Consider the following 55,704-nt stretch of genomic DNA (forward strand, 5'->3'; position numbering starts at 1 on the left):
GCGGCTCGACGTCACCAGCGCCGCGGGCTGGGCCGCCCTCGCCGAGGAACTGCGCGCGGAGCACGGCCGGGTGCACGGGCTGGTCAACAACGCGGGCGTCACCTGGCGGGCCCGGCTCGACGAGGTCACGGCCGAGGACTTCTCCCGTGTCCACGCGGTCAACGTGACCGGCCCGCTGCTGGCGATCCAGCACCTGGCACCGCTGATGGAGGCGGGCGCCTCGATCGTCAACGTCGGCTCCTCGGCAGCGCTGACCGGGCACTACCCGGTCGCGTACACCAGCAGCAAGTGGGCGCTGCGCGGTCTGTCGAAGACCGCGTGCATGGAGCTCGGCCCGCGCGGCATCCGCGTCAACACCATCCACCCCGGCTTCATCGAGACGGAGATGACGGCCTCGGCGGCCCCCGCGTTCCGCGCGTCGAACCTCCGCGAGACGCCACTGGGCCGCACCGGGACCGTGGACGAGATCACCCCCCTCGTCGCCTTCCTCCTCTCCGACCGGGCCTCCTTCATCACCGGGGCGGAGATCCCGGTCGACGGCGGCTACACCGCGCACGGGGGCGCCAAATCCATCTCCGACGCACTGCGCGCGCACTGAAAGGCGAACCTGCATGGACACCATGGGCATGGACAAGGTCTGCGCGAGCGCCGACCTCGCGGTGGCCGACATCCCGGACGGCGCCTCGCTCGCCGTCGGCGGTTTCGGCCTCAGCGGCATCCCCGACACCCTCGTCCGCGCGCTGCACGCCCGCGGCACCGGCGGTCTGCGGGTCGTCTCCAACAACTGCGGCACCGACGGCCACGGCCTCGGTGTGCTGCTGGCCGCCGGCCGGATCGCGCGGGTCACCGGTTCGTACGTCGGGGAGAACAAGGAGTTCGCCCGGCAGTACCTCTCCGGCGAACTGGAGGTCGAACTCGTGCCGCAGGGCACCCTCGCCGAGCGGCTGCGGGCCGGCGGCTGCGGCATCCCCGCCTTCTACACCCCGGCCGGTGTCGGCACCCAGGTCGCCGACGGCGGACTGCCGCTGCGGTACGCCCCCGACGGCACGGTGGCGGTGGCCTCGCCGCCGAAGGAGAGCCGGGAGTTCGGCGGCCGGACCCACGTGCTGGAGCACGGCATCACCACCGACTACGCGCTGGTGCGCGCCTGGCGCGGCGACCGGCACGGCAACCTCGTCTTCCGGAAGTCCGCCGCCAACTTCAACCCGCTGGCGGCGATGGCGGGCCGGATCACCGTCGCCGAGGTCGAGGAACTGGTGGAACCGGGCGACCTGGCGCCCGACGCGGTGCACCTGCCGGGCGTCTTCGTCCAGCGGGTGGTCGCCCTCACACCCGCGCAGGCGGCCGACAAGCAGATCGAGAAGAGGACGGTGCGCGCATGAGCTGGACCCGCGAGCAGATGGCGGCCCGCGCCGCCCGGGAGCTGACCGACGGCTCCTACGTCAACCTGGGCATCGGGCTGCCCACCCTGATCCCCTCGCACCTGCCGCCCGGGGTGCACGTCGTGCTCCAGTCGGAGAACGGCATCCTCGGCACCGGCCCGTACCCGACGGAGGATCAGGTCGACCCCGATCTGATCAACGCCGGCAAGGAGACGGTGACAGTGCTGCCGGGCGCCTCGTTCTTCGACTCCGCACTGTCCTTCGGCATGATCCGCGGCGGCCACATCGACACCGCGGTCCTCGGCGCGATGCAGGTCTCCGCGCGCGGCGACCTCGCCAACTGGATGATTCCGGGAGCGATGGTCAAGGGGATGGGCGGGGCGATGGACCTGGTGCACGGGGCGCGCCGCGTCATCGTGCTGACGGACCACACGGCGAAGGACGGCTCCCCGAAGATCGTGGAGCGCTGCACCCTGCCGCTCACCGGTGAGCGCTGCGTGCAGCGGATCATCACCGACCTGGCGGTGCTGGACGTCACCCCGGACGGCCTCGTACTGACCGAGACCGCGCCGGGGGTGACGCCCGAGGAGGTCGAACGGCGCACGGGCGCGCCCCTGTCGCGGGCCGCGGGGGTACGCCGCTGACGGCGCGTCCGGCGGGGGCCGGGTGACCGGCCCCCGCCGTGCCCGTCCTCAGGCGAGCGACAGCTTGGCGGCGAAGCCGAGGAACAGCACCCCGGCGGCCGAGGTCGCCCAGGCGGACAGCCGGCGGCGGCGCCGGAAGGCGGCGGCCAGCCGGGTGCCGCCGAAGATCAGCGCGCTCAGGTAGAGGACGCTGGCGATCTGCGCGAACGCCCCGAGGACCACGAAGGACAGGGCGCGGTGGGCGTAACCGGGGTCCACGAACTGCACGAAGAAGGCTATGAAGAAGAGGATCGCCTTGGGGTTGAGCAGACTCACCACCAGGGCCCGCCGGAACGGCCGTTCGTCGGCGGCGACGCTCTCCTCCAGCGTCTCCACCGGGGTGTGGCGGGCCTTCCACATGGTCCGGGCGCTGCGCAGCATGCCGAGCGCCAGCCAGGTCAGATAGCCCGCGCCGGCGAACTTCACGATGCCGAAGAGCAGCGCGTTGCCCTGGAGCAGCGAGGCGACACCGGCCGCGGACAGCGTCATCAGGACGGTGTCCCCGCACCAGACGCCCGCGGCCGCGGTGTAGCCGGGGCGCACCCCGCGCCGGGCCGCGACGGAGAGCACGTAGAGGGAGTTGGGGCCGGGCAGCAGCACGATGACGATCAGGCCCGCGAGGTAGGTGGGGAGGTCGATGACGCCGAACATGGGGTGAGTGTCGCACGCCGCCCCGCCCGCCCCACCAGGGGTTTCAGTCTCCGGAACGCGCCCGCGCAAAACTGTCCGCGCACGGCGGCCCGGGGCGGGTTCGCGGGCCGGTGGCAGGGGACTACTCCAGGGACGTGAGGTGCATGCGCCGGCCGTCCTGGTCGAAGATGCCGAGGATCTCCGCGGGGCCGCCGAGCGCGCCGAACTCGTGCGGGACCATCGTGGAGAACTCCGCCGCCTGCCCCACCTCGACCGTGATCCTGCGTTCCCCGAGCAGCAGGACGACCGTCCCCGACAGCACGGTGAACCAGTCCCGGCCGGGGTGCACCTTGAGGTCCGCCCGGCCGGGGGCGGGCGCGGGCTTGGTGATGTGCATCTTCGCCACCTTGGTCCCCGGCGCTCCCGCGCCGCGGCTGAGCACCCAGGTGGTGATGCCGCGCTCCTCGTGGTGCTCGGGTCTGATCACCACGTCCTCGTCCCCGGCCGGCTCCACGAGCTGGTCGATCGTGGTGTCCAGGGCCCGCGCGATCGAGCTGAGCTGGTCGAGGCTGATCCGCCGGTGGCCGGTCTCGATCCGGCTGAGCGTCGACGGACTGAGGTAGCAGCGTGCCGCCAGTTCGTCCAGCGAGCGGCCCTGGGCCAGCCGCAGGCCCCGGATGCGGGTGCGGACCAGGGCGTCCAGTTCTCCGTCTTGCGTCATACGCAAGAGCGTATGCCATGGAGGCAAACCCGCCGTACGCTCGGAGCCATGGACACCCCGCACCCGCAGCACGACCCGCAGCCGCCCGCCCACGACCACGGCGACCGCCCCGGACACGACCACGACCATCAGCACGACCACGGCCACGACCACGACGCCGACGGGGACTTCGGCACGCTGGCCGAGATGCTCGACCTCGACGCGGAGGTCCTGCACGCGCACCTCGCCGAGGTCGTCGCCTCGGTGCGCGCGCTGGCCGACGGGGCGGCCGTCGGCCGCGTCCTGGACCTCGGCGCCGGCACGGGCACCGGAACCCTCGCACTGGCGCGGGCGTTCGAGCAGGCCGAGATCGTCGCCGTGGACCGGTCGCCGGAGATGCTGGCCCGTCTCGACGAGAAGGCCGCCCGGCTCGGGTTCGCCGACCGCGTCAGCACCGTCGCGGCCGACCTGGACACCGGATGGCCGCCCGTCGGCACCTTCGACCTGGTCTGGGCCTCGGCCTCTCTGCACCACATGGCGGACCCGGCCAGGACGCTCAAGGAGATCCTGGCGGCGCTGCGCCCCGGCGGGCTGCTGGCCGTGGTCGAGCTGGACGGCCTGCCGCGCTTCCTCCCCGACGACCTCGGAATCGGCCGCCCCGGCCTCGAAGCGCGCGTCCACACGATGCTGTCCGCGCGGCACGCCACCGACGTGCCGCACCTCGGGGCGGCCTGGGGCGGGCCGCTCGCCGCGGCGGGCTTCACCGTGGAGTCCGAGCGGACGTACGCGATCGAGTTGCGCGGCCCGGATCTCCACGAGGCGACCGGCCGCTACGCGCGGGCGACCCTGCGCCGCGTCCGGGACCACCTCGGCGACCGGCTGGAGGCGGACGACCTGGCCACGCTCGACACGCTGCTCGACGGCGCAGGACCGGAGAGCCTGCTGCGCCGCGACGACCTGACGGTCCGCGCGACCCGCGAGGTCTGGACGGCCCGCCGGCCCTGATCCCCCGCCCGGCGGCCCGACCCCGCGATCGGCCCGGCCCCGTTCCGTGAGCGCCGGAGCCGGGCCAGGGTGGCGGCCCGCCTCGCCGGGCGCCCGCCACGAGGCCGGTCCGTGCCTCGTACAAGCTGTACGTCTTCCCCCGGCGCGGAGCGGACAGTGCGCCCCTGGGCCGCGGTCACCGGACCGCCGACACTACGGGCATGACGACCCTCACCGCCGATTCCGCCGGCACACCCGAACCCGCGTACGGGGACCGAGTCATCGCCGTCGAGACGGCCGGTGCCGACCCCATTCCGGCCGCCGAACGGCACGGCAGGGCCCGGGGCCTGCTGTGGACGTGGGCCTCCCCGAACATCGAGTTCGCCACCGTGTACATCGGGGTGATCTCGGTCCTCTTCTTCGGGCTGAACTTCTGGCAGGCGGCAGCGGCCCTGCTGCTCGGCACCGCCTTCGGCGCGGTCTCGCACGGCATCCTCAGCGTGGACGGACCGCGGTTCGGCGTCCCGCAGATGGTGGTGGGACGCCGGGCGTTCGGCCACCGGGGCAACGCCCTGCCCTCGGCGATGACGGCGCTCATCACCGGCGTCGGCTGGTTCGCGGTGAACAGCGTCAGCGCCGCGTTCGCCCTCAACACCCTCACCGGCCTGCGCCCGCTGCCGTCGCTGCTGCTGGTGGTGGCCTGCGAGATCCTGGTGGGCTTCATCGGCCACAACTTCGTGCACGCCTTCGAGCGTTACGCCCTTCCCGTGCTGGCCGTGGTCTTCCTGCTCGCCGGGGTCTGGACGTTCCGCGAGGCCGACCTCGGCGCCCCGTCCACGGGCGGCGGCATCGGCGGCTTCCTGCTGGCGTTCAGCGCCGCCTGGGGTTACGCGGCCGGCTGGAACCCGAACGCGGCGGACTACTCCCGCTATCTGCCGGCCGCCACCCCCCGCTGGAAGACGGCGCTCTACCCGGCGCTCGGCCTGTTCCTGTCGGTCTCGGTGGTCGCCCTCATCGGCGCAGCCTCGGCCACCATCGCCACCGACGGCGCCGGCACCCCGACCGCCGCCTTCACCGGACATCTGCCGGGCTGGCTGGGCGACCTGGTCCTGATCGCCGTCATCCTGGGCGCCGTCTCGGCCAACGCGATCAACATCTACTCGTCGTCGATGTCCGTCACCTCGCTCGGCCTGAAACTCCCCCGGTGGCTGAACCGGGCCACGCTGGTCGTCGTCACCGGCGTGGCGGGCACCCTCGCCGCCTGGGCCTCGCTCTCCGACGCGGGCGCCGCGTACGAGGCGTTCCTGCTGGTCATCGCGTACTGGGTGGCGCCCTGGCTCGGCGTGATGATGGCCGAACGGTGGCTCGCCCGCAAGCTCCCCGACGCCCGGGTCTTCCGCTCCCTCACCGACGCCTCGGACCCCCAGACCGACGACTGGAAGGGCCTCGTCGCCCTGCTGGCCGGGTTCGCGGTCTCCGTCCTCCTCTTCTCCAACCAGGAGAAGTTCGTCGGCTGGGCGGCCGGGCACTGGCCCTCCCTCGGCGACGTCACCTGCGTGGTCGGCTTCCTCCTGAGCGCCGCCGTGCACCTGACCCTGCGTCGCGGGTCGGCGGCGTCCCCGGGGCGGGGGCCGACGTCGGGCTGGTGACCTTCGCGCATGGCGATGCCGCTGTCCTCCGCCGGCTCGCGGGCCGGCGGAGGACAGCGGGCGGTGGGGTGGGGCGGGTTCAGCGTCCGGCCGGTGTCAGGGGCAGCTGACCAGGACGATGGAGAGGGCGGTGCAGGTCGCGCTCGCGGTGTCGTTGGCGGGGTTGGGGTCGGCGGGTGCGGAGGCGGTCCGCAGGCCGGTGACGGTGACCGGCCCAAGGGCCAGCAGACTCAACGGGACGCGGAAGGTCTTGTTCACGGCGGCGCCGTCGGCGAGGGGCCCGTAGGAGCAGGTGACCGTGGTGCCGGCGGCGGTGCACCCGGCGGAGAGACTGGTGGCGGAGCTGCCCGGCGGAAGTGTCGCCGTCAGGGTCGCGGACGTGACGGCGTCGGGGCCGGTGTTGTGCGCGGTGAGGGTGTAGTTGAGGTAGGGCGCCAGGATGCCGAGGCGGGGCTGTGCGGTGAGATTGACGTCGATGTCCGCGGCCGGCGGGACGGCGGCGGGGGCGAAGGCGACCGCGTAGGGGAAGGGCCCGAGTGAAAAGGTCGCGGTGACGGTGTTGGTGGCAGTGTCGATGACCGACATGGTGCCGTTGTAGCCGTTGGGGACGTACACCGAGGCGCCGTCGGGGGTGACCGCGGACTCGAACGGGCCGTTGCCGACGCCGACGGTGGCGACGACGGTGTTGCTGGTGGTGTCGATCACAGAGACCGAGGACGCACTGTTGTTGCTGGCGTAGGCGCGAGTGCCGTCCGGGGAGAGTGAGAGGCCGAAGGGACCGATACCGACGGGGACGGTCGCGGTGACGGTGTTGGTGGCCGTGTCGATCACTGTGACGGTGTGGGAGTTCTGGTTGCCGACATAGGCACGGGTGCCGTCCGGGGTCACCTTGATGACATTGGGTTTCAGGCCGGTGCCGACGGTGGCGACGACGGTGTCGGTGGCGGTGTCGATCACCGACACCGTGTTGCCGTTGTTGTTGGAGACGTAGGCGCGGGTGCCGTCCGGGGACAGCGCGATGCCGAACGGGAGGGCGCCGACCGCGACGGTTCCGGTGACCGTGTTGGTGGCGGTGTCGACGACGGAGACGGTGTTCGCACCGGAGTCGGCGGTGTAGAGGGTGCCGCCGTCCGGGGACACCGCGAGCTTGATGGGACCGGCGCCGACCGCGATGGTCGTCGTGACGGTGTTGCTGGTGGTGTCGATCACCGACACCGAGGACGAGCCGTTGTTGGCGACGTAGGCGCGGGTACCGTCCGGGGAGACCGCCACACCGATCGGGGAAGATCCCACGGCGATGGTCGCGACGGCCGTGTTGGTGGCCGTGTCGAGCGCCGTCACGGTGTTGCCGCTCAGGTCGGCGACGTACGCCACGGGGGCGGGCGGCAGCGCCTGCGCGGCCGGGGCGGGCAGCGCGACCAGCCCGGCGACGGCGAGCGCGCCGGCGGCGACCAGCGCGGAGAGTCTGCGTCGCAGACGCGACGGGCGTAACGCGGAGCGTGAAGACATCGAGTGCCTCAACCTTCTTCGAGGCCCACCCCGCGTCAGGGTGCCGAGACGGCGACCCATGGGCGCCGCGTGTCCACCGCCCCCCGGCCACCGCCACCGGGACGTACCCGCAGCGGAGCGAACATCCCTGGTGGCCAACGGCGTTGACCCCCTCGACACCCCCAGCATGGCACCCCGGCCCCCCACATCGGCCCCGAACCGGCACATCCGCACGCGCGTGGCCCAAAAGGGACGTCGCGGGGCCACGGCCCGCCGGCTTCGACGTCAGGGAGACCCGCCGGCCGAGCCGCGGAAGCGCCCGCGGCCGGTGCGGCCGCGGGCGCGTTCGCGCCGGATCCTGGTTCTCCGGGGGCAACGCGCGGCGGACAACGGGCTTCCGCAGCAAGGCCGCCACAGCGCCCCTCCGCTCAAAGGTCAGGCGCGGTGGATCTTCCAGTCGGCGACGTTCTCGGCGCGGTTGAAGTACGCGTTGGTGCAGACCTCGTACTGGCCCGAGGCGGCACCGCTGCCGTTCGTCTCCAGGAATCCGCCGTTGCCGGCGTAGGTGTTCCACAGGTGCACGACGTCGCCGGTGCGGACCGTGCCGTCCGCGGGCGAGGAGGTGCGGGCGAAGATGCGCCAGTTGCCCGTGCCGGAACCGGCGGCACGCTCCTTGGCCGTCGAGGTCAGCACGTCGTACAGGGCCGCGGCCTGCTTCTGCGCGCTGCCGGCGTGCCCGTTGGTGTCGAGGTACCCGCCGTCGCCCCCGTAGAGGTTGCGCAGCTGGATCAGGTCACCACTGGTGACGGGGGTGCCGGCCGCCTTGCCGCCGGCGGACAGGATCTCCCACGTGCCCGTGCCCTGGCCCCGGGTCGGCGACTCCGCGGTCGACACCCCGTACTTCGCGCCGGACGCGCTGGCGTGCCCGTTGGTGTCGAGGTATCCGCCCTTGTAGTCGTTGTAGGCGTTCTGCAGGTGGATCCTGTCGCCGTACTTCAGCTCGTTCGCCATCGCGGCCACTCCTCATCGGTCTTCGGACAGCACGGTGCTGCCACGCGGCGCTGCCGCCCCGCCCACGCACGCAGGGCGACCGCCGTCACCGCGATCATGGTCGGACGAGCCACCGCCCCACCCCACAACAGCCACCACACCACCCGCACCGGTCACGGACCCGCACCGTGTTGACACGGCCCCGGGGGGTTCCGCGCGTCAGGCGACCGTGCGCAGCGCCCGGAGGGCGGGGCGGCTGCCCCGGACGACGCGGTGGGCACAGGTGGCGGCGAGGAGTTCGCCGAGGAGGTCCGGGTCGCCCGTCTCCAGGCCGAGCAGCGACTCGATGCGCTCCAGGCGCTGGTAGAGCGACTGACGGCCGATGTGCAGCAGGGAGGCGGTGCGGGTCGGCGAACAGCCGTGCCGCAGGTGCACCTCCAGGGTGCGGACCAGGTCGCTGGGGTGGGCGGCCTCCCATTCCAGCAGCGGCCCGAGGGTCTGCTGGACGAGCCGGGCGAGCCGGTCCCGGTTGGCGTCCACCCCGCCCCGGGTCAACTCGCGCTCCAACGCCAGCGCACGGGAGGAGGTGACCTGCGGCAGGTCGCCCGGCACGGGTTCGGGGGCCGGGACGGTGAGGGCCAGCTCCAGCGTGGTGCGGGCGGTGCGGACGGTGTCGCTCCAGCGCAGCCAGCCCCCGTCGGCGGGCACGGCGTGTCCCACGGCCACCGTGGTGCCGGGCTCGGCGGTGGCGGCGAAGGCCTCCTGCACCGCCCTGACGGCGTCGCGGGCGACCCCGTGCCGCGCGGCGGGCAGGGCCAGCAGGGCGAGGACGTCGCCGGGGAACATCGCGTGCAGAGCGTTGCAGCGGCCCTCCGCGCCCAGCAGCGCCAGGGCGCGGGTGACCGTGCGCGGACCGCCGGTGAGGGACACCCCGACCAGCCGGGCGCCGGGTCCCGGGTGGAAGTCGGAGAGCGCGGCGCGGGCGTCCACCTCGGGCTGGTTGAGGGCACGGGATTCGGCCAGGTCCGCGAGGAGGGACGCCGCGTGGTCGGCGCTGTCGACGTGCACGGCGCGCTCGGTCAGACCGCGGGTGACGATGGCCCGGTTGGCCGCCTCGGTGACGCGCACGAAGGGCACCATCCGCCGGAGCGCGACGAGCGGCAGCCGGACGGCGGCGGCCTCCTCGACCATCTCCTCGGGCATCCGCGGCAGCGACCGGCCCACTTCGACGGCCAGTCCGACGGCTCCTCTGTGGACGAGCTCCCGGACATAGAGCCGCAGGTCTGGGCCGCTGACGCCGACCAGCATCTGCCCGTCGGTGACCATCAGCTCGCCGCCGTCCAGGAAGTGCGCACCCTCGTAGACCTCGCTGGAGTGCACCCAGCGCACGGGGACGTCGAGCCCTTCGCGGTGGGCGAGCACCTCGGGTGCGGCGTCCCGGACCACATCGAGCGTCAAGATCTCACGCAAGGTCAACGCGGGCACAGGGGGTCCTCCCGACACATCGTCCGGCCATCAGCTGTTCGGAGAGTACTTTCCGCACGTTGCCCCCTTGTTTCGGCCACAGCAGAGTGGGAGCCATGGATCGCGAGGAGAACATCGCAGGTGGCGGGCTCGACCCGGTGCTCGCGCGGCGCTGGCTGGACACCGCCGTCGAGGAGGCCAGGACCGGTCTCGCCGAGGGCGGTATCCCGATCGGGGCCGCCCTCTACGGCCCGGACGGGCGGCTGCTGGGCCGTGGGCACAACCGGCGGGTGCAGGACGACGACCCCTCGGTGCACGGCGAGACGGACGCCTTCCGTGACGCGGGGCGGCAGCGCTCGTACCGCGGGACCACGATGGTGACCACGCTGTCGCCGTGCTGGTACTGCTCCGGGCTGGTCCGCCAGTTCGGGATCTCCCGGGTGGTCGTCGGCGAGGCGACCACGTTCCACGGCGGGCACGGGTGGCTGGCCGAGCACGGGGTGGAGATCGTGCTGCTCGACGATCCGGAGTGCGTGGCGATGATGCGCGCCTTCATCGAGGAACGGCCGGAACTGTGGAACGAGGACATCGGCGATGAGTGACACCACCCCTGCGGCATCCCCCGCGACCGGCACCGCCACCGCGGCGCCGCGCGTGCCGACCATCGACCTGGGGCCCTGGCTCTCGGGTGACCCGCAGGCCCGTGCGGAGATCGCGGCGACCGTCGACCGGGCGCTGCGGACCGCGGGCTTCCTGCTGGTCACCGGTCACGGCGTCGCGCCGGAGCTGCGGGAGGGCATCCGCTCCGCGGCCCGCGACTTCTTCCGCCGGCCGGCCGAGGAGAAGCAGCCGTACTCGGTGAAGGTGGGCGGGCGCGGCTGGCTCGGACCGGGCGCCGAGGCCAACGGCTACTCCGAAGGCACCGAGACGCCCCCGGACCTCAAGGAGTCGCTGACGTTCGCCTCCGAGGAGCCGACCGGCGACCCGGCCGTGGACGCCGAGTGGTTCCGGCCCAACGTCTGGCCGGCCGAGGCTCCCGAACTCAAGGAGCTGTCGCACGCGTACCTGACGGCGATGCGGGCCCTGTCCGACCAGTTGCTGGAGCTGCTGGCGGCGGCCCTGGACGAGCCGGCGGACTTCTTCACCCGGCACACCGACCACCCGACGTGGGGCTTCAACGTCAACTGGTACCCGGGCACCGAGGTCACCGGCACGCCGCAGGAGGGCCAGTTCCGGATCGGCCCGCACACCGACTTCGGCACGGTCACGGTCCTGGACCGGCAGGCCGGCAAGGGCGGCCTGCAGGTCTTCACGGACGAGGGGGGCTGGGAGGACGCGCCGTTCGACCCGGACGCCTTCACGATCAACATCGGTGACCTGATGGCCCGTTGGACCGGTGACCGCTGGCGTTCCGGCCGTCACCGCGTGCTCCCGCCGCCGGCCGACGCGCCCGCCGAGGAGCTCATGTCCCTGGTCTACTTCTACGAGTGCGACCCGGGCACCACGGTGACCCCGCTGCCCGCCCCGAAGGGGGTGGTGGCGTACGAACCGGTCGACTCGCACGTCTACCTGCGCGAGAAGCTCGACGCCATCACGGTCGACTGACCGGCGCACCGCCTCGGCACGTCCCGACGCCCGTCCCCGCCCGCCGCCCCGGTCCGTCCGGAGAAGCGGACCGCGGGGGCGGGCGTCGGGCCGTCTGCGGCGGGACGGGGCCGGGCCCGGCCCATAACCCGTGCGGGCGGGGGTACCCGACCCACAGGACAGATCGGAAGAGGAGGTCCTGTGACCAGAAATCGGGATACGTCCCTGCGCGCGGTCGGGTGGGCGCAGTCGTTCCCCGTGTCGCGCGGGGTACGCGCCGGGCGGCAGTGGACGCGGGAGCACCTGGATTCCCTGCCGTGGACCAAGGACGCGCCGGACACGGTGGATTCGGTACTGCTCGCCGTGTCCGAGCTGATCACCAACGCCCACGTGCACGCGCACAGCGAGGCGCAGGTGGTGCTGACCTGGGACAGCCACTGCCTCCATGTCAGCGTCCACGACTCCGACCCGGTGCAACCGGTGCAGCGGTCCGAGGACCTGTCCATGACCGGCGGCCGAGGCATGGCGATCATCGACGCCCTCGCGGACAGCTGGACCACGCACCCGCAGCGATCGGGCAAGACGGTCAGCGCCTGTTTCCTGCCGCCCGGCGCGACCACGCCGCAGCACGGCGAGACCGTGAACTGAACCGGCACGGCCGCCTCCCGCCGTGCGCCGGACGCCTCCACGTTGAGCGGCACGGACGGGGTGCGATCGGGCGGCCGGGCCGGGCTTCAGGGGCAACTCCGGCGCGAACTCATTCGGTTGCCCGGCCCGTTCGAGACCACCGGTCACCGGGTCCGGCGCCTCGGACCCGACCGGGAACCAGACCTCCGCACTCCCGCCGGGCGCCTGCCCGCCCCTGCCCCGCCCACCTGCCCACCTGCCCACCTGCCCACCTGCCCGTCAACGGCGTCACTCGCGGTCCGGCGTCGCACACGAGGACCCCGCGCCCACGGCCGGACCCGCAGGCCACGCGCACTCGGCCCACACCGTCTTGCCGGGCCCGACCCGTTCCCGCACACCCCACTCCGCGGCGAGCGCCGCGACGATCATCAGCCCACGGCCGCCCTCGGTGTCGGCCCGCGGCACACGGCGGACCGGCTGCGCGGGATGCGTGTCGGACACCTCGACACGGACGACACCCCGCCCGTCGTCGCGGACGAGCCGGAGCGCGAAGTCCCGGCCGGGCACCCGCCCGTGCAGCACCGCGTTCGCGGCCAGTTCGGCGACGACGAGCACGACCGTGTCGTGCAGGCCTGTGCCGTACGGGTGTCCCCACGCGGTGAGTTGGTGCGCGGCCAGCAGACGTGCCAGGCGCGCTCCGCGCCGGGTCGCGGAGAAACGCTGTGCGAACGTCAGTGCGGATGAGCCAACTTGGGGCTGAGTTGCGTGCATGCCTCCAGCCTGCGGAGCGCCAGGCTCCGCCTCCAGGTCCGACGCCGATACAGATCCCCTTGTATGGGCTGACGCGCTGGACTGTACGGGTCACGGTGCGTGACGATGTGCGCCTGGCGCGCACCACGCGCGGAGCGCGTACGGCACAGGGTGCGGCGCGGACACGGCCTGCGGGCGGGCCCCGGCACGGAAGAAGGCGGCTGCGGATGACGACGGACAACGGGGGCACGGTCGTCCACGCCGGAGGCGGTGCGGGGACCGGACCGAAAGGCGAGTCCGAACTCTCCGACAGCCTCCGGACGTTCGGCGCCGTCCTGAAAGCCCTGCGGGACGAAGCCCGCCTCACACAGGAGCAGTTCGCTCCCCGGGTCGGCTATTCGGCCGCCTACATCGCCAAAATCGAACAGGGCAAGCGGTTCCCGCCGGAGGACCTCCCGGACCGCTGCGAGGCCGTACTCGGCCCGACCGCCGGCCGCGTACTGGTCGCGGCCCTGAGCAGCCTGCGACGGAAGGCCGGACTGGCCTCGTGGTTCCGGCAGTGGGCGGCGATCGAGGAGGACGCGGTCTCGCTGTACGCGTACGAGTGCAGTGTCATTCCTGGCCTGCTCCAGCCCGAGCCGTACATCCGGGCGCTCTTCGAACGGCGCCTCCCCCCTCTGTGCGAGGCGCAGTTCGAGTATCAGGTCACCGCACGGCTGGAACGACAACGCCTCTTGGCTGAACGGCCCAACACCACGTTCAGCTTCATCGTCGAGCAGTCCTTGCTGGAACGGCGTCTGGCGGGCGCTCACGTAACCCGCACGCTCCTCGACCACCTGCTGGCCGCCGGACACCTCAGGAACGTCGAGATCCAGGTGATGCCACTGCACCAGGAAGATCACTCCGGTTTCGAGGGCCCTCTCTACCTCGCCGAGACAACCGAAAACCGGTGGGTGGGGTACGTCGAAGCCCACGACAGCAGCATGCTCGTCACTGCCCCGAAAGCCGCAAGCGCAATGCTTCAGCGCTATGGCAAGATGCGCTCGCAGGCTCTGAGCCATCAAGCCACCACGAGTCTGCTGGAGCAGATGCGAGGAGCGCTATGAGCACCACCGAACTTGCCTGGTTCAAGAGCAGCTACAGCGGCGGAGGCGGCGGAAACTGCGTGGAGGTGGCTACGACCCCTGCGAGTGTCCTTGTCCGCGACTCCAAGGACGCCAAGCGACCCGCGCTCGCCGTATCACCCTCCGCATGGCAGGCTTTCACGTCCACCGCGACGAAGAGCCGGGCCTGAATGACAGCGTTTCCTCAGTTACCAGTGGATATGAGGGGGCATCATGGAAACCACCGAACTGACCTGGCTCAAGAGCAGCTACAGCGGTGGGGGCGGTGACAACTGCGTTGAAGTCGCCCAAGCACTCTCGCATGTCCTTGTCCGCGACTCCAAGGACACCCGGAAGCCCGCGCTCGCCGTATCTCTCTCTGCATGGCAGGCTTTCGCCTGCCGCGCGAGCGAGATCTGCGTCTGAACCGAAGCAATTCATGTCGTAAACAACGCAGAAGCGAGCGGCCACCATGAGCACCACCGAAGTGGCGTACTACAGGAGCAGCTACAGCGGCACCGGTGGCGGCAACTGCGTCGAGGTCGCCACAACCCCCGCACGCATCCTCGTCCGCGACTCCAAGGACACCCGGAAGCCCGCGCTCGCCGTATCACCCTCCGCATGGCAGGCGTTCACCGCACAGCACGGCGCGCCGCGCGCCTGACCGGTCGAGGCGCGCACCAGGGGGCGGAGTGCCGCCCGCCAACGCCACCCGCCGCTCGACCCGCAACGCGGAACGGGGCCCGCCCGACCCGGCGGCCCCCGTTCCCTACCGTGCTACGCCGTCACGGGGCGATGGGCTGGCGGCGCTTGTGGTCGGTGAGGCGGTAGCGGCTGACGATCTTCTCGTAGGCCTTCTCGTCGACCGGCTTGCCTTCGAGGAAGTCGTCGATGTCGTTGTAAGTGACCCCGAGGGCGTCCTCGTCGGTCTTGCCCGGGGCGTCGGACTCCAGGTCGGCGGTGGGGACCTTGCCCACCAGTTCGGCGGGGGCGCCCAGGACTTCGGCCACGGCGCGCACCCGGCGCTTGGTGAGGCCGGTCAGCGGGACCAGGTCGGCCGCGCCGTCGCCGAACTTGGTGAAGAAGCCGGAGACCGCCTCGGCGGCGTGGTCGGTGCCGACGACCAGGCCGCCGTACGCGCCGGCCACCGTGTACTGGGCGATCATGCGCTGGCGGGCCTTGATGTTGCCGAGGTTGAAGTCCTGGTGGGCGCGGTCGCGGAAGGTCACACCGGCGGCCAGGGCCGCTTCGAGCGCGGCGTCGCTGGCGGGCTTCACGTCGACCGTCAGCACGTGGTCGGCCTGGATGAAGGAGAGCGCGCGCTGGGCGTCGTGCTCGTCGGCCTGGACCCCGTACGGCAGCCGCATCGCGTAGAACCGCGCCTCGTGGCCGGCGGCGCGGGCCCGCTCGACGGCGAGCTGGCTGAGGCGGCCGGCGGTGGTGGAGTCCACGCCGCCGCTGATGCCGAGCACCAGCGCGCGCAGCCCCGTGGAGGTCAGCCGCTCGGCGAGGAAGGCCACCCGGCGCTCGATCTCCACCTCGGCGTCGAAGGTCTCGCCGACCTCCAGTTCCCGGGCGATCTCCTGCTGCAGGGCGATGGACGCCGGCTCGCTCACGACTGCTCCTTGTTCCGCTTCTCGCTTGCATCGACGCCTCCCACCCTACCCAGGGCCGCCGGGGAACCCGATCTGGCGGTTCCGTGGCGGCCGGTGGCTCCGTGCGGGCCCCGCGGGCTCAGGTGTCCGAGTCGACGTCCATGGCCCCGGCGTCGCCACCCACCTTGTTCCCCTCGCGGTCCGTGTCGGAGTCGCTGTTCTGGTCCCAGGTGAGGTCGCCGTCCTGGGTGAAGGTGATGTACGTGCCGCCGACCGCGTCCACCAGTTCGTGCAGGTACTTGGCGTAGTCCTCGACGCTCTCCTCCTCGTAGTCCTCCATGCCCTTGTTGGCCGCCTTGCTGGGCCAGAGCGGACCCGGGTAGACCTCGACGTTGCCCTCGGCGACCGGGGTGGCGTAGATCTGGGTGTAGCAGACGACGCAGGGGCGCTTGACGCCGACCGTCCTCGCCGGGTCGAAGCCCTCGATCTTCTGGAGCCGTCGCTCGGCGTGCAGGCCGTCGTCGTCCTTGGACACGTCCCCGGGGACCTTCACCGTCATGCCGGCGATCTCGGCGTAGTCCCCCTCGTCGGTCTCCCCCTCGACCACCCGGTCCGACAGTTTGCCGGTGTGGCGGGCGAACCGGCCCATCGCCGCGGCGTCGGGTGTCCCGAAGGCGCCGACCAGCGCCTTCGCGAAGGCCTTGGCGTTGGGGTGCTCCTCGGCCAGGGCGCGCAGCTTCGCGTTGTGCTGGTTCTGGTTGGCGGAGATGTACAGGTCGGTGCCGATCGCGCTCACCTGCACCTCCTCGGCGGGCGAGGAGACCTGCCCGAGGTAGTCCTTGGCCAGGGTCGAGATCCAGCGCATGCTCTGCGTCGTACGGGCGGCCGCGAAGTCCTTGGGCGGGCGGGTGTTGCCGCTGCCCTGGTAGATCCTCCCGGTGGCGTTCAGGGCGGCGGTCTGGTTCTCCTCCGGGGGGTTGGTCCGGTGAAGGGTACGGTTCTGCGCGCCACCGTGCGCCGTCCAGCCCCAGGTTCCCGTCAGCTCCTTGATGAGCTGGTCCTTCGCGTTGGGCGCGGCACCCTTCCTGCCCCGGCCGGTCTTCGTCTTCGCCGCCTTCGGCATCCGCTGGACCGACGCGGTCCGCAGCGGCGCCCGCTGGACCGGTGCCCGCACGGCGGCCTCCCCCGTACCGGCGTCCGCCTTCGCGTGGCCGGACGGGCGGGGGGCGCTCATCACGCGCCGCGCGTTTGCCGCCGCCTCCCGTTCGAAGCGGTCCGAGGGGTCGGAGACCCGCAGCCCCGCACCGTTGTCGGTGCCGGAGACCGGCCCCTGACGCTGCTGGAGGACGTGGGTCAACTCGTGCGCGAGGGTCTCCTTGTCCTTGCCCCCGTCGCCGAGGACCACGTGGCTGCCCGAGGTGTAGGCACGGGCGCCGACCTCGGACGCGGACTGCCCGGCCGAACGGTCGTCGTGGACCCGGACGTCGGAGAAGTCGGCGTCGAGCCGGGACTCCATGTCAGCACGGGTCGACCGGTCCAGCGGGCGGCCCGCGCCGCGCAGGACGTCGTGCACCGACGAGCGCTGCACCGGGGCCTGCTCGCCCGGCCCGTGCCCGCAGCCGTCGCCGTGCAGGTGACCCTGTTCCTCCGGGATCGCGCCCGCGCGCCGCAGCCGCTGCACCACCGCCGCGTTGCCGATGCTTCCCTGAAGGGCCATGAGGCCGGGCGCCGGGCCACTGCCCGTCGCCGTCGGCGTACGCGCCGGGAGCCGTTCGTCGAGGGGTTCGTCCTTCCGGTCCTTGCCGTGCGTGCGCACAAACTCTCCTATCGACACGGAAGTGATGTCTCTTGGTAGACGACGGTCTCCTTCCCCCACAAGGTGCCCCGGGGGCAGAGTCGGCTGACCGGAGAGGCAACCGGCCCCTCCGCCCTCGGCCCCGGCCCCGGCCCCGGGGAATCCGTGCCGCCGCCGTGCCGGAGGGCGGGCCGGGCGGGAGGCCGCCGGGTCAGCCCCGCACGTGCAGCCCGAATCCGGTGCGGCCGGCCGGCTCCAGTCCCTCCTTGAGGTGCAGCGAGGGGATCTCGTAGTCCCCGAAGTTCTGCCTCCGGAAGGCGATCGGTTCGGTGGACTCCAGGGTGAGCAGGCGCTGTTCCCACGCCTTGGCGATGTCCGCGAAGTCGTCGCCGGTCAGCCGGTCGGTGCCGTGCACCACGAAGGGCGGCAGCACGTCGATGCCGGGGTAGTAGAGGATGCCGTGGTGGAGGGGGAAGAGCAGGTCGTCGATGGGGCCGTTGATCCCGCGGTCGGAGTAGTGCGAAGCGGGGCCGCCGACGGTCACCGAGAGCACGGCCCGCTTGCCCGCGAGGGTGCCTTCGCCGAAACGCTCCCCGTACTTGGTGTCGCTGTGCTCGCCGACCCCGTAGGCGAAGCGGTAGGTGAACACCCGGTCCACCCAGCCCTTGAGGATCGCGGGCATCGTGTACCACCACAGGGGGAACTGGAAGACGATCGTGTCGGCCCACAGCAGCTTCTCCTGCTCGGCGACGACGTCCGGGGTGAGCGTGCCCGCCTCGAAGGCCCGGCCGGAGTCCGCCGCGACCCGCAGCGGACTCGACGCCTCGGGGCCGTAGTCCGCGGCGTCCACGACCGCCTTCCAGTTCATCGCGTACAGATCGCTCACCCGGACCTCGTGCCCGGCGGACTCCAGCGTGGCCACCGCGAGATCCTTCAGTGCGCCGTTGAGGGATTCCCGCTCGGGGTGGGCGTGGACGATCAGTGTCTTCATGGTGACTCCTTCGGATCGGTTGCTGCCTCCGATCCTGCGCGTCGCGGGGCGCGGTGTTCAGGGGCGCTTCTTCCGTAGGACGGGACTTCCTGGTACCGGCAGGGCCCCCTTCGCGCGCCCGTGGCGTGCCCATACTGGACGCATGGACGACCTCGCGAGCTTTCTGCGGACCCGGCGCTCCCGCATCGACCCGGCGACCGTCGGCATCCCGGTCGACAGCCGCCGCCGGGTCGAGGGGCTGCGCCGCGAAGAGGTCGCGCACCTGTCCGGGGTCAGCGTCGACTACTACGTACGTCTGGAGCAGGGCCGGGCGACCCAGCCGTCCGAGCAGGTCCTCGACGCGCTGGCGCAGGTGCTGGGGCTGGACGAGACCGAGCGTGAGCACCTGCACCGGCTCGCGCGGCAGCGCCGGCGCCGGGCGAAGGCGCCGGGCGGGCGGGTGCGGCCGGAGGTGCTGCGCGTCCTCGACCTGGTCGCCGACGCGCCCGCGCTGATCATGGACCACCGGCTGGACGTGCTGGCCGGGAACCGCCTGGCCCGGCTCCTCCACGGTCGCCCGCTGCCGGGGCTGAACACCGCCCGGCACCTCTTCCTGGAAGAGTCGGAGCGCGGTCTGTACGCGGACTGGGAGCGGTGCACCCTGGACGTGGTCGGGCACCTGCGGCTGGCCGCGGGCCAGTACCCGGACGATCCGCGGCTGGCCTCGCTCATCGGCGAACTGGCCATGGGCAGCGAGCGGTTCCGCCGTCTCTGGGCCCGCGCCGACGTGCGCGCCCGCACCCACGGGCGCAAGGCGTACCGGCATCCGCTGGTCGGGCTGCTGGAGCTGCACCAGGAGAACTTCGCCCTGCCGGACGCCCCGGGCATGGAGCTGCTGGTGCTGTCCGCGCAGCCCGGCAGCCCCACCGAAGACGGGCTGCGGCTGCTCGCGAGCCTGGGGGCGGACGGCACGGAGAGCGCGGGCGGCGCGAAGAGCACCGGCGCGAACAGCACGGGCGCAAACAGCACGGGCACGGGCGGCGCAGGCGCGAACGCCCCGAGCACGAGCCGTGCGAGCACGGACGCCGGGGCCCGCGGGGCGGCGGCCGGGGAGCGGAGCCGCGGGTAACCGCCCCGGACGGGCCTCACCGCCGGTCCGCCCACCGCGACGGGTGGCGTACGGCCCGCCCGGTAAGCGGGCCGGGGTTCAGCCCTTCACCGGCGCCTCGGCCTCCCGGCCCCGCGTCACGTCCGGGCCGCCGCGTGCACGCCGCGCGGCCTCGGCCTTCGCTCCCTTGAGCCCCAACTCCTGCGTCGGCACCCGGTAGGTCTCGCGGGCGGTGGCGACGGCCACGGCGCTGATGGCGCAGAGGATCGCGGTGAAGATGCCGACGCCCTGCCAGCCGCTCAGGCCCAGCCAGCCCTCCGGGGAGGCGATACCGGCCGCGGAGGCGACCGCGAAGCCCGCGGCGGCGAAGCCGATCTGGGTACCGATGGCCATGCCGGACATACGGACCCGGGAGGAGAACATCTCGCCGTAGAGGGCGGGCCAGATGGCGTTGGCCGCGGAGTAGACGACGCCGAGCCCGATGATCCCGGTGAGGAACACCAGTGGGTAGCTGCGGGAGTTGATGGCGCCGAGGTAGACGAACATCATGACGGGACTGCCGATCGCGCCGACGAGGAAGACGGGCTTGCGGCCGATGCGGTCGGAGAGCTTCGCCCAGAGCGGGATGGCGATCAGCGCCACCGCGTTGGCGGCGACCCCCACCCAGAGCATCACCGGTTCGTCCAGGCCGACGTCGTCGCCGGTGGCGTAGGAGAGGGCCCAGATGTTGAAGATCGTGGTGACGGTGGCGATGAACGCCGCGCAGGTCACCCGCAGGACGTCCGTCCAGTGGTCGCGGAAGAGTTCGGCCACCGGCATCCTGGCCACCGTCCCCTCGGTGACGGCCTCGGTGAAGACGGGGGTCTCCTCCAGCCTGCGGCGGATGTAGTAGCCGAGGACGGTCACTCCGGCGCTGAGCCAGAACGGGACGCGCCATCCCCAGCTGAGCAGGTGCTCGTCGGGCAGGGCGGCGACCGGGATGAAGACGAGAGTGGCGATGATCTGGCCGAACTGGGTGCCGTTCAGGGTGAAGCTGGTGAAGTAGCCGCGGCGGCCGTCCGGCGCGTGCTCCAGCGACATGGACCCGGCGCTGGCCTGCTCTCCGGCGGCCGAGAGCCCTTGCAGCACCCGCAGGAAGACCAGCAGCGCGGGGGCGAGGCCGCCGATCTGGTCGCGGGTGGGCAGACAGCCGATGAGGAACGTCGAGATCCCCATCAGCATCAGGGTGAACAGCATGATCTTCTTGCGGCCGTACTTGTCTCCGACGTGCCCGAGGAAGAAGGCGCCGACGGGGCGGGCCGCGTAGGCGACGCCGAAGGTCGCGAGCGACTGGAGGGTGGCGGTCGCCGGGTCGGAGGTGTCGAAGAAGACCCGGGAGAAGATCAGCGCCGCCGCGCTGCCGTAAATAAAAAAGTCGTAGTACTCCAGGGCGCTGCCGATCCAGGCGGCGACCGCCGCCTTCCGGGGCGTCCCCTGCGGCGTCGGGCCGCCGGTGTCTGCGTGAACTGGCCGGTCGGTCACGTGGTGCTCCTCGTCGAGTGTCCCGCTGCGGCGAAGTTACGAACCAGATAGTCCATAAGCGCGATGCCCGACATGGTTCAGTCGCGTCCCGTCCATGTCAAGAGTGTGTACAGAATCGCCCACGCCCCCGCACACGAAGGCCGCGTACCCCTTTCGCCGTCCGGGAGAGATCCGCTATAAGTGATGAACCGTTCAGTACATTGCGTCAGGAGAGCCGATGCCGCCACCGCCCCGCGTGCTGGTCCTCAACGGACCGAACCTGAATCTCCTCGGCCTGCGGGAGCCCGCCCTGTACGGCTCGGAGACCCTCGCGGACGTCGAGGCGCTCTGCCGGGAGACCGCCGCGCGCCACGGCCTGGAGACGGACTTCCTCCAGAGCAACCACGAGGGCGCGCTCATCGACGCGGTGCACGCCGCCCGTACCGGCGCCGCCGGGATCGTTGTCAACGCCGGTGGCTACACCCACACGTCGGTCGCCCTGCGCGACGCGCTCGCGATCGTGGAGGGACCGGTCGTCGAGGTGCACCTCACCCACATCCACCGGCGCGAGGAGTACCGGCACCGGTCGTACGTCGCGGAGGTCGCGGACGCCATGATCGCGGGCGCGGGGATCCACGGATACGCCCTCGCCCTCAGCCACGTCGCCCACCTCCTGGAGAAGAGCGCCGCATGACCCCGCAGCCGTCCTCGTACCTGATCGGGCTCATCGGCTCCGGCATCGGGCCCTCGCTCAGCCCCGCCCTGCACGAGCGCGAGGCCGACCACCACGGGGTGCGCCTGCTCTACCGCACCCTCGATCTGGACGGGCTCGGGCTCGGCGCCGAGGACGTGGGCGCCCTCGTCCGCACCGCGCGGCGACTCGGCTACGACGGGCTCAACATCACCCACCCCGGCAAGCAGGCGGTCGTCCCCCACCTCGACGCGCTGTCCGAGGACGCCAGGGCGCTGGGCGCCGTCAACACGGTGGTGTTCGACGGCGACGGCAGGTCCTGCGGCCACAACACCGACTGGAGCGGCTTCGCCCAGTCGTTCGCCCGCGGGCTGGCGGACGCCCCCACCCGGCGGGTCGTGCAGCTCGGCGCCGGCGGTGCGGGCGCGGCGGTGGCGCACGCGATGCTCACCCTCGGGGCGGACCGGCTCACCCTGGTCGACACGGACGCCGGCCGGGCGACGGAGCTGGCCGCCGCACTCGCCGACCGGTTCGGCGCGGACCGGGCCCGCACCGCACCAGCCGGGGAGCTCGGCGCGCTCCTCGCGGACGCCGACGGTCTGGTGCACGCCACCCCCATGGGCATGGCGCACCATCCGGGACTGCCGCTCCCCGCCGAGCTGCTGCATCCCGGGCTCTGGGTCGCCGACGTGGTCTACCGGCCGCTCGACACGGAACTGCTGCGCACCGCACGGGCGGCCGGCTGCCGCACGCTGGACGGCGGCGGCATGGCCGTCCACCAGGCCGCCCACGCGTTCCGGCTGTTCACCGGCCGCACACCCGACGCCGACCGGATGCTCGCCCACATGGCCACCCTCGTCATCGCCTAGGCAGGAGCCCTCATGCGCACCTCCATCGCCACCGTCTCCCTCAGCGGATCGCTCACCGAGAAGCTGGAGGCCGTCGCCCGAGCCGGTTTCGACGGGGTGGAGATCTTCGAGAACGACCTGCTGGGCTGTCCCCTCTCCCCCGAGCAGGTACGGGCGCGGGCGGGCGGCCTGGGACTGTCCCTCGACCTCTACCAGCCGTTCCGCGACTTCGACTCGACGTCCCCGGAACGCCTGCGGGCCAACCTGCGCCGCGCCGAGCACAAGTTCCGGCTGATGGAGCGCCTCGGCACCGACACCCTGCTGGTCTGCTCGAACGTCTCGCCCGACGCGGTCGCCGACGACGCGCTCGCCGCCGAACAGCTGCACCTGCTGGCCGAACGGGCGGCGGACCACGGCATCAGGATCGCGTACGAGGCGCTGGCCTGGGGCCGGCACGTCGACACCTACCTGCACGCCTGGCGGATCGTCCGGGCCGCCGACCACCCCAGCCTCGGCACCTGCCTGGACAGCTTCCACATCCTGTCCCGGGGCTCCGACCCGGGCGGCATCGAGGCGATCCCCGGCGAGAAGATCTTCTTCCTGCAACTGGCCGACGCACCGCTGCTCGCGATGGACGTGCTCCGCTGGAGCCGCCACTACCGCTGCTTCCCCGGCCAGGGCGGATTCGACCTGACGGGGCTGCTCGCGCACGTCCTGCGCACCGGCTACACGGGCCCCTTGTCGCTGGAGATCTTCAACGACAACTTCCGCCAGGCCGACACCGGGCGCACGGCGGTCGACGCCATGCGGTCGCTGACCGCTCTGGAGGACTCCGTCGCCGAGGTCCTGGGCACCGGTTCCCCGCTCCCCCGGCCCGGTCAGCCGGCCGGCTTCGCCTTCGCCGAGATCGCCACCCCCGACCACGAACGGCTCGGCGGGCTGCTCGGCGCGCTCGGCTTCGCCCGTACCGGCGCGCACGCCACCAAACCGGTCGAGCTGTGGGAGCAGTCCGGCGCCCGGATCCTGCTCAACCGGGCCGTCCCGGCGGCCGCCGACGACGGCGCCACCTCGCTGGTCGCGCTCGGACTGGACTCGCCGGACCCGGCGCTCTCCGCCGAGCGGGCCAAGGCGCTGCTGTCGCCGGTGCTCCCCCGGCACCGGGAGCCGGACGAGGCGCCGCTCGACGCCGTGGCGGCGCCGGACGGCACCGAACTCTTCTTCTGCGACGCGGCGAAGGCGGTGTGGCGCGAGGACTTCTCTCCCGTCGCCCCGCCCGGGGACGGGACCGGATCGGTCCGCTCCATCGACCACGTGGTGCTCGCACACCCGTGGGACCAGTTCGACGAGGCCGCGCTCTTCTACCGGGCGGTGCTCGGACTGCGCCCGCACGAGAGCGTCGAGGTCGCCGACCCGTACGGGCTGCTGCGCAGCCGCGCCATGACCAACACCGCCGGAACGCTGCGGCTGGTGCTCAACATGGCGAAAGTGGGTCCCCGCGGCCTGCCGGGGCAGCACCTCGCGCTCGCCGACGACGACATCCGCGCGACCGCCCGCCGCCTGCGGGCCCTGCCGGAGTCCGTGACGCTCCCGATCCCCGACAACTACTACGACGACCTGCGGGCCCGCTTCGACCTGGGCGAGGAACGCCACCGGGAACTGCGCGAACTGGGCCTGCTGTACGACCGGGACGACAAGGGCGAGTTCCTGCACCTGTACACGGTCACGGTGGGCCGGGTGTTCTTCGAAGTGGTGCAGCGCCTGGACGGGTACAGCGGTTTCGGCATGGCCAACGCCCCGGCGAGGCTCGCGGCCCAGCACGCCCCCGCCCCCGGTCCGGTGGCCGGCTGACGGCCGCCCTGCCCCGGTGGACGGCCCGGGTGTCCGCTTACGATGAGGCCCGTCCGACCCCCGACCGGTGGAGCCACGCCCCATGACCTCGCAGCCGGCCCCCGGGGCCAACCAGGACCGCCGTCGCGACGCCGGGCGCACCCGGTCGGAGATCCTGTCGGTGGCCACCGCCGAGTTCGCGCGGCAGGGTTACACCGGGGCGCGGGTGGACGAGATCGCCGCGCTGACGCACACCACCAAGCGCATGATCTATTACTACTTCGGCAGCAAGGAGCAGCTCTACACGGCCGTTCTGGAGCAGGCGTACGCCGAAGTGCGTTCGGCGGAACGGGCTTTGGACGTGGACCACCTCGGCCCCGTCGAGGCGATCCGCACCCTGGCCGAGCTGACCTTCGACCACCACGACGCGCACCCGGACTTCATCCGGCTCGTCAGCATCGAGAACATCCACCGGGCCGAGCACATCCGCACCTCCCCGGCGCTGGCGAACCTGGGCATGCCGGTGGTCGACCTGATCGGCCGGATCCTGGAGGCGGGCCGGGCGAGCGGCGCGTTCGCGACCACGGCCGACGCCATCGACGTACACATGATGATCAGCGCGTTCTGCGTCTTCCGGATCGCCAACCAGCACACCTTCGAGGCCCTGTTCGGCCGCGACCTCACGGCGGCCAAGCACCGGACGCGGCACCGCCGGATGCTGGGCGACATGATCGCGGCGTATCTGACCGAGGGCGCCCGCGCGAACCGTTAGCGGTAGCGCCGCCGACCCCGTACCCGTACCCGGCAGGAGTACGCCATGGAACCGGACGGCACAGCCGCTCCCCCTCTCACCTACGCGCCCGCGGGGGCCACGTGCCCGGCGGACGCCGCCTGGCCGGACGACGGTCTCCGGGGCCACCGCCGCCACGAGGAGACGGTGCTGATCGGGCACGGCGAGGACGACTGGCGCGCCGCGTCGGAGGCGGTGCTGCGGTGGGGCGTCAAGACCCGCAGCGGCTTCCGCGTCGCGCCGCGCGGCGCCGCCGGCGAGCGGGTCACCGAGGACGCCGTGTACCGGATCACCGCCGGCCGGGGACCGCTGTCCGTGCACGAGCCGGTGCGGGTCGTCGCCGTCGTCGACACGGCGGACGCCCGCGGCTTCGCCTACGGCACGCTGCCCGGCCACCCCGTCTGCGGCGAGGAGGCGTTCGTGGTCCGCCGGACGCCCGACGGCCGGGTCACCCTGACCCTCCGCTCCCTGACCGCCCCGGCCGCCGGGTGGCCCTGGCGGCCCCTGTTCCCCGTACTTCTCCTCGCGCAGCGCCTCTTCCGACGCCGCTACCGCCGAGCGCTGCGGAGGGCCGGGGCGCGGGCGGTCCGGGGGCCGGCCGCCGACCGGTGACGGCGCCGGGAGCCGGCTCAGACCAGTTCGCCGCCGCGGGCGACGACCCGGCCGCCGTGCACCACCATGTCGCGCTGCGGCATGTCGACCACGACCTGCGGGGTGCACTCGGCGCGCAGCAGGACGAAGTCGGCGGGGTCACCGGCCTCGAAGCCGGCCCGGTCCAGGTGCATGACGTCGGCTCCGCCGTGCGCGCCGACCGTGAAGCAGTCGGTCAGTTGCTGGTCGAGCCGGGCCCGGGTGACCCAGCCGAGGATGTGGGTGCGGTGGAACATGTCGGCGTTGCCGAAGGGGCTCCACGAGTCGCGTACGCCGTCCGAGCCGAGACCGACGCGCACGCCGTGCTCCTGGAGCTTGGCGATGGGCAGCACCCGGGACACGTCGGGCGAGACCGTGGTGAGCGCGATGTCCAGCTCGCCGAGGTCGGCCGCCATCGTGTCGAGGTCGCCCTCGGAGAGAGCCGGCAGGCAGAAGACGTGGCTGACCGTCACCTTGCCGCGCAGGGAGAGGGACCGGGTGCGGTCGATGATGCCGCGCAGCACCTTGACGCCCCGCTCGTCCCGGTCGTGGAGGTGGATGTCGATGCCGACGTCGTACCGGTCGGCGAGCCGGAAGAGGAGGTCGAGCTGCTCGTCCATGGCGTTGTCGAAGCTGATCGGGTCGATGCCGCCGATCAGGTCCACCAGGCCGCCGCGCGCCGCGTCCTCCAGCAGCTTCGCGGTGCCCGGGGTGCGGATCACACCGTGCTGGGGGAAGCCGACGATCTGCACGTCCAGGGCGTGCGCGAGCCGCTCGCGCGCCTCGGCCACGCCTTCGACCCCCTTGAGGCCGTAGGCGGGGGCCACGTCGGCGTGCGCCCGCATGGCGCGGGTGCCGCGCGTCACGGCGTGCGCCATGAGCCCGTAGGCACGCTCGCCGACGGAGCGGCGCTGGCTGCGGAAGACCTCCACGTCCTGGGCGCAGTTGTCCGCGATGCCGCTGGACGGCTTGCGGGAAACCCAGTCGCTGCCCCACGTCGTCTTGTCGGGGTGGATGTGGGCGTCCACCAGGGCGGGCAGTGCCATCCGGCCGCCGCCGTCGATGATCCGCGCGTGCTTGGGGGCGGGCCGGTCGCTGATCCGCCCGTCGATCACGGTCAGGTCCACGGACTCCCCGGTGCCGAAGGGCCGCACGTCGCGGAAGACCACGGCCGAGTCGGTGGGCCGCCGGTCCTGACCCCCGCCGGCCGACGAGGCCGCGGGCGCCGCGCCGGCGGGGGTGGAGGAGACCGCGCCGAGGGCGGTTCCGGTGCCGGCGAGCGTCGCGGCGCCGGCGAGGACACCGCGTCGGGAGAGCGGAGGGGGAACCATGGGGGGACTCCTTGCGGTCGGACGGACGGCGAAGCGACGCCGTCCTTCGGAAGCCGGGCGGGGCACGGCCGGGCGGACCGGCCGTGCGGGCAGGGCCGGTCCGCCACGCGGACCGCCCGGTCCGGGCGCGCCGACCCGGCTCCACATTTTGTATACCAGGATCCTGACCAGAACAAGATCCACCGGGGCGACAGGGAGCGCGGTCCCGGCGATATGCGCATTGCGGGGCGTTGATCCCGCTCTCCGAGGGAAGCACGAGGGCTGGAGTCAGTTGCTGGTATACAAACCGTCGTCCCCGAACAGGGATCGTTCGGCCACTCTGCGGCTGTCCCGCACATGCAGCAGCGTGCTCGCCGCCGCGGCCTCCCCGTCGCCGGCCGCGATGTGCCGCAGCATCTCCGCGTGCTGGGAGCGCATGTGCGCCGGTTCCTCCCGCATCCCGAAGAGCAGCTGGAGCTGCCAGCCCAACTGCTCCATGGTGCGGGTCAGCAGTGGATTCCCCGCCAGGGCGACGATCTCCTCGTGGAAGGCGGTGTGCGCCGCCACCTCGCGCTCGCCCTCCCCCGCCGCCGCGGCACGCTCGGCCCGCTCCAGCAGCCCGCGCAGCTCCGCCACGGCCAGCGGCTCGCCCACCGCGGCGGCGACCCGGCGGGCCGCGAGACGGGACGCCTGCACGGCCAGCGGTTCCCACACCTCGTAAAGGTGCCGCACATCGATCCGCTCCAGCCGCCGCACCCGTACGCCGCTGTGCGGCAGGAGTTCCAGCAGCCCTTCGGACACCAGGGCCCGCAGCGCCTCGCGCACCGGGACGCGCGACATGCGCAGTTCCTCGGCCACCTCACGCTCCACCAGCCGGGAGCCCATCGGGTAGCGCCGGTCGACGATCCGCTGCCGCACCGCCTCGCGGGCCTGCGCGCCCAGCGAGGGCCGGGGCGCCTCCGCGCCCGCCCGCGCCCCCGCGTCCGCCGTGTCGCCCGCCACCGTCAACCGTCCTCGTCCCTCGGCCGTTCCCGCCCGCCGCGTCCCGCTCCGGCGGCCCATGCGGCTTCCCGTCCCACCGGGGTGCCGGGTGCCCCCGCGAGAATACGCGGCGGACCCGGCGGACCCGGCGGGGCCGACCCGCCACGACAGCAAGGACCGGGGCCTGCGCACCGCACCTCCGCACCTGCGCGTCCCACGCCTGCCGACGGCACCGGGGAGACCGCCTCCGGGCCGGCCCTCACCTCCGTGAAGCGCCCGCGGCAGACAGATGTGCGCGGGCCCGGTCGGCTCGGAAGGACTCAGTGGTCCTCGTGGTCAGGCTCGCCCGTTCGCCCCTTCCGGACAATGAAGCAGCCCACCACACATGCGCACCCGACAATCCCCAGAAGCGTCCACCCTCCGTGGTTCCCCGCGGAAATCAGAAAGATGGAAAAGGCGACGCCGATGACCGCGAATACGGCAGCGAACCACAGGTACTGTTTGACGGCGGCGCGCTGCTCCCACGTCCATCCGACGCGTGGCTCTGACATGTTGAGTTTCCTTCCTTCGCGCTGAGTCCGGACCCTGAGAAGCCGGGGCGGGAGGAGTGATTCCGACCTCGCCCAAGACGATTCCCCTCCGCTGACGTCACCAGTCGCACGGGGCCCCGGGCTCAACCCCGGCCGACGTCATTCCACGCACGGGCAACCCCGCCTGCACCTCACGTCTCCGCATATCGAAGCGGTACACATACCTGCCCGCCCATTCACCGTTTCTGGAAGGGCGACCCGCGCGGCGGCCGGCCCCCTGCGGCGGCGACACCACCGCCCGCGCCTCGCGTCCCGCCGTGCGCGCGGGGCGGGTAGCCGTGATCCTGGCGGGGGCCGGGCGTACGCGCGGCGACCCCGGTCGGCCACCATCCCCCGGACGAGAGGAGAGCCCCGTCATGGCGAAGAAGGACAAGAAGCTGTCCAAGGGTGACGACGTCACCTGGCAGAGCCACGGACAGCAGGTGGAGGGGTCCGTCACCCGGAAGATCGAGGACGCGACCGAGGCGGCCGGGCGCACGGTGAAGGCGTCCGAGGACGAGCCGCAGTACGAGGTGGAGAGCGACAAGACGGGCAAGCACGCCGTCCACAAGCCGGAGTCGCTGCGCAGGAAGAAGGGCGGCGGATCGTGAGCGCCGGGGACGAGGGGCGCGAGGAGACGCTCAGCCGCTTCGGCGAGGCCGTCAACATGACCGCCGCGGAACTGGAACGGTGGCTCGGCTCGGACGAATCGCGCGAGGTCGGGCAGAAGGACGGGGGCGGAGAGTCCACCGGGCACGCCTCCGGCCGCCGGATCGTGGAACTGCTGCGGACGAAGAAGGCCGACCTCGACGACGGCGACCTGGCCCACATGCGCAAGGTCGCCGGATACGTGGCCCGCCACCTCGAACAGCGTCCGCAGGGCGACACCGCCGACAGCCGGTGGCGCTACTCGCTGATGAACTGGGGCCACGACCCCGAGAAATAGCCGCGCCGCCGACCGCGTGGGAAGGGCGGGTACGGTGCAGGGCCGACCGGACGGCCGGGCGCGGCCGGAGAGCCGGGTGGGTCCGGTAGCCGGGCGGCCCGGCAGCGCTCGTCCCGGCCCGCTCGGCCCGCGGCGGTCAGTCGCGCGGGCGGATGGTCGCCTCCGGGGGCTTCTCGCCCGTGATGCTGGCGATCAGCTCCGCGCACAGGACCCGGAGCTTGACGTTGCGGTGCTGGGACGCCGTGCGCAGCACCTCGAACGCCCTCTCCGGGGTCACGCGTTGCTGCCCGACGACCACCCCGACCGCCTGATCGATCACCGTCCGCGACCTCAGGGCGGCCTCCAGGTCGGCTGCGAACTCCTCGGTGTCGGCTATCCGCTGGGCCAGCGCGATGGCTCCGGTCGCCTGCGCGGCGAGCAGGCGGAGCCGGGTGAGATCGGCGTTCTCGAAGGCGTTCGGCAGCGGTGCGTACAGGTTGAGGGCGCCCGCGGTGTGGCTGTGCGGCGCGATGGGCAGCGACAGCGAGGAGCGGGCGCCGCAAGCCGCCGCGTACGCGGGGTAACCGCCCCAGCGGCTCTCCCGGAGCGTGTCCGGGACGCTGACCTCCAGACCGGTGCGCATCGCCTGGAGACAGGGACCGTCGTCCTGGCCGTACTGCGCCTCGTCGAGCTTGGTCGCGCTGGCCCCGACACCGGAGACGGTGACCGGACGCCCCTTCCGTTCCAGTGTGACGCCGCACCCGTCGGCCCCCTCCACCAGGGCCAGGGCACTGTGCGCGAGGGCTTGCAGGAACTGGTCGAGCGACTCCGTCTCCAGGAGGAGCGCGGTCGTGTCCGGCGCCGCGGCCACGGGCCTGTCATTCATGATCATCTCGTTCTGGGCGGTGACCCGCCGTCATCGGGGCGGGCAGAGCTTGTGCGGCGCGGTCAGGGCCGCTGGGACATGTCGAACGCCGCCCACGGGCCGGGGACCGTACGGCTCCGGGGGTGGGCGGGCGGAAGGACTCAGACGGCGACGGGCGAGGGCCGTTCGCCGGGGGCGCCGCCGGTGGACGTCACGGGGCCGCGGCGGGTTCGCGGGCGGCCGGCGGAGCCGGGCGGGAGGCTGCCGGGGCCGTGGGGCCGGAAGGGCGGGGCATCCGCCACCGGGGCACGGGGAGGAACGCGGGTGGCCGGGCGCCGTTCCTCCGGCCGCGGCCCGCCTGTGCCCGGGGCACGACGTGCTGCGGCCCGGTGCCGCTCAGGGGCGCGGCGGAGGTGACTGTCGTTCACGAGGTACTCCACGGAGGCAGGAAGAAACACTTGCGGGCCGCTTCCTGACCTCCAGCGCTTCATTATGCCCTCTCGGCCCACAACGTCGGCAGGGCACGGCGGTGCCGCCGCGAGGAGGCCGAAAACCGCCCCCGCGGCCCGAGGCGCCGGGCCCCGGCCGGGCAGGGCGACGGCCCCGGGGTGCGAGCCGGCCGGAGAGCGTCGGAGCGGGATGCCTGCGGGGCCGGGCACGCCGGGGCCGGTCCCCTACGGGGACCGACGCCCGGTGGAGGGCGGCGGGCGGAAGGCCGCGAGCGACAGGCATCATCGGGCGCAGGGACGCCGGGGGCTACCGGCGGCCGCAGAGGCTCCGGGCGGAAGGTGCCGGGTCACCTGCCCCCGGAGGGCCGCGGGGCCGGGTGGTCGTTGGCGGGTCCGCAGGGTCCGGCGTTCTGCCGGCCGGGACCGGAGGCGCCGCCGGGGCGGCCGCGCGGCGCGCCGGCCCCGTGCGCCGCCGAGCCCTGCGTGAGGCCCCGGGTCCACCGCTCGGCGGCGTCCAGGGTGTGGGCGACCCGCAGCACGCGCTCCAGACCCGCCACCTCCAGGACGGTGCGCGCCGTGCGGTGCCGGGCCACCACGGCCAGTGGCACCCCGGTCTCCTCGCCCCTCCGGCGCACCCGCAGCAGCACGCCCAGGGCCAGCGGGGTGAGCAGCGGGGTGCGGACGTCCACGACGAGTGCGCCGGGGGCGCGGGGCGGCAGCGCCGCCAGCAGGGCGCGCTCGGTGGACGTCACGTCTTCGAGGTCCACGGGGTCGCACAGCTCGACGACCGTGCGAGAGGCGTCGAGGCGGTAGCTGAACAGCGGCATGAGGCGCTCCGAGGGCACAGGGGATCCGGCACGGCCGCTTCCTGACCTCGCCCCCCCGTCTGCCCCCTCGACGGCGCCCGACACCTTCGACGGTGAACGTTTTCCCCTGCCGCCGCGGCCCCTTCCGGCTCCCCCGTTCGAGGGCGGCCGACAGCGCCCGCACCGCCGTGCCATGCTGGCCGTAAGGCGTCTACACGGAAGGGAGCGACCATGACCGACCCGGTCAACCCCATGCCCCCGGATCTCGTCTCTCTCCTTCTCGACACGGACACGCTGGACGGTTTCCTCCAGGCCCTGGCGGACAGCGCCCTGCGGCTGGCTCCCACCGCCGACGGCTGCGGCATCACCCTGGAGCGCGAGCACCACCCGCTCACCGTGGTCAGCGCGGGCACCAGCGCCCCGCCGCTGGACGAGGCGCAGTACGCCCAGGACGACGGCCCCTGCCTCCAGTCGCTGCGCACGGGCAAGGAGGTCAGCGTGACCGACATGCGGGCGGAAGTCCGCTGGAACGGCTACCCGGCGTTCGCCGCCGACTCCGGGACGCTCTCCTCGCTGTCCCTGCCGGTCGCGCCCCGCTCCCACACGGCGGGGGCCCTGAACCTCTACTCGCCGAAGCAGGACGGTTTCGCGGGGGCCGACCTCGGGGGGCTCCGCACCCTCGCCGCCCAGGCGACCGGTGCGATCGCCCTGGCGCAGCGGCTCTCCGACGTCCAGGTGTTCGCCGACGATCTCCAGGCCGCGATCCGGTCGCGGACCGTGATCGACCAGGCGGCCGGCATCGTCATGGCCCAGCGGCGCTGCTCCGCCGAGGAGGCGCTCGGCACGCTGCGTGCCGCGTCGCAGCACCGCAACATCAAGCTCCGGGACCTCTGCGCGCAGCTCGTGGAGGGCATCGCGGGCGCCACGCCGTCCGACGGGGCCGGGCTGCGCCCCCGCCGCTGACACCCGGAACGCGCCTGCCGCCGGGCGGTCCCGGGCGGCAGGCGCGTTCCGGCCCGGCGGTCTCAGGCCGCCAGCGCGGCGCCCTCGTCCGTGACGGACGAAGGGGCGGCGGATGCCGGGGTGCCGGGCGCGTCGGCGGGAAGCGTCCGGTCCACGGCCCACACCTCGCGCTCCGTGCCCGCCAACTGCTCGCGGGCGGCGGCGAGCGCCTCGTCGATGTCGCGGGTGCCGGTGGACACGCAGAGGGTGTAGCTCACGTCCTCCAGCCGCCGGAGCACCGGGGCGGCGTCGGTCGCGTCCGAGGTCAGCAGCTCGTCGCGGCGGCGGACGAGCTTCTCGTAACGGGTGAGGAGTCCTTCGAGCACGGCGGGGTGGGCCAGCAGCATGATGGTCGCCTTTCTGTCACGGCCGGGAACGGGCGCGCGGGTGCGCGGGACTCGGTAGGCCCTCGGGGGGCGTCCCGCGGCGGGGTCGTGGGGAGGGGGCCGGTCGGCTCCGCCGGCGCAGGGACCGGCGGCGTGCCGCACCGGGGGCCTGTCACGGGTGCTGGTGGGGCACCCGGGGACAGGCCCGGTGGGGCGGGGCGCGCAGGGGGCGATTCGGGAACATCACGGCTCACCTTCGGGAAAGCAGGCGGACGGGACCGGCCGCTTCCTGACCTGGCACCGTCCGTCTGCCCCGCGCCCCGGCATCCATGCAGTCCGGTCCGGGAGAAAATCCACACGGGTGCGCGGACGGGTTCCGTAGGCCCCTCCTCGGCGGGTCCGCGGTACGGGCCCTCCCCGCGGACGCGCGTCGGATCCGGCGGTCCCCGATTCCCCGCCCCGCCGGCCGGACCCGATCGGTAGGACCCCCGTCCCCGGGGCAGGAGATCTCCGATCATGGTCCCCGGAGAAGAGGAGTGCGCCGATGGCGGCCGACGGCACGGTGCGGGGCGAGGACGCCTGGTGGAAGTCAGCGGTGGTCTACCAGGTCTATCCGCGCAGCTTCGCCGATTCCGACGGGGACGGCGTCGGGGACCTGGAGGGGCTCACCGGGCGGCTGGACCACCTGGCCGGGCTCGGCGTGGACGTGCTGTGGCTGTCGCCGGTCTATCCGTCGCCGCAGGACGACAACGGGTACGACATCAGCGACTACCAGGACATCGACCCCGTCTTCGGTGACCTCGCCGCGTTCGGCCGGCTGCTGGAGGCCGTGCACACGCGCGGGATGAAACTGGTGATGGACCTGGTCGTCAACCACACGTCCGACGAGCATCCCTGGTTCCGGGCGTCGCGGGACCCGTCGGACCCCAAGCGCGACTGGTACTGGTGGCGTCCGGCGCGCGAGGGGCGCGAACCCAACAACTGGGGCTCGTTCTTCTCCGGTCCCGCCTGGGAGCCGGACGCGACCGGCGAGGCGTACTACCTCCATCTGTTCTCGCCGACCCAGCCCGACCTCAACTGGGAGAACCCCGAGATGCGGCGGGCGGTGTACGCCATGATGCGCTGGTGGCTGGACCGGGGCGTGGACGGCTTCCGGATGGACGTCGTCAACCTCATCTCCAAGGACCCGGCGCTGCCCGACGGCGAGGTGGGCGAGCAGGGGCCCCACGGCGACGGGTCGCCGTACTTCGTCTGCGGGCCGCGCGTCCACGAGTTCCTCCAGGAGATGCACCGGGAGGTGATGGCCCGGTATCCGGGGCGGCTGCTCACCGTCGGGGAGATGCCCGGCGTGACCGTGGAGCAGGCGCGGCTCTTCACCGACCCGGCGCGCCGTGAGCTGGACATGGTCTTCCAGTTCGAGCACGTCGGGCTGGACCACGGGCGTGGCAAGTTCGACCCGCGCCCGCTGCGGCTGACCGACCTCAAGGCGTCGCTCGGCCGGTGGCAGACCGGCCTCGCGGACGTGGGGTGGAACAGCCTGTACTGGAACAACCACGACCAGCCGCGGGTGGTCTCCCGGTTCGGCGACGACTCCCCGCGCCACCGCGTCCGGTCGGCGAAGATGCTGGCGACCGTGCTCCACCTGCACCGGGGCACGCCGTACGTCTACCAGGGCGAGGAGCTGGGCATGGCCAACGCCCCGCTGCGGACCATCGAGGACTTCCGCGACATAGAGTCGCTGAACCACTGGGCGCAGGCGCTGCGCGACGGCGCGGAGCCCGAGGACGTGCTGCCGGGGCTGCGGGCGATGGGGCGCGACAACGCGCGCACCCCCATGCAGTGGGACGCCGGGCCGCAGGCCGGCTTCACCACCGGCACCCCGTGGATCCCGGTCAACCCGGACCACACCGAGGTCAACGCGGCGGCCGCCGTCGCGGACCCGGATTCGGTGTACCACCACTACCGGCGGCTCATCGAGCTGCGGCACGGCGAACCCGCCGTCGTGCACGGCGACTTCACGATGCTGCTGCCGGACGACGAGCGGATCTACGCCTTCACCCGCCGGTACGGGCGCACGGAGCTGCTGGTCGCCGGCAACTTCACCGGCGAGGAGGCCGCCGCCCCGCTGCCCGAGGGCTGGGACGACGCCGAACTCGTGCTCGGCAACGGCCCGTCGGCCCCCGCGCGTCCCGGATCCCTGGTACTCGCGCCGTGGGAGGCACGGGTGCACCGCCGCCGGCGCTGAACCGGGCCGGCGACGGCCGCTGAACCCTCCGGCACGGGGTACCCGGACCCCATGACCGTCTACGGATTCCACGCTTCCCACGAACAGGTGCCCCCTGCCGACCTGCTGGCAGCCGTCGTACGCGCGGAGAGCGCGGGCTTCACCGCCGCGATGTGCTCGGACCACTTCTCGCCCTGGAGCGTCCGCCAGGGCGAGTCCGGCTTCGCCTGGTCCTGGCTCGGCGCGGCGCTCCAGGCGACCGACCGGGTGCCGTTCGGGGTGGTCAACGCCCCGGGCCAGCGCTACCACCCGGCGATCGTCGCGCAGGCGATCGGCAGCCTCGCCTCGATGTACCCGGGCCGCTTCTGGGCGGCGCTGGGCAGCGGCGAGGCGTCCAACGAGCACATCACCGGCGACCGCTGGCCGCGCAAGGACGTCCGCAACGCCCGGCTGCGCGAGTGCGTCGACATCATCCGGGCACTGCTGCGCGGCGAGGAGGTGAGCCACGACGGGCTGGTCACGGTCGACCGGGCCCGGCTGTGGACCCGCCCGGACACGGTGCCGCCACTGGTGGGCGCCGCGTGCAGCGAGGCGACCGCGCGCTGGTGCGCGGAGTGGGCGGACGGCCTGATCACCGTGAACGCGCCGCACGAGACGCTGCGCCGGATCGTGGACGCCTACCGGTCCGCGGGCGGCGCCGGCCCGCTGCGCCTCCAGGTCCACCTGAGCTGGGACCCCGACCAGGAGAGGGCGCGCGCCCTCGCCCACGACCAGTGGCGCACCAATGTGCACGGTCCGCCCGCCAGTTGGGACCTGGAGACCGCCGAGCTGTTCGACGGTGTCAGCGAGCACGTGCCGCCGGAGAAGGTCGCCGGGTCCGTGAACATATCGGCCGACCTCGGCCAGCACGCCGCCTGGCTGCGGGAGTACGCCGAACTGGGCTTCGACGACATCATGCTGCACCACGTCGGCAAGGAACAGAGCGCGTTCATCGACGCGTTCGGCGCGAAGGTGCTGCCGCAGCTCGACGTGACCCGCCCGCAGGCCGCCGTCGCGGAGGGGGTCCGATGAGGCTGACCCGTACCTCCGACCTGTGGTGGAAGAACGCGGTCGTGTACTGCCTGGACGTGGAGACGTACCAGGACTCCGACGGCGACGGCGTCGGCGACTTCGCCGGCCTGACCCAGCGGATCGACCATCTGGTGCGCCTCGGCGTCACCTGTGTCTGGCTGATGCCGTTCTATCCGACGCGCGAGCGCGACGACGGGTACGACATCACCGACTTCTACGGCGTCGATCCCCGGCTCGGCACCCTCGGCGACTTCACCGAGTTCGTGCGGACCGCGCGCGACCGGGGCATCCGGGTCATCGCCGACCTCGTCGTCAACCACACCTCCGACCACCACCCGTGGTTCCAGGACGCCCGCTCCAGCCGCACCTCCCCGTACCGCGACTGGTACGTCTGGTGCGACACCCCGCCCGAGGACGGGCCCGAGGGCGTCGTCTTCCCGGACGTCGAGAACAGCGTGTGGGAGTACGACGAGGGCACGGAGCAGTACTACCTGCACCGCTTCTACAAGCAGCAGCCCGACCTCAACGTCGCCAACCCGGCGGTGCGCGACGAGATAGCCCGGATCATGGGGTTCTGGACGCAGCTCGGGCTGTCCGGCTTCCGGGTCGACGCGGTGCCGTTCCTGCTGGAGACCGACGGCCAACAGGACGCCGGCCAGCTGCCCGACCCGCACGAGTACCTCGCCGACCTGCGGGCCTTCCTAGGGCGCCGCAGCGGGGAGGCGGTGCTGCTGGGCGAGGTGAACCTACCCTACCCGGACACCGCGAAGTTCTTCGGCGACCCGGAGTCCTCCCGCGGCGACGAGCTGACCATGTGCTTCGACTTCATCGGCATGCAGCGGATGTACCTGTCGATGGCACGCGGCGAGGCGGCCCCGCTGGCCGCCGCCCTGCGGGAGCGCCCGGCGGCCCCCCGTGACGCCCACTGGGCGACGTTCGTCCGCAACCACGACGAGCTGACGCTCGACAAGCTGGAGGACGACGAACGCGCCGAGGTGTTCGCCGCGTTCGGCCCGGACAAGGACATGCAGCTCTACGACCGTGGCCTGCGCCGCCGGCTGCCGCCGATGGTCGACGGCGACCCGCGCCGCGTGGAGCTGGCCTACAGCCTGCTCTTCTCCCTGCCCGGCACCCCGGTGCTGTTCTACGGGGAGGAGATCGGCATGGGCGAGAACCTCGCCGCCGAGGGCCGGCAGGCGGTGCGCACCCCGATGCAGTGGACGCCCGACAAGGGCGGCGGCTTCTCCACGGCGGAGCCGGACCGGCTGCCGAACCCGGTGGTGACCGGGGCGTTCTCGCCGAGGAAGGTGAACGCGCACGACCAGGCGCACGACCCCGGCGCTCCGCTGGGACGGATGCGGACGCTGATCGAGCGGTACCGGGAGACGCCCGAACTGGCCTGGGGCGACTACGAGGTGCTCGACACGGACGACCCCGGCGTGCTCGCCCACCTCTCCTCGGTGGAGGACGGGGCGGTGCTGGTGCTGCACAACTTCTCCGACCGGGAGGCCACCGCGTCCGTGGAGGTACCGGGCCTGAAGGGCGGCCGGCTGCTCACCGACGTGTTCACCGGAGACACCTGCAAGGCCGCGGCGGGCGGCCTGGTGGACGCGGAACTGGAGCCGTACGGCTACCGGTGGCTGCGGGTCAACACCCCGCTGGACGACCCGGACCGCACGACTGCGGTCTGAGGCGCGCTCCGCTTCGGTGCGAGGCCCGTCCCCCCGGGGGACGGGCCTCGCGCACGCACAGGGTGCGGTCAGCCGGCGTAGTACCAGCCCTGCTCGATCGAGAAGTGGAGGGTCTTCTTCTCGGCGTAGGTGATGCCGTACGGGCCGCCGAGGTTCAGGTACTCGTCGGACGAGGCGTGCGCGTGGGCCGCCTGGTTGCTGCCGCCCGCACCGCCGTCCAGGTCCGCGGCGTGGGCGGCGGCGGTGGAGGCGCCGACGATTCCGGCCGCGGCGGCGGTGACCAGGGTGAGCGCGATACGACGGAACATGAAGGGGTCCTCTCGGTAGGCAGACCTGCGGGTGATCGGGTCCACCGTGGACCGGACCGCGGCGGAGAGCCGGGGCGGACGCGCCCGCGCCGCGACAACGCACCTGAAAGGAGGCGGGTTTGAGCCGGATGGCGGTCGGTCGCCGGAGTCGTCACGGAGCGGGGACGGGCTGACGCCCGACGGGGTGGACCGGCCGGCCGCTCCCTGCGTGCTTCCCGGCGGGACGCGCCCCGCGCCGGTCCCGGCCCCGTGCCGGACCGGACCGTAACGTGACATCCATGCGTGTTCTGGTCACCGGCGGAGCCGGTTTCATCGGGTTGCACATCGTGGAGGCACTGAGCTCCGCCGGGCACGAGGCGGTGGTGCTGGACGCCCTGCTGCCCTCGGCCCACCCCGGCGGAGTCCCGCCGGAGGCTGCCTGCGAACGACTCGTCGTCGGCGACGTGCGGGACCCGGCCACCGTCGCCGGGGCGTTGCGGGGCGTCGACGCGGTGTGCCACCAGGCGGCGATGGTGGGCCTCGGCAAGGACTTCGCCGACGCGCCCGACTACGTCGGCTGCAACGACCTCGGGACGGCGGTCCTGCTCGCCGGGATGGCTGCGGCCGGTGTGGACGGGCTCGTGCTGGCGGGTTCCATGGTCGTGTACGGCGAAGGGCGCTACGACTGCGCCGTGCACGGCACCGTGCGTCCGGGGCCGAGGTCGCGGCAGGACCTGGAGGCGGGGCGGTTCGAGCCGCTCTGCCCCTCCTGCGGGGCGGAACTGACGCCCGGCCTGGTCTCCGAGGACGCCCCGACCGACCCGCGCAACGTCTACGCGGCCAGCAAGCTCGCGCAGGAACACCTCGCCGCCGCGTGGGCGCGCGCCGCGGACGGTAAGGCCGTGTCGCTGCGCTACCACAACGTCTACGGCCCCGGAATGCCGCGCGACACCCCGTACGCGGGCGTCGCCTCCCTCTTCCGGTCGGCGCTCAACCGCGGTGAGGCGCCCCGGGTCTTCGAGGACGGCGGCCAGCGGCGCGACTTCGTGCACGTCCGGGACGTGGCCGCGGCCGCCGTGACGGCACTGACCTCGCTACCCGAGCGGGCGGCGGGGGCCGCCACCGCCTACAACACGGGCAGCGGGGACCCGCACACCATCGGCGAGATGGCCGCCGCCCTCGCGTCGGCCTGCGGCGGACCGGCGCCGGTGGTGACCGGGGAGTTCCGGCTCGGCGACGTACGCCACGTGACGGCCGACTCGCGGCGGCTGCGCGCCGAACTGGGCTGGTCCCCGGCCGTGGCGTTCGACGAGGGCATGGCGGAGTTCGCGGCGGCCCCGCAGCGGGGTGACGCGGCAACAGCCGTCGCGGCCGGGTGACAGCGGTCCCGACGGACCGGGTGCCCGCGCGGGCGGATACCTGCCCGGTGGCCGGTCGTCGAAGAGGTCGGCCACACCTGCACGTTTTGAGCGGAAATGAACGGTATGTGTTCGTAGGGTGAACAGGGTGACCGACACCGAGACCTCCGAGACCTCCGCCTCCCTCCCCGCCACGTCCGGCCCGCTCGTCGACGTGGTCCTCCCCTGCCTCGACGAAGCCGCCGCGCTCCCCAAGGTCCTGGCCCGCATCCCGCCGGGCTGGCGGGCGATCGTCGTCGACAACGGTTCGACCGACGGCTCGGCGGAGGTGGCCCGCTCCCTCGGCGCCACCGTCGTCCACGAGCCCCGCCGTGGTTTCGGCGCCGCGTGCCACGCCGGACTGACCGCGTCCGAGGCCGAGTACGTGTGCTTCTGCGACTGCGACGACTCGCTGGACCCGGCCCTGCTGCCGTCGTTCGTCGCACGCGTCGCCGACGGGTCGTGCGATCTCGTGCTGGGCCGTCGCCGGCCGGAGGGACGCGGGGCCTGGCCCCTGCACGCCCGCGCCGGCAATGCCGCGCTCTCCCTGATGCTGCGGCGCCGCACCGGGCTGCGGCTGCGCGACCTCGGTCCGCTGCGTGCGGCCCGCCGCTGCGACCTGCTCGCCCTCGACCTCACCGACCGGCGCAGCGGGTACCCGCTCCAGATGGTGGTGCGGGCCTCCGACGCGGGCCTGCGGATCACCGAGACCGACGTCCCCTACCGGCCCCGCACCGGCAGGTCCAAGGTCACCGGCACCTGGCTCGGCACCTGGCACGCCGTGCGGGACATGCGGGCGGTGCTGGCCGAACCGGCGGCGGACCGTACGGCGGCGCGGGCGGGGGCACACCGATGACGTCCGCCCCCGTCCCCTGTCCGGCGGGACCCACCACCCTGCTCGTCATCGCGAAGGAACCCCTCCCCGGCCGGGTCAAGACGCGGCTCACCCCGCCGTTCACCCCGGAGGAAGCGGCGGAGCTGGCGGCCGCCTCCCTCGCCGACACCCTGCTGACCGTGCTGACGCTGCCCGCCCGTCGTCGCGCCGTCGTGCTGGCCGGCCGGCCGGGTCCCTGGCTGCCCCGGGGCGTCGAGGTGGTGGAGCAGGGCACGGGCGGGCTCGACGAACGGCTCGCCGCCGCCTTCGACGGCTGCCGCGGACCGACACTGCTCATCGGCATGGACACGCCGCAGGTCTCCGCCGCGCACCTCGCCCCGGCCCTCGCACCCACCGCCTGGGACGACCACGACGCCTGGTTCGGGGCCGCCGAGGACGGCGGGTTCTGGGCGCTCGGTTTGGCCGTCCCGGATCCGGCACTGCTCCGCGGAGTCCCGATGTCCGTGCCGGAGACCGGCGCCGTGCAGCGCGCACGGCTGACCGACGCCGGGCTCAGGGTCGGGGAACTGCCCGTACTGCGCGACGTGGACGACGCCGGGGACGCCGCGGAGGCAGCCGTGAAGGCACCGCACGGACGGTTCGCGGCCACCCTGGCACGGCTGTCCGGGGCGGCTGCCCGGTGAGCGCGCCCGACCTCGCGGAAACGGCGTCCTGGACCGCCGATCCGTACGCGACGGCACTGCGCACGGGACGCGGCCCGCTCTTCCTCCGCCGCACCGACGGGGTGCTGCTGCCGCTCGACGTCGAACGCTGGTGCCTGGACGCCGACTCCGCGGACCTCTCGGCCCTGCGGCGCTGCGAGGGCACCGTCCTCGACGTCGGCTGCGGACCGGGACGGCTGGTGGTGGCGCTCGGCGCGAGCGGACGCCGGGCCCTCGGCATCGACGTCTCGCACGCCGCCGTCGCCCGGACCCGGCGCCTCGGCGGCTGGGCGCTCCGGCGCAGTGTCTTCGACCCGCTGCCCTGCGAGGGGAAGTGGGGCACCGTGCTGCTCGCCGACGGCAACATCGGCATCGGCGGCGACCCGCCCGCGCTGCTGCGGCGGGTCGCATCGCTGCTCGCCCCCCGCGGCCTCCTCATCGTGGAGACCCACGCGCGGGACCTCGACGAACGGTCCGAAGTCCATCTGCACGACGGCAGCGAACCCTCCACCGTCCCGCCCGGCACGTTCTTCCCGTGGGCGAGGACCGGCACCCCCGCACTGCTGCGGTACGCGCGCCCGCTCGGCTGGGAGTCCGTCGATCAGTGGGTGGCCGGCGGCCGCCCCTTCGTCTCCCTGCGCCGCCGGGACCGCCGGCCGCCGCGCAGCGCGCCGAGGACGAACCAGAGGGCGGAGAGCGCGAAGAGCACTCCGGTGACCAGCAGCCAGTTGCCGAGGAACACGTCGGCCGACAGCCCGGTATAGGGCTCGTAGCGCCGCACCTGACGCGTGATCAGCGGGAACCACACCAGAAGGAGCAGGAGGGAGAGGAAGGCGGGCACCCGGACGTGGTTGACGGCGCCCGGCCGCCTCCCCGCGACCGTGCGCAGGGCACGGTCCGCGGTCGAGTAGAGCGGCAGCAGCACGAGGTCGTGCACGACGGCGGCTCCGGCGAACCAGATCAGGATCCGGACCGTGTCGCCGTCCAGCAGCCGGATGCCCGCGTACCCGGTCAGCGCGAACGTCGCGACGAGGAGCAGCAGGTGCAGCGGCCCCTCCCCGTAGCCCCGCCGCAGGAGCCGCCGCGCGCGCGGGCGCGGGAGCGCATCACGGCTTGTCCCGGTGCCCATCAGAGGTCTCCGAAGGTCATCGACCCGACCCACTTGGTGTTCATCACGCCGGGGGCGGCGGGCACGATGACGCGCGCCGGGTAGCCGTGGTCGGGCGTCAGCGGCTCGCCGTTCACCTCCAGCGCCAGCAGCGAGCGGGCGTCCGCGACCTGGTTGCTCCTGAGGGCGGCCCTGCGGAACGAGCCGGCCCGCTGCACGGACTCCACCAGGACGGACGGCGGGTGGCCGGGGAAGCCCGCGATCGCGGCGAGGTCCCGGAGCCGTACTCCGCGCCACCACTGGTCCGAGGTGGACCAGCCTTCGACGCAGGCGATGGGGAGCGCCGCACTTCGCAGGGCCATTGCGAGCAGTTCGTCCCGGGTGAACCGGAAGGCGCCGGCCGGTCCCCGCACGGTCAGCCGCCAGGACGGGCCGGTGTCGGCGGTACGGATCCCGACCGAGGCGGCCGTCTTGTTGATCTGGAAACCGTTCGGCCCGGAGCCGGGCTCCCCGACGCCGTGCGGGGCGAGCAGGGCGGTGGGCCGCAGCACGTCCGAACTCCGGCCCGCCGACGTGGCCAGCAGGACCAGCGACCCGGCGCCCACCATCGCGAGGGCGCCCCTGCGGGAGAGGGTGGCGGGGGCGGGGTCCGGGGCAGCCAGTTCGTCGGTCCCCAGGGGGCCGGGTCCTGCGCGCAGGACCCGCACCGCGCGGGGCAGCTTGAGCACGGTGTGGGCGAGGAAACCGGCGAGGAAAACCCATGCCCCGTAGAAGTGCAGCCGGTAGAAGGAGCCGGGGAACACGTACTCCACCTGCACGTTGAGTACCCCGGTGACGACCTGGAACAGGGCCCCGCCGACCAGCAGGACCACCGAGAGCCGCTCCAGCGCGTGACCCGCGGAGCGCACCGGCGGCAGTGCGAACAGCCGGGGGATCACCGACCAGAGCTTGGCCAGCAGGACCGGCACCAGTGCGATTCCCAGGGTGACGTGCACCCCCTGCGTCAGCCGGTAGAGCCAGTGCGGACCGGTCGGCCACGCGAACAGGTAGAAGCCGAGGAGCCCCTTGTCGGGGGTCTTGTCGTTGACGGCCGCGAGATCGGGGTTGTACGCGGCGTACGAGAGGAAGCCGGTCACGAACACCAGGGTCAGGCCGGCCAGGAGGACCAGTCCGAGCACCGCCGTGAACCGCACGCCCCTCAGCGGACTGCGCCAGAATCCGGGCCGCGCGGGCGAGGGCAGTGCCTCGATGCGTCTCTTCAGGTCACCCATGGGGACGACGCTATGGCGGGGCGCCCGTCCGGCGCGGGACCCGCATCCCGCGCGGGCGGGTGATTCCCGGCCCGCCCCGGGTGCCTTTCCGCCGTGCGGTGCACCGCATCCGACGCCGCGCGCTGATCCACGGGGAAGCGCGGAACAGCCCTTAGCGTGCCGGTGTGAGAACCGAAGAACATGCCGGACATGCCGGACGCACGGACGACGGACGTCCACCATCGGATCCCCCGGACCGCGGACGTCGCCGGGACCTGTGCGCGGCGGCCGGGGCCGTGCTGCTGGTGGCCACCGCCGTGCTGGTCGGCGCCGCCCTCAACGGTGACGGCTCCCTCTACGCGGGCTGGCCGCCGCTCGTCGCGGTGTGGGAGCCCCATGGGGGCCCCGGCACTCCCGCCGCGGTCGCGCTGGCCGTCGCCGCGGTCGCCCACGGGCCGCGCGTCGCCGACCGGCTGCGCTGGCCCGGCCTGCTCGCGCTGACCTGGGCCGTCTCGGCGTCCTGGATCCTCGCGCTGGCGACGGTCGACGGCTGGCGGCGGGGGTTCGTGCTCAAGCTCACCAGCCGGCACGAATACCTCGCCGGAATCGAGGGGTTCTCCGACATCGGCGCGGCCCTGCGCACCTTCGAGGACCACATCGTGATGGGCCGGCCCGGGAACTGGCCCACCCACGTCGCCGGGCACCCTCCGGGCGCCACCCTGCCGTTCGTCCTCCTGGACCGCGTCGGACTCGGCGGGCCGGTGTGGGCGTCCTTCTGCTGCGTGGCGCTGGCCGCCACCGCCGGCGCGGCGGTCCTGATCGCGGTACGTGCCCTGTGCGGGGAACCACTCGCCCGGCGGGCGGCGCCGTTCGTCGTGCTCGCACCCGGCGCCGTCTGGGCGGGGGTATCCGCCGACGGAGCGTTCGCGGCCGTCGCGGCCTGGTCGATGGCGCTGCTCGCGGTGGCGGTGACCCGCGCGACCCGGTTCCCCCGCGCCGCCGCGGCGGGATCGGGGCTCGTCTTCGGACTTCTCTGCTATCTGAGCTACGGGCTGCCCCTCATGGGACTGCTGCTGGCAGCCGTCCTCGTGCTCGGCGGGAGCGCCCGCCCGCTCCCGCTCTTCGCGGCCGGGTCGCTGGTGGTCCCCGTCGCGTTCACCGTGGCCGGCTTCCACTGGTGGGAGGCGTACCCCCTGCTGGTCGAGCGCTACCACCAGGGCGTGGGCGGCAAGCGCCCGTACGGGTACTGGGTGTGGGCCAACCTGGGCACCGCCACCGTGGCCGCGGGTCTCGCCGCGGTGGCGGGGCTGCGCCGCTCGCTGGAGAGCGCCCGGAGCGCCGTGCCGGAACTGCGCGCCGGCCGCCCGCTCGGCGACCGGCAACGGCTCGCCGCCCTCGCCCTGGCCGCCCTGCTCGCCGTCGTGGCGGCCGACCTCTCGGGCATGAGCAAGGCCGAGACGGAGCGCATCTGGCTGCCGTTCGTGCTCTGGCTGCTGCCCGCGGCGGCCCTGCTGCCCGACCGCACCCGGCGCGGCTGGCTCTGCGCCCAGGTGGTCCTGGCGCTGGCGGTCAATCACCTGTTGAGGACGAGCTGGTGAGGCCGCCAGGCGGTGCCCGTCCCCGCCCGGCGCACGTGGGACGTGCCGGGCGGGGACGGGTCTCGCAGAACCCCGCTACTCCTTCCGGGTCGCGGCGGTGTTCGCGCTGCCGCTGATCACGAACTGCGAGCCGGGTTCGATCACCACGTCCCCTTCCGCCGATCCCGTGATGGTCACGTTCGTCAGGGTGGCGCTCCCCCGGGCTCCGCCGTGGGCCAGGATGCCGGAGCCGTTGACCGAGTTCTGGATGCGGACGTTCGAGATCCGGGCGCCGGGCACGGATCCGCCGCCGGTCTTGAACTGGATGCCGTCGTAGGTCGAGTCGTAGATGTCGGTGTCCCGGATGGTGACGCCGGGGATGTCGGGCCCGGCCGCGAACAGGGTGATGGCGCCGAACTCCTGGGCCTCGCCCCAGAACGCCCCGCCGGTGCGGTGCAACGCGTTGTTGGCGATCAGGGTCTGCCCGGAGAAGGGCAGCGGGTCGTGGTCGGTCGCCAGCATGATGCCGGGGTAGTTCATGGTGTCCGAGACGATGTTGTTCTCGATGGTGTTGCCGTATCCGCCGTAGACCGCGATGCCGTTGGCGCGCCAGGGCAGTTGGACGGTGTTGTTGCGGAAGTGGTTGTCGTGGCCGACGTCCACCGACGGGTCCTTCACGTACTTGCTCGCCCAGACGGCCAGCGCGTCGTCCCCGGTGTTGCGGAAGGAGGAGTTGAAGACGGTGGAGTTGCGGGTGCCGTTGGCGAAGTTGACGCCGTCGGCGTAGGTGTTGCGGATCCGCATCCCGGTGAACTGAAGGCCGTCGCCCGGATTCCAGAGCTCGGGGATGTTGGAGTAGTCCCGGCCGACCCAGACGCCGACGTTGGCGTGCTCCAGCCAGACGTTGGTGACGGCGGTGCCCTTGCCGAACCGGCCGTTCAGCGCGACGCCGCCCTCGGCGTTGCCGTCGCCGCCCCGGATGGTGCCGGAGCCGAAGATCGCCAGGTCCGAGATCTTGGTGTTGTCGTCGATGTCGAAGCCGAAGTTCCCCTCGTGCGGGTGGTTGATGCCGCCCGCGTCCTGGGGCGGAGTGAGGCTGTAGAGCTGGGAGTGCCACATGCCGGCGCCCCGGACGGTGACGTCGCGGATGCCGACCTGGTTGAACTCACCGCGGTTCAGCGGGTCGTCGGTGAGGATCTTCTTCTCCTGCCGCCACTGCCCCGGCGGTATCCACACGCAGCCGATCTGGCCGTTCTGGTCGGCGGTCACCGCCCGCTGCAGGGCGTCGGCGTCGTCGATCCCGTCGTTGGGCACCGCACCGTAGGCGGTGATCGAGGTGCAGCCGGACGGCTGGGCGGCCGGCGGCGCGACCTGTTCCAGGTCGACGAGGTCGATGACGTAGAAGGCCGCCGAGTCGCCCGCGTCGCGCTGGAGGCGGAACCTGGTGCCCGCCGGGTAGGTCTGGCCGAGCAGGGCGTTGGACTCGTCGAAGAGCCTGCGGGCGTCCGTCTGCGGGCGGTTGGTCAGCCCCTCGGGGCTGTCGGTGTCGCCGTAGAGCCAGCTGTGCTTGGAGGAGAGGGTCAGCTTCCGGGCGAAGGTCCCGTCGACGTACAGGCTGAGGGTTGCCTCCGTACCGCCGCCGGCGGGGGCGTCGGGGATGGAGTTGCGGACCACGATCGAGTTGCTCGGCACGGTCGAGGTGATCTCGACGTACTGGCCGGCGCCGTCCAGCCGCACGGAGCGGCGGCCCGAGGACTCGGTGGCGAAGTTGGTGTGCCCGAAGGTCCGCACCTGGTCCGCCTGGAGCAACGTGCCGCGGTAGCTGCCCTGTTCGGCCTCGTACTCGGTGTACGGGACGGCGGCGCCGCGGCCCACCACGAGGGACCGGGCGAAGACGTTGTTGTTCTCGTTGGTCTCGGCGACGAGGCCGGTGGCGTCCGCCGTGGCGGTCAGATTGGCCCCGCCGCTCTTCGCGGTCCAGCTGCCGCCGATCGCGACCGGCACGGTGCCCCCGGCGGGGACGGCTCCGGTGGTGCCGTTCAGGGTGGTCCCCTCCACCAGGAGCCGGGTCACGGTGGCGGAACTCACCGCCGTGGTACCGCGATTGTGGACGGAGACGGTGAAGGTGACGGGCGCTCCCACCGCCGGGTTCGACGGATTGGCGGTGATGGCGAGGACTTCGAGGTCGGGGCCGGGGCTCTGGCCGACCACCAGTTTCGAGGCGGCGGTGAGAGCGTTGTTGCTGTTGTCCTGCTCGGCGACGGCGTCGGTCGGGTCGACGACCGCCGAGACGGTGTACGAGCCCATCGCCTTCCGGCCGACGACGACCGGCACGGTGGCGGACGCCCCGGCGGCGAGTGCGGCGACCGGCGCGCTGCCGGCCACGACCCCCTCCAGACTGACGTCCACGGCGGTCGCGGCGGCGGCGGCCGTGCCGGTGTTGCGCACGGTGGCGTTCACGGTGACGCTGTCCGACTCGGAGGGCGCGGCGGGCGACCAGGCGAGCGCGGTGACGGTCAGATCGGGGTTGGGGGCTGCGGTGCCGACGACCTGGACCTCGGCGACCTGGGCGCCGGGCGCACCGGTGTTGGAGAAGAACGCCAGCCGTACGTCGGTGTACCGGCCGCTGACGGCGATCGTCACCGTGTTCTGGTTGCCCGAGGGGCTGAACGCGTAGTCGGCGCGGGCCTTCAGCGAGGTGAAGGCGGTGGCGCCGGAGGCGCGGCCGAGGACCTGGATGCCCTGGGTGCGGGCGCCCCACGCCTGGTCCGGCGAGAGCTTGACGACGACCGCCTCCAGTTCGGCGTCCGCGCCGAGCTTCACGGTGAGCGAGGCGGGCTGGCCGTTCGACTCCCAGTAGGTGCCGGTGTTGCCGTCGGTGGCGTGCGACCCGACGTACGTCTGGGTGTACGACGAGGCCTCGACCGGCTTGTTCAGCGCCAGGTTGGAGCCGCTGGCGGGCGGCGGACCGGAGTCCTCCTGGTCGCCGTACACCTCCACCTGGGAGAACTGCCCGGCCCCCCAGCCGGTGTTGGCGGTGACCTGGACGCGAACGTACCGGGTGCGCGTGTCGGCGAAGCCGAGGGTCACGGTGTTGGCCGAGGCGGGGCTGAACACCCGGGCGGCCGGGGCGGACAGGGTGGTGAAGGCGCTGCCGTCGGTGCTGCCGCGGACGTCGAGCGTCTGGGTGCGCGCCTCCCAGGCGGCCGGGAGCTTCAGCACGACCTGGTCGACGGTGTGCGCGGCGCCCAGGTCGATCTGCACCCACTGCGGAAACGCGCCGGCCCCTTCCCAGTAGGTCGCCTGGGAGCCGTCGGCGACGTTGGAGGCCGGGTAGGCGCCATGCTGGCCGCCGGTCGTGACCTGCTTGCCGAGAGCCAGGTCCGGGGTGCGTGCGGCCGCCGACGCGGCGACCGGCAGCAGCCCGACGACCGCCAGCGCGGCGGTCACCACGCAGACGACGAACCGTCGTACGGGATGTTTCCCTCTCATGCTGTCCTCAGTTCCGTGATCCGCGGGACCGGAGGGCGCGACACGGCACGGCGCCGGCCGCGCGGTGTGCGGAACGCCGCGCGGCGGGCGACGGCAGGGTGCGGGCTGCCGGTACACCGAATGGGGGGACGATCGGGCGCCGGCCGGAGGGAGAGAACGCCGCCTGCCGGGATATCACGCGCCATGCCTGAAATTTTTAGTGATCCGGTCAATTTTTTGCGGGACTGCGCTGACAGGTTTCTCGCGTCTGCCGCTTTTGTCAACGGTCCGCGCACGGGGCGCCGACTCCCGCCGCATCGGCGCAGCTCAGCGACGCGCACCCGTGCGGGCCGCGCCCTGAGGTTCCCGGGGGTCGCCCCGCCCGCCCCCGGTCCCGTCCGGCCTCTCCCGCGATCCCGTCCCGCCCGCCCCCGGCGCCGTCCGGCCCGCGCCCGGCAGGTGGCAGGATGGCGCCATGGATGTCCGCCGCAGAAACAACGTGCACGTGACCGGAGCCGAGGACGGGCCGGTGGTGGTGCTCGCCCACGGGTTCGGCTGCGACCAGAACATGTGGCGGCTCGTGGTCCCGGCGCTGGCGGAGCGGTACCGGCTGGTGCTCTTCGACTACGTGGGCTGCGGGGCCTCGCGGCTCGCGGACTGGAGCGAGCAGCGGTACTCCGCGCTCAGCGGATACGCCCAGGACGTCGTGGAGATCTGCGAGGAACTCGACCTGCGGGACGCGGTGTTCGTGGGCCACTCGGTCAGCGCGATGATCGGCGTGACGGCGGCGCGGACGGCGCCGGAGCGCATCGGGACCCTCGTGATGGTGGCTCCCTCGCCCCGCTACATCGACGACGAGGGCTACCGGGGCGGCTTCGGCGCCGAGGACATCGACGAGTTGCTGGAGTCCCTGGAGTCGAACTACCTCGGCTGGTCCTCCACCATGGCCCCGGTGATCATGGGCAACCCCGAACGGCCGGAACTGGGGCGGGAACTGACCAGCAGCTTCTGCGCCACCGACCCGGAGATGGCCCGGGTCTTCGCGCGCGCCACGTTCCTCACCGACAGCCGTGACGACCTGAAGAGCGTGACGGTACCGACCCTGGTGCTGGAGTGCTCCCAGGACGTGATCGCCCCCCGCGAGGTCGGCGCGTACGTCCACGCGGCGATCCCCTCCTCGACGCTGGTCACCCTGGACGCCACCGGGCACTGCCCGCAGTTGAGCGCCCCGGACGCCACCGCGTCCGCGATCCTCGGCTTCCTGGCCGACCGGCGATGATGTGCCGCACCGGCGGCGAGCCCCGGCCGGCGGCCGCCGGCGGCGCCGCGGACAACACCGGTCCGGACGGTGGGGACGGTCCGGCGACGGGCACGGACGCCGCCTTCACCGCCCTGCTGGAGGACAGCGCCGAGGACCTCTACGAAGGGGCGCCCTGCGGCTACCTCTCGACGCTCATGGACGGCACCGTCGCCAAGGTCAACGCCACACTGCTGGGCTGGCTCGGCCTGGAACGCGACGCGGTGGTCGGACGCCGCCGCTTCCCCGATCTCCTCACCGTCGGCGGGAAGCTGTACCACGAGACGCACTTCGCACCCCTGCTGCGCATGCGGGGCGAACTGAGCGGTATCGCCCTGGAACTGAAGGCCGCCGACGGACGGCGGTTGCCGGTGCTGGTCTCGTCCGTCGTCAAGCACAGCGACGCGGGCGAACCCCTGCTGATCCGCACCACCGTCTTCGACGCGTCGGACCGGCGGGCGTACGAAGAGGAGTTGCTGCACGGCCGCCGTGAGGCGGAGCTGGCCCGCGCGGAAGCCGAACGGGAACGTGCCGAGGCGGAGCTGGCCCGCGCGGAAGCGGAAGCGGCCCGTACGGAGGCCGAGCGGGCGCGCGCCAAGGCGGAACGGGAGCGTGCCGAGGCCGAGCGGGCGGGCGCCGCGGCGGAGGCGGCCCGCGCCGAGGCCGAACGGGCCCACGGGGCGGCCCGGCGCGCGCACCGGCAGTCCGAGGCGGACCGGCAGCGGCTCTCGGACGCGCTGGCCGCGCTGCAGCGCTCCCTCGTCCCCTCCGCGCTGCCCGCGGTGCCGGGGCTGGAGGCCGCCGCGCACTACCACACCGCCTCGCCGGACCTCCTCGGCGGCGACTTCTACGACCTGTTCCCGCTCGGCGGGACCCGCTGGGGGTTCTTCCTCGGCGACGTCTGCGGCAAGGGTCCCGAAGCGGCCTCCCTCACCTCGCTGACCCGCTACACCCTGCGGGCGGCGGCGCTGCACGATCCGGAGCCCGCGGCGGCCCTGACCACGCTGAACGCCGTGCTGCACGAGCGGTACGCGGCGGGCGGCGACCCCCGCTACTGCACCGCGGTCTTCGGGATCCTCGAACCGCCGGGCACCGACGGGCGGGCCACCGTACGCCTCGCCTCCGGAGGCCACCCCCCGGCCCTGGTCGTACGGGCCGACGGAACCACGGAGTACCTCCACACCCCCGGCGGGTTGCTCGTCGGCGTGCTGCCCACCGCCCCGTTCACCACCGCCGCCACCACGCTCGGCCCCGGCGACACGCTGCTGCTCTACACCGACGGGCTCACCGAGGCCCGCACCGGCCCCACCCGCCGGAACCTGTTCGGCGACGAGGCGCTGCGCGATTTCGCCGCCGGGCACGCGCCGGTCTCGGCGGACGGGGTCATCGGGGCGCTGACCGGGCTGCTGAAGAGCTTCGGCGACGGCCTGGACGACGACACCGCCCTGCTCGCCCTCGGCGTCCCCGCGACACCCGCACCCACCACCTCCACGCCGGACGCCACGGAACGAGCCCGATGAGCCCTCTGCACGTCACCCTCCGCGAGACCGCCGCAGGACCCGTCCTGCGGGTGGCCGGCGAACTCGACTACGACCAGGCTCCGGCACTGCGCGCACACGTGGAACCCCTCGCCCTGGCGCCGGGCCGGGACCTCGTGATCGACCTGTCCGGCCTGGAGTTCTGCGACTCCAGCGGCATCACCGCCCTGCTCACCGCCCGCCAGCTCGCCCGGTCGGCGGGCGCCGAGGTGATTCTGGCCGGGGTGCCCGCGCCGACGCTGCGGGTGCTGACGGTCGTGGGACTGACCCAGGTCTTCACCGTCCGGGCGTCGAGCGAAGTCGCCTGAGCGGGGTCCGCGCGGGGCGGGCGAGGGACGGGTACGGCCGCCCAGGGCCTGGGAAGGGCTGGGCCGGTGAGGCATGTGCGGAGCCTGGGACGGGCCCGGTCGGTCGTCCCGCGGGCCCGTCCCGAACGCCTCGTCAGCAGACGCCGTCGCCCGGCTCGGGGTTGCCGAGACCGAACAGCGGGCGCAGCTTCAGGCCGACCCAGGTGCCGGCGAGCGCGACCGCTCCCCACACCCAGCCGCTGAGACTGCCCGAGGCGATGCCGGCGAGGTAGGCGCCGATGTTGCAGCCGCCGGCCAGCCGGGCGCCGATCCCCATCAGGACCCCGCCGAGCACCGCCGCGACGGCCGTACGGCCGGGGATGCCGCGGTGCAGGGCCCACGTACCGCCGAGGGCCGCGGCCACCGCGGCGCCGACCATGATGCCGAGGTCGGTGAGGCTGTTCTTGTCGGCGAGGACCGGACCGGCCAGCATCTCGGCGTTGCCGGGCTGCCGCCACCAGGTCCAGTTCTCGGGGTGGCCGCCCAGCGCGCCGACCAGCTCCGAACCCCACAGGCTGAAGGCGCTCGTGATGCCCCACGCGCCGCCGGAGACCAGCAGGACACCCGCCCCGAGCACCGCCAGCGCCAGGGCGCCCGCGGCGAGCGGCCACGAGCCGCGGACCGCCCGTACGGCGGCGGTGCGCGCGGAGGGCACCACCCCGAGCGGCGGCGGGTTGCGACGGGCCTGGACGCGCCGGGTGACCAGGACGATCAGCAGCAGCGCGACGATCGTCACCGCCCAGGAGCCGAACCATCCGATGTGGTCGGAGAGCACGACGGGCTCCCAGGCGGGCAGGTCCTTCCACAGGTCGAACTGCCAGGCGGCGAGCGTGGCGCCCCCGATGAACCCGCCGAGGGTGAGCAGCACGGACGTCTGCCCCGAGCCCACGGCGAACAGGGTGCCCGAGGCGCAGGCGCCGCCGAGCTGCATGCCGACCGCGAACAGCAGCGAGCCGACGACCAGGCCGACGCCGAGGGGGCCGGCGGACGGGGCCGGCTGAGCGCCGAAGAGCCCGGTGCCGGTGCCGATGATCAGCGCGAACATGGTGGCCGTCGTCCCGAGCAGCAGGGTGTGCGCCCGCAGCCCGGAACCGTTGCCGACCGCGATCAGCTGCCGCCAGGCGGAGGTGAAGCCGAACCGCGAGTGGAACAGGGCGACGCCGAGCCCGAGGCCCAGCAGGAGCAGCACTCCCGGCTTGGCGCCGTGCGCGGCCCAGACGTACGCGGTCAGGGCGACGGCGATCAGCGCGGACACGGCGAGGGGCGTCCGGCGCACCGGAGGCAGCGGCGGCGCTTGCGGCCGGGGCGAGGACGTGGGCGCCGGAGTGAGCAGGGCGGGCCGTGCGCGCACGGGCGCGGCGGGCCCCTCGGGGGGTGCGATGGTCACGAAAGGTCTCCGGGTGGGGTGCACGGCGGACGGACGGCAGGGGCCGCCCCCGCCGCACGCGGCGGACGGTTCGACGCGGGACGGGCCCCGGTCAGAGCCCGTCGTCGACGCACCACGCCGAGTGCGCGAGCAGCACGAGGCGGAACGACGGAGCCGGTACAGACATGCGTACGAATATACGGACGAGTCAATTCCGGATGCCAGGGCGTCTCGGCATGCGGAAAGGGCGGGCGGTGTGCGGGGCGGCACCGGGGGCCGGAATGCAGAAGCCAGGCGCACGGACCAGGCACACAGGAAGGAGGCGCCCGGAGAGGCGGAGGGCGAGGCGCAGGAACAGGAACGGGAAAGAGGGGCGTAGGTGGCGGGGACGCCGGAACCGGAGCCGCGTGTGCCGGTGCGAAGTCGACTACCCACGCGGCGACTTACGTCGCGTCCCCCACCGCATCACCGTATGCGCGGGGGACTTCGGGGTACCCGGAGAGCGGGCCGGTCCACTCCGGGATCGGGACCCTGGCGACCGCCCCGAAGGAGTGGCAGATGACGACGCAGTACGGCAACCAGCCGACCGGCCAGCAGTCCCACGGCGCGCCGAAGCCCGCCGCCACCGGCAACGTGCTCAGCATCATCGCGATGGTGATGGGCGTGATCGCCTTCATCTTCCTGCCGATCGTCTTCGGCATGATCGGCCTGGTGCTGGCCATCATCGCCAAGACCGTCCGGCACGAGCGGCTCGCCGTCGTCGCCCTCGTGGTCAGCGCCGCCGGCCTCGTGGGCGGCATGGTGCTCGGCGCCATCGTGGCCGCCGCCTGACCCGAGCCCACGCTCGCGCCGCCCCGGCCGGTCGCCGCCCCCCACCAGCGGATGGTGTGCGCGGCGACCGGCCGGGGCGTCCCACGTTTCGCCCTCGGCCCCCGGCTCGTGTTTCACCCACGGCTCGCGTTCCGCCCACGGCCCCCGGTTCGCAGCTCGCGGCACCCGGCACCCGGCACCCGGCACCCGCGGGCATCAACTGCACCGCCGCCCCTGGACATTCCCGCTCTCACGGAGCCGTCGGTCCCGATGCCGGCGCGCCGTACGACCATGATCGAACAGCCCGTCAGCACCGGCCTCGGGCCGCGCGGAGACTGGACCCGAAAGCGGGACAAGACGTCGAATACGCAGCTCATCGGCCATGGCGTCGGAGAGGATCACGGTCAGCGGCCGTTCCCCCGTACTTCGTTAGCGACCGTCTCGAAACGCGGGGAACGGTCGCCTCTTCGTGTGTGGCGCCGACCTCGGGGCGGTCTGCCGCCTGCCGCCTGCCGCCTGCCGCCTGCGGATAATCTGCTCGCATGAGGAGCGACTCGGGCAGTCTGGCGGAACGGCTCCGATGGGCGCGGGAACGCGCCTTCGTCGGGCGGCGCAGGGAACTCGCCTTGTTCCGTGCGGCTCTCGACGGGGCCCCGGGCGCCCCCGCCGTGCTGCATGTGCACGGACCCGGCGGTGTCGGCAAGTCGACTCTGCTGCGCCGGTTCGCGGACGAGAGCCGTGACGCGGGGCGTCCCGTGGTCGAGGTGAACGGGCGGCTGACCGACCCCTCCCCGGCCGGATTCCGCGCCGAGGCAGCCGCGTTGGGCACAGCGCCGGACGCGGTGCTGCTCATCGACGCGTTCGAGCACTGCCAGGGCCTGGAGGGGTGGCTGCGCGACCACTTCCTGCCCGGTCTGCCCGGCCGCACCCTGGTGGTGCTCGCGGGGCGCGAAGGGCCCAGCCCCGCCTGGATCGCCGACCTGGCCTGGAGCGAGGCGCTGGCCGTCGTGCCGCTGGCCGACCTCGACCCGGCGGACGCCGAACAGCTCCTCGAACTCCGGCAGGTGGCGCCCGCCGTGCGGGAGCGGGTGCTCGCCTTCGCCGGGGGCCACCCGCTCGCCCTCAGTCTCGCCGCCGGGGTCGCGGCCCGGGGAGACGGCGACGACCCGTGGGCGCCGACGCCCGACGTGCTGACGGCGCTGCTCTCCCACATGGTCGGGGAGGTGCCCACCGCGGAGCACCGGCTCGCGCTGGAGATCGCCGCGCACGCCATGACGACCACGGAAGGGCTGCTGCGCGCCGTACTGGGGCCGGACCGGGGCGCCGACCTGTTCACCTGGCTGCGCCGCCTGCCGGTCGCCGACTGGGGACGGCAGGGCATGTTCCTGCACGACCTCGTCGGCGACGCCGTCGACACCGACCTGCGCTGGCGCGACCCGGAGGGCTACGAGGAGATGCACCGGCGCGTCGGCCACCACCTGCTGGACCAGGCGCGTACGGCCTCCCCGGCCGAGGCCATGGTGGCGATCCGCGAACTCAGCTACCTCAAGCGGTACGGGCCGATGGGCGACTACTTCCGGATGCGCCGGGAGGGCGACTTCCACGAGGACGTCCTGCGCCCCGGCGACCACGACGTCGTACGGCGGCTGATCGCCGAGGCGGAGGGACCGGAGTCCGCCGCCGTCGTCGACTTCTGGCTGGAGCGGCAGCCCG

Annotated in this window: 53 protein-coding genes (2 of these 53 running past the window's edge); 34 read left to right on the forward strand and 19 right to left on the reverse strand. The window is 73.3% G+C overall.

Annotation, left to right across the window (positions count from 1 at the left end; genetic code table 11):
* The 3 genes in view from Q0994_RS25300 to Q0994_RS25310 are tightly spaced (at most 28 nt apart) and all read left to right on the forward strand, a layout consistent with a single transcriptional unit that may run on beyond the window.
* On the forward strand, positions 1-598 hold the 3' portion of the coding sequence (locus Q0994_RS25300; RefSeq protein ID WP_299538580.1) for an SDR family NAD(P)-dependent oxidoreductase. It extends 140 nt beyond the left edge of the window; 598 of the gene's 738 nt are visible here — the last part of the coding sequence; the start codon falls outside the window, past its left edge; it ends in the stop codon at positions 596-598.
* Between the two features lie 28 nt (positions 599-626).
* On the forward strand, positions 627-1,382 hold the full coding sequence (locus Q0994_RS25305; protein WP_299538747.1) for a CoA transferase subunit A: 756 nt from the start codon (positions 627-629) through the stop codon (positions 1,380-1,382).
* Entirely contained in the window at positions 1,379-2,026 is a 648-nt protein-coding gene (locus tag Q0994_RS25310) for a CoA transferase subunit B (protein ID WP_299538582.1), read from the forward strand. The genes Q0994_RS25305 and Q0994_RS25310 overlap by 4 nt, the downstream gene beginning before the upstream one ends.
* Positions 2,027-2,074: 48 nt before the next feature.
* On the opposite strand, the gene leuE is transcribed toward Q0994_RS25310, so the two are convergent.
* Together leuE and Q0994_RS25320 are read right to left on the reverse strand one after the other, a co-directional pair.
* On the reverse strand, positions 2,075-2,716 hold the full coding sequence (leuE, locus tag Q0994_RS25315; RefSeq protein WP_299538585.1) for a leucine efflux protein LeuE: 642 nt from the start codon (positions 2,714-2,716) through the stop codon (positions 2,075-2,077).
* A 121-nt stretch (positions 2,717-2,837) separates the two neighbouring features.
* Positions 2,838-3,416 carry a helix-turn-helix domain-containing protein gene (locus Q0994_RS25320; protein ID WP_299538588.1) on the reverse strand — a complete coding sequence of 193 codons (579 nt, stop codon included), beginning with the start codon at positions 3,414-3,416 and terminating at the stop codon, positions 2,838-2,840.
* A 48-nt stretch (positions 3,417-3,464) separates the two neighbouring features.
* Between Q0994_RS25320 and Q0994_RS25325 the strand changes: the two genes are divergently transcribed.
* Both Q0994_RS25325 and Q0994_RS25330 read left to right on the forward strand, forming a co-directional pair.
* Entirely contained in the window at positions 3,465-4,400 is a 936-nt protein-coding gene (locus tag Q0994_RS25325) for a class I SAM-dependent methyltransferase (RefSeq protein WP_299538591.1), read from the forward strand.
* A 200-nt stretch (positions 4,401-4,600) separates the two neighbouring features.
* Positions 4,601-6,028, forward strand: coding sequence for a cytosine permease (locus tag Q0994_RS25330; protein WP_299538594.1), 1,428 nt, complete (start codon positions 4,601-4,603; stop codon positions 6,026-6,028).
* Positions 6,029-6,124: 96 nt separating this feature from the next.
* Here the strand turns inward: Q0994_RS25330 and Q0994_RS25335 are convergent, their stop codons facing one another.
* The 3 genes from Q0994_RS25335 to Q0994_RS25345 all read right to left on the reverse strand — a co-directional run bounded on the left by Q0994_RS25335 (position 6,125) and on the right by Q0994_RS25345 (position 9,964).
* Positions 6,125-7,537, reverse strand: a complete 1,413-nt coding sequence (locus Q0994_RS25335; protein ID WP_299538596.1) for a beta-propeller fold lactonase family protein — start codon at positions 7,535-7,537, stop codon at positions 6,125-6,127.
* Positions 7,538-7,951: 414 nt separating this feature from the next.
* The gene (locus tag Q0994_RS25340; protein ID WP_299538598.1) at positions 7,952-8,527 is read right to left on the reverse strand and encodes a hypothetical protein; all 576 of its coding nucleotides are present in this window, start codon (positions 8,525-8,527) and stop codon (positions 7,952-7,954) included.
* A 198-nt stretch (positions 8,528-8,725) separates the two neighbouring features.
* Positions 8,726-9,964 carry a PucR family transcriptional regulator gene (locus Q0994_RS25345; RefSeq protein WP_299538601.1) on the reverse strand — a complete coding sequence of 413 codons (1,239 nt, stop codon included), beginning with the start codon at positions 9,962-9,964 and terminating at the stop codon, positions 8,726-8,728.
* Positions 9,965-10,086: 122 nt separating this feature from the next.
* Here Q0994_RS25345 and Q0994_RS25350 point away from each other — a divergent pair, with 122 nt between their 5' ends.
* The 3 genes from Q0994_RS25350 (at position 10,087) to Q0994_RS25360 (ending at position 12,202) form a co-directional block, all read left to right on the forward strand.
* The gene (locus Q0994_RS25350; protein WP_299538604.1) at positions 10,087-10,572 is read left to right on the forward strand and encodes a nucleoside deaminase; all 486 of its coding nucleotides are present in this window, start codon (positions 10,087-10,089) and stop codon (positions 10,570-10,572) included.
* On the forward strand, positions 10,565-11,575 hold the full coding sequence (locus Q0994_RS25355) for an isopenicillin N synthase family oxygenase (RefSeq protein WP_299538607.1): 1,011 nt from the start codon (positions 10,565-10,567) through the stop codon (positions 11,573-11,575). The genes Q0994_RS25350 and Q0994_RS25355 overlap by 8 nt, the downstream gene beginning before the upstream one ends.
* Before the next feature lie 204 nt (positions 11,576-11,779).
* Positions 11,780-12,202 (forward strand): ATP-binding protein, encoded by a 423-nt coding sequence (locus Q0994_RS25360; RefSeq protein WP_363325575.1) that lies wholly within the window; start codon positions 11,780-11,782, stop codon positions 12,200-12,202.
* A 267-nt stretch (positions 12,203-12,469) separates the two neighbouring features.
* On the opposite strand, the gene Q0994_RS25365 is transcribed toward Q0994_RS25360, so the two are convergent.
* Entirely contained in the window at positions 12,470-12,952 is a 483-nt protein-coding gene (locus tag Q0994_RS25365; RefSeq protein ID WP_299538613.1) for an ATP-binding protein, read from the reverse strand.
* 206 nt (positions 12,953-13,158) lie between these two features.
* Between Q0994_RS25365 and Q0994_RS25370 the strand changes: the two genes are divergently transcribed.
* The 4 genes from Q0994_RS25370 to Q0994_RS25385 are packed head-to-tail and all read left to right on the forward strand — an operon-like array spanning position 13,159 to position 14,698.
* A complete protein-coding gene (locus tag Q0994_RS25370) occupies positions 13,159-14,037 on the forward strand; it encodes a helix-turn-helix transcriptional regulator (RefSeq protein ID WP_299538616.1) in 879 nt (292 codons plus the stop codon).
* A complete protein-coding gene (locus Q0994_RS25375) occupies positions 14,034-14,225 on the forward strand; it encodes a DUF397 domain-containing protein (RefSeq protein ID WP_299538619.1) in 192 nt (63 codons plus the stop codon). Before Q0994_RS25370 ends, Q0994_RS25375 begins: the two co-directional genes overlap by 4 nt.
* A 43-nt stretch (positions 14,226-14,268) precedes the next feature.
* Positions 14,269-14,460 (forward strand): DUF397 domain-containing protein, encoded by a 192-nt coding sequence (locus tag Q0994_RS25380; RefSeq protein ID WP_299538622.1) that lies wholly within the window; start codon positions 14,269-14,271, stop codon positions 14,458-14,460.
* Positions 14,461-14,506: 46 nt separating this feature from the next.
* A complete protein-coding gene (locus Q0994_RS25385) occupies positions 14,507-14,698 on the forward strand; it encodes a DUF397 domain-containing protein (protein WP_299538624.1) in 192 nt (63 codons plus the stop codon).
* Positions 14,699-14,819: 121 nt separating this feature from the next.
* Here the strand turns inward: Q0994_RS25385 and nadE are convergent, their stop codons facing one another.
* The 3 genes from nadE to Q0994_RS25400 all read right to left on the reverse strand — a co-directional run bounded on the left by nadE (position 14,820) and on the right by Q0994_RS25400 (position 18,415).
* Positions 14,820-15,650, reverse strand: a complete 831-nt coding sequence (gene nadE / locus Q0994_RS25390) for an ammonia-dependent NAD(+) synthetase (RefSeq protein WP_299538626.1) — start codon at positions 15,648-15,650, stop codon at positions 14,820-14,822.
* Positions 15,651-15,768: 118 nt separating this feature from the next.
* Positions 15,769-17,445, reverse strand: coding sequence for a DUF4157 domain-containing protein (locus tag Q0994_RS25395; protein ID WP_299538629.1), 1,677 nt, complete (start codon positions 17,443-17,445; stop codon positions 15,769-15,771).
* A gap of 190 nt (positions 17,446-17,635) precedes the next feature.
* Complete coding sequence (locus Q0994_RS25400) at positions 17,636-18,415, reverse strand: NAD(P)H-dependent oxidoreductase (protein ID WP_299538631.1); 780 nt, start codon at positions 18,413-18,415, stop codon at positions 17,636-17,638.
* A gap of 142 nt (positions 18,416-18,557) precedes the next feature.
* Between Q0994_RS25400 and Q0994_RS25405 the strand changes: the two genes are divergently transcribed.
* The gene (locus Q0994_RS25405; RefSeq protein WP_299538634.1) at positions 18,558-19,523 is read left to right on the forward strand and encodes a helix-turn-helix transcriptional regulator; all 966 of its coding nucleotides are present in this window, start codon (positions 18,558-18,560) and stop codon (positions 19,521-19,523) included.
* Between the two features lie 78 nt (positions 19,524-19,601).
* Here Q0994_RS25405 and Q0994_RS25410 read toward each other — a convergent pair whose 3' ends face one another.
* Entirely contained in the window at positions 19,602-21,023 is a 1,422-nt protein-coding gene (locus Q0994_RS25410) for an MFS transporter (protein ID WP_299538636.1), read from the reverse strand.
* A gap of 217 nt (positions 21,024-21,240) precedes the next feature.
* On the opposite strand from Q0994_RS25410, the gene aroQ reads away from it, so the two are divergent.
* From aroQ to Q0994_RS25435, 5 genes are all read left to right on the forward strand, one after another.
* Positions 21,241-21,696: a type II 3-dehydroquinate dehydratase gene (aroQ, locus tag Q0994_RS25415; protein WP_299538639.1), complete on the forward strand. Its 456-nt coding sequence runs from the start codon at positions 21,241-21,243 to the stop codon at positions 21,694-21,696.
* On the forward strand, positions 21,693-22,562 hold the full coding sequence (locus tag Q0994_RS25420; protein ID WP_299538641.1) for a shikimate dehydrogenase: 870 nt from the start codon (positions 21,693-21,695) through the stop codon (positions 22,560-22,562). The genes aroQ and Q0994_RS25420 overlap by 4 nt, the downstream gene beginning before the upstream one ends.
* Before the next feature lie 12 nt (positions 22,563-22,574).
* Positions 22,575-24,389: a bifunctional sugar phosphate isomerase/epimerase/4-hydroxyphenylpyruvate dioxygenase family protein gene (locus Q0994_RS25425; RefSeq protein WP_299538643.1), complete on the forward strand. Its 1,815-nt coding sequence runs from the start codon at positions 22,575-22,577 to the stop codon at positions 24,387-24,389.
* Positions 24,390-24,471: 82 nt separating this feature from the next.
* A complete protein-coding gene (locus Q0994_RS25430; RefSeq protein WP_299538646.1) occupies positions 24,472-25,140 on the forward strand; it encodes a TetR family transcriptional regulator in 669 nt (222 codons plus the stop codon).
* 45 nt (positions 25,141-25,185) lie between these two features.
* Positions 25,186-25,770: a DUF1990 family protein gene (locus Q0994_RS25435; protein WP_299538649.1), complete on the forward strand. Its 585-nt coding sequence runs from the start codon at positions 25,186-25,188 to the stop codon at positions 25,768-25,770.
* 17 nt (positions 25,771-25,787) lie between these two features.
* On the opposite strand, the gene Q0994_RS25440 is transcribed toward Q0994_RS25435, so the two are convergent.
* Positions 25,788-27,119 (reverse strand): amidohydrolase, encoded by a 1,332-nt coding sequence (locus Q0994_RS25440; RefSeq protein ID WP_299538652.1) that lies wholly within the window; start codon positions 27,117-27,119, stop codon positions 25,788-25,790.
* Between the two features lie 267 nt (positions 27,120-27,386).
* Entirely contained in the window at positions 27,387-28,100 is a 714-nt protein-coding gene (locus Q0994_RS25445; protein ID WP_299538654.1) for a GntR family transcriptional regulator, read from the reverse strand.
* Between the two features lie 925 nt (positions 28,101-29,025).
* Here Q0994_RS25445 and Q0994_RS25450 point away from each other — a divergent pair.
* Together Q0994_RS25450 and Q0994_RS25455 are read left to right on the forward strand one after the other, a co-directional pair.
* Positions 29,026-29,259 carry a DUF2945 domain-containing protein gene (locus tag Q0994_RS25450; protein ID WP_299538656.1) on the forward strand — a complete coding sequence of 78 codons (234 nt, stop codon included), beginning with the start codon at positions 29,026-29,028 and terminating at the stop codon, positions 29,257-29,259.
* Positions 29,256-29,594 carry a DUF3140 domain-containing protein gene (locus tag Q0994_RS25455; protein WP_299538658.1) on the forward strand — a complete coding sequence of 113 codons (339 nt, stop codon included), beginning with the start codon at positions 29,256-29,258 and terminating at the stop codon, positions 29,592-29,594. Before Q0994_RS25450 ends, Q0994_RS25455 begins: the two co-directional genes overlap by 4 nt.
* A 136-nt stretch (positions 29,595-29,730) precedes the next feature.
* Here Q0994_RS25455 and Q0994_RS25460 read toward each other — a convergent pair whose 3' ends face one another.
* Positions 29,731-30,465: a GAF and ANTAR domain-containing protein gene (locus tag Q0994_RS25460; protein WP_299538660.1), complete on the reverse strand. Its 735-nt coding sequence runs from the start codon at positions 30,463-30,465 to the stop codon at positions 29,731-29,733.
* Between the two features lie 769 nt (positions 30,466-31,234).
* Positions 31,235-31,714 carry an STAS domain-containing protein gene (locus Q0994_RS25465; protein WP_299538663.1) on the reverse strand — a complete coding sequence of 160 codons (480 nt, stop codon included), beginning with the start codon at positions 31,712-31,714 and terminating at the stop codon, positions 31,235-31,237.
* 210 nt (positions 31,715-31,924) lie between these two features.
* On the opposite strand from Q0994_RS25465, the gene Q0994_RS25470 reads away from it, so the two are divergent.
* On the forward strand, positions 31,925-32,656 hold the full coding sequence (locus Q0994_RS25470) for a GAF and ANTAR domain-containing protein (protein WP_299538665.1): 732 nt from the start codon (positions 31,925-31,927) through the stop codon (positions 32,654-32,656).
* Between the two features lie 62 nt (positions 32,657-32,718).
* On the opposite strand, the gene Q0994_RS25475 is transcribed toward Q0994_RS25470, so the two are convergent.
* The gene (locus Q0994_RS25475) at positions 32,719-33,042 is read right to left on the reverse strand and encodes a DUF5133 domain-containing protein (protein WP_299538667.1); all 324 of its coding nucleotides are present in this window, start codon (positions 33,040-33,042) and stop codon (positions 32,719-32,721) included.
* 523 nt (positions 33,043-33,565) lie between these two features.
* On the opposite strand from Q0994_RS25475, the gene Q0994_RS25480 reads away from it, so the two are divergent.
* Genes Q0994_RS25480 through Q0994_RS25490 form a run of 3 tightly spaced genes read left to right on the forward strand, consistent with a single transcriptional unit; the run spans position 33,566 to position 38,007 of the window.
* Positions 33,566-35,266: an alpha-glucosidase gene (locus Q0994_RS25480; RefSeq protein WP_299538669.1), complete on the forward strand. Its 1,701-nt coding sequence runs from the start codon at positions 33,566-33,568 to the stop codon at positions 35,264-35,266.
* 51 nt (positions 35,267-35,317) lie between these two features.
* Complete coding sequence (locus Q0994_RS25485; RefSeq protein ID WP_299538671.1) at positions 35,318-36,316, forward strand: TIGR03885 family FMN-dependent LLM class oxidoreductase; 999 nt, start codon at positions 35,318-35,320, stop codon at positions 36,314-36,316.
* Positions 36,313-38,007: an alpha-amylase family protein gene (locus tag Q0994_RS25490; protein ID WP_299538673.1), complete on the forward strand. Its 1,695-nt coding sequence runs from the start codon at positions 36,313-36,315 to the stop codon at positions 38,005-38,007. Before Q0994_RS25485 ends, Q0994_RS25490 begins: the two co-directional genes overlap by 4 nt.
* A 68-nt stretch (positions 38,008-38,075) precedes the next feature.
* Here the strand turns inward: Q0994_RS25490 and Q0994_RS25495 are convergent, their stop codons facing one another.
* The gene (locus Q0994_RS25495) at positions 38,076-38,315 is read right to left on the reverse strand and encodes a hypothetical protein (RefSeq protein ID WP_299538675.1); all 240 of its coding nucleotides are present in this window, start codon (positions 38,313-38,315) and stop codon (positions 38,076-38,078) included.
* Between the two features lie 278 nt (positions 38,316-38,593).
* Between Q0994_RS25495 and Q0994_RS25500 the strand changes: the two genes are divergently transcribed.
* From Q0994_RS25500 to Q0994_RS25515, 4 genes are all read left to right on the forward strand, one after another.
* The gene (locus tag Q0994_RS25500; protein WP_299538678.1) at positions 38,594-39,673 is read left to right on the forward strand and encodes an NAD-dependent epimerase/dehydratase family protein; all 1,080 of its coding nucleotides are present in this window, start codon (positions 38,594-38,596) and stop codon (positions 39,671-39,673) included.
* A 193-nt stretch (positions 39,674-39,866) separates the two neighbouring features.
* A complete protein-coding gene (locus tag Q0994_RS25505) occupies positions 39,867-40,547 on the forward strand; it encodes a glycosyltransferase family 2 protein (protein ID WP_299538749.1) in 681 nt (226 codons plus the stop codon).
* Positions 40,544-41,209, forward strand: coding sequence for a DUF2064 domain-containing protein (locus Q0994_RS25510; protein ID WP_299538681.1), 666 nt, complete (start codon positions 40,544-40,546; stop codon positions 41,207-41,209). Before Q0994_RS25505 ends, Q0994_RS25510 begins: the two co-directional genes overlap by 4 nt.
* Complete coding sequence (locus Q0994_RS25515; RefSeq protein ID WP_299538683.1) at positions 41,206-41,991, forward strand: class I SAM-dependent methyltransferase; 786 nt, start codon at positions 41,206-41,208, stop codon at positions 41,989-41,991. The genes Q0994_RS25510 and Q0994_RS25515 overlap by 4 nt, the downstream gene beginning before the upstream one ends.
* A 364-nt stretch (positions 41,992-42,355) precedes the next feature.
* Here Q0994_RS25515 and Q0994_RS25520 read toward each other — a convergent pair whose 3' ends face one another.
* A complete protein-coding gene (locus Q0994_RS25520) occupies positions 42,356-43,606 on the reverse strand; it encodes a molybdopterin-dependent oxidoreductase (protein ID WP_299538686.1) in 1,251 nt (416 codons plus the stop codon).
* A 164-nt stretch (positions 43,607-43,770) separates the two neighbouring features.
* Between Q0994_RS25520 and Q0994_RS25525 the strand changes: the two genes are divergently transcribed.
* Positions 43,771-45,183, forward strand: coding sequence for a hypothetical protein (locus Q0994_RS25525; RefSeq protein ID WP_299538688.1), 1,413 nt, complete (start codon positions 43,771-43,773; stop codon positions 45,181-45,183).
* Positions 45,184-45,258: 75 nt separating this feature from the next.
* Here Q0994_RS25525 and Q0994_RS25530 read toward each other — a convergent pair whose 3' ends face one another.
* Complete coding sequence (locus Q0994_RS25530) at positions 45,259-48,654, reverse strand: CARDB domain-containing protein (protein ID WP_299538691.1); 3,396 nt, start codon at positions 48,652-48,654, stop codon at positions 45,259-45,261.
* 454 nt (positions 48,655-49,108) lie between these two features.
* Here Q0994_RS25530 and Q0994_RS25535 point away from each other — a divergent pair, with 454 nt between their 5' ends.
* The 3 genes from Q0994_RS25535 to Q0994_RS25545 are packed head-to-tail and all read left to right on the forward strand — an operon-like array spanning position 49,109 to position 51,776.
* Positions 49,109-49,912, forward strand: a complete 804-nt coding sequence (locus Q0994_RS25535) for an alpha/beta fold hydrolase (protein WP_299538694.1) — start codon at positions 49,109-49,111, stop codon at positions 49,910-49,912.
* Positions 49,912-51,450: a PP2C family protein-serine/threonine phosphatase gene (locus tag Q0994_RS25540; protein ID WP_299538751.1), complete on the forward strand. Its 1,539-nt coding sequence runs from the start codon at positions 49,912-49,914 to the stop codon at positions 51,448-51,450. The genes Q0994_RS25535 and Q0994_RS25540 overlap by 1 nt, the downstream gene beginning before the upstream one ends.
* The gene (locus Q0994_RS25545; RefSeq protein ID WP_299538697.1) at positions 51,447-51,776 is read left to right on the forward strand and encodes an STAS domain-containing protein; all 330 of its coding nucleotides are present in this window, start codon (positions 51,447-51,449) and stop codon (positions 51,774-51,776) included. The genes Q0994_RS25540 and Q0994_RS25545 overlap by 4 nt, the downstream gene beginning before the upstream one ends.
* A gap of 133 nt (positions 51,777-51,909) precedes the next feature.
* Here the strand turns inward: Q0994_RS25545 and Q0994_RS25550 are convergent, their stop codons facing one another.
* Positions 51,910-53,202: a YeeE/YedE family protein gene (locus Q0994_RS25550; protein WP_299538699.1), complete on the reverse strand. Its 1,293-nt coding sequence runs from the start codon at positions 53,200-53,202 to the stop codon at positions 51,910-51,912.
* Positions 53,203-53,739: 537 nt separating this feature from the next.
* Here Q0994_RS25550 and Q0994_RS25555 point away from each other — a divergent pair.
* Together Q0994_RS25555 and Q0994_RS25560 are read left to right on the forward strand one after the other, a co-directional pair.
* The gene (locus Q0994_RS25555) at positions 53,740-54,012 is read left to right on the forward strand and encodes a hypothetical protein (RefSeq protein ID WP_299538701.1); all 273 of its coding nucleotides are present in this window, start codon (positions 53,740-53,742) and stop codon (positions 54,010-54,012) included.
* Between the two features lie 521 nt (positions 54,013-54,533).
* On the forward strand, positions 54,534-55,704 hold the 5' portion of the coding sequence (locus Q0994_RS25560) for an ATP-binding protein (RefSeq protein WP_299538703.1). Its footprint extends 890 nt past the window's final position; the window shows 1,171 of its 2,061 coding nt (coding positions 1-1,171); it begins with the start codon at positions 54,534-54,536; its stop codon lies beyond the right edge, outside the window.

Source organism: uncultured Streptomyces sp., assembly GCF_947488945.1.
In the GTDB taxonomy this organism is placed as follows: Bacteria; Actinomycetota; Actinomycetes; order Streptomycetales; family Streptomycetaceae; genus Streptomyces.

Coding starts and splice junctions, on each gene's coding strand:
- Q0994_RS25305 (WP_299538747.1), top strand. CDS start 627: ATGGACAAGGTCTGCGCGAGCGCCGACCTCGCGGTGGCCGACATCCCG.
- Q0994_RS25310 (WP_299538582.1), top strand. CDS start 1,379: ATGAGCTGGACCCGCGAGCAGATGGCGGCCCGCGCCGCCCGGGAGCTG.
- leuE (WP_299538585.1), bottom strand. CDS start 2,716: ATGTTCGGCGTCATCGACCTCCCCACCTACCTCGCGGGCCTGATCGTC.
- Q0994_RS25320 (WP_299538588.1), bottom strand. CDS start 3,416: ATGACGCAAGACGGAGAACTGGACGCCCTGGTCCGCACCCGCATCCGG.
- Q0994_RS25325 (WP_299538591.1), top strand. CDS start 3,465: ATGGACACCCCGCACCCGCAGCACGACCCGCAGCCGCCCGCCCACGAC.
- Q0994_RS25330 (WP_299538594.1), top strand. CDS start 4,601: ATGACGACCCTCACCGCCGATTCCGCCGGCACACCCGAACCCGCGTAC.
- Q0994_RS25335 (WP_299538596.1), bottom strand. CDS start 7,537: ATGTCTTCACGCTCCGCGTTACGCCCGTCGCGTCTGCGACGCAGACTC.
- Q0994_RS25340 (WP_299538598.1), bottom strand. CDS start 8,527: ATGGCGAACGAGCTGAAGTACGGCGACAGGATCCACCTGCAGAACGCC.
- Q0994_RS25350 (WP_299538604.1), top strand. CDS start 10,087: ATGGATCGCGAGGAGAACATCGCAGGTGGCGGGCTCGACCCGGTGCTC.
- Q0994_RS25355 (WP_299538607.1), top strand. CDS start 10,565: ATGAGTGACACCACCCCTGCGGCATCCCCCGCGACCGGCACCGCCACC.
- Q0994_RS25365 (WP_299538613.1), bottom strand. CDS start 12,952: ATGCACGCAACTCAGCCCCAAGTTGGCTCATCCGCACTGACGTTCGCA.
- Q0994_RS25370 (WP_299538616.1), top strand. CDS start 13,159: ATGACGACGGACAACGGGGGCACGGTCGTCCACGCCGGAGGCGGTGCG.
- Q0994_RS25375 (WP_299538619.1), top strand. CDS start 14,034: ATGAGCACCACCGAACTTGCCTGGTTCAAGAGCAGCTACAGCGGCGGA.
- Q0994_RS25380 (WP_299538622.1), top strand. CDS start 14,269: ATGGAAACCACCGAACTGACCTGGCTCAAGAGCAGCTACAGCGGTGGG.
- Q0994_RS25385 (WP_299538624.1), top strand. CDS start 14,507: ATGAGCACCACCGAAGTGGCGTACTACAGGAGCAGCTACAGCGGCACC.
- Q0994_RS25400 (WP_299538631.1), bottom strand. CDS start 18,415: ATGAAGACACTGATCGTCCACGCCCACCCCGAGCGGGAATCCCTCAAC.
- Q0994_RS25405 (WP_299538634.1), top strand. CDS start 18,558: ATGGACGACCTCGCGAGCTTTCTGCGGACCCGGCGCTCCCGCATCGAC.
- aroQ (WP_299538639.1), top strand. CDS start 21,241: ATGCCGCCACCGCCCCGCGTGCTGGTCCTCAACGGACCGAACCTGAAT.
- Q0994_RS25420 (WP_299538641.1), top strand. CDS start 21,693: ATGACCCCGCAGCCGTCCTCGTACCTGATCGGGCTCATCGGCTCCGGC.
- Q0994_RS25425 (WP_299538643.1), top strand. CDS start 22,575: ATGCGCACCTCCATCGCCACCGTCTCCCTCAGCGGATCGCTCACCGAG.
- Q0994_RS25430 (WP_299538646.1), top strand. CDS start 24,472: ATGACCTCGCAGCCGGCCCCCGGGGCCAACCAGGACCGCCGTCGCGAC.
- Q0994_RS25435 (WP_299538649.1), top strand. CDS start 25,186: ATGGAACCGGACGGCACAGCCGCTCCCCCTCTCACCTACGCGCCCGCG.
- Q0994_RS25440 (WP_299538652.1), bottom strand. CDS start 27,119: ATGGTTCCCCCTCCGCTCTCCCGACGCGGTGTCCTCGCCGGCGCCGCG.
- Q0994_RS25450 (WP_299538656.1), top strand. CDS start 29,026: ATGGCGAAGAAGGACAAGAAGCTGTCCAAGGGTGACGACGTCACCTGG.
- Q0994_RS25460 (WP_299538660.1), bottom strand. CDS start 30,465: ATGATCATGAATGACAGGCCCGTGGCCGCGGCGCCGGACACGACCGCG.
- Q0994_RS25465 (WP_299538663.1), bottom strand. CDS start 31,714: ATGCCGCTGTTCAGCTACCGCCTCGACGCCTCTCGCACGGTCGTCGAG.
- Q0994_RS25470 (WP_299538665.1), top strand. CDS start 31,925: ATGACCGACCCGGTCAACCCCATGCCCCCGGATCTCGTCTCTCTCCTT.
- Q0994_RS25475 (WP_299538667.1), bottom strand. CDS start 33,042: ATGCTGCTGGCCCACCCCGCCGTGCTCGAAGGACTCCTCACCCGTTAC.
- Q0994_RS25480 (WP_299538669.1), top strand. CDS start 33,566: ATGGCGGCCGACGGCACGGTGCGGGGCGAGGACGCCTGGTGGAAGTCA.
- Q0994_RS25485 (WP_299538671.1), top strand. CDS start 35,318: ATGACCGTCTACGGATTCCACGCTTCCCACGAACAGGTGCCCCCTGCC.
- Q0994_RS25490 (WP_299538673.1), top strand. CDS start 36,313: ATGAGGCTGACCCGTACCTCCGACCTGTGGTGGAAGAACGCGGTCGTG.
- Q0994_RS25495 (WP_299538675.1), bottom strand. CDS start 38,315: ATGTTCCGTCGTATCGCGCTCACCCTGGTCACCGCCGCCGCGGCCGGA.
- Q0994_RS25500 (WP_299538678.1), top strand. CDS start 38,594: ATGCGTGTTCTGGTCACCGGCGGAGCCGGTTTCATCGGGTTGCACATC.
- Q0994_RS25510 (WP_299538681.1), top strand. CDS start 40,544: ATGACGTCCGCCCCCGTCCCCTGTCCGGCGGGACCCACCACCCTGCTC.
- Q0994_RS25520 (WP_299538686.1), bottom strand. CDS start 43,606: ATGGGTGACCTGAAGAGACGCATCGAGGCACTGCCCTCGCCCGCGCGG.
- Q0994_RS25530 (WP_299538691.1), bottom strand. CDS start 48,654: ATGAGAGGGAAACATCCCGTACGACGGTTCGTCGTCTGCGTGGTGACC.
- Q0994_RS25535 (WP_299538694.1), top strand. CDS start 49,109: ATGGATGTCCGCCGCAGAAACAACGTGCACGTGACCGGAGCCGAGGAC.
- Q0994_RS25540 (WP_299538751.1), top strand. CDS start 49,912: ATGTGCCGCACCGGCGGCGAGCCCCGGCCGGCGGCCGCCGGCGGCGCC.
- Q0994_RS25545 (WP_299538697.1), top strand. CDS start 51,447: ATGAGCCCTCTGCACGTCACCCTCCGCGAGACCGCCGCAGGACCCGTC.
- Q0994_RS25555 (WP_299538701.1), top strand. CDS start 53,740: ATGACGACGCAGTACGGCAACCAGCCGACCGGCCAGCAGTCCCACGGC.